This window comes from Erysipelothrix rhusiopathiae, assembly GCF_900637845.1.
GTDB lineage: Bacteria > Bacillota_I > Bacilli_A > Erysipelotrichales > Erysipelotrichaceae > Erysipelothrix > Erysipelothrix rhusiopathiae.
This window is the reverse complement of sequence record NZ_LR134439.1, coordinates 346,029-403,699: the sequence shown is the minus strand read 5'-3', so window position 1 is coordinate 403,699 and position 57,671 is coordinate 346,029. Positions and strand designations below refer to the sequence as shown.

47 protein-coding genes and 1 tRNA gene (2 of these 48 cut by a window edge) are annotated in these 57,671 nt (G+C 35.2%); 13 read left to right on the top strand and 35 right to left on the bottom strand.

The window, feature by feature from the left end:
* The 8 genes from EL194_RS01960 to EL194_RS01925 form a co-directional block, all read right to left on the bottom strand.
* On the bottom strand, positions 1-85 hold the start of the coding sequence (locus tag EL194_RS01960) for a phosphate acyltransferase (protein WP_003774742.1). The gene continues 812 nt to the left of window position 1, outside the view; only the first 85 of its 897 coding nucleotides appear in the window; its start codon is at positions 83-85; its stop codon lies off the left edge, out of view.
* Entirely contained in the window at positions 86-1,135 is a 1,050-nt protein-coding gene (locus tag EL194_RS01955; protein ID WP_126345105.1) for a PTS transporter subunit IIC, read from the bottom strand.
* 11 nt (positions 1,136-1,146) lie between these two features.
* Positions 1,147-2,553, bottom strand: coding sequence for a dihydrolipoyl dehydrogenase (gene lpdA / locus EL194_RS01950; protein ID WP_003774740.1), 1,407 nt, complete (start codon positions 2,551-2,553; stop codon positions 1,147-1,149).
* Between the two features lie 3 nt (positions 2,554-2,556).
* On the bottom strand, positions 2,557-3,801 hold the full coding sequence (locus EL194_RS01945) for a dihydrolipoamide acetyltransferase family protein (protein ID WP_003774736.1): 1,245 nt from the start codon (positions 3,799-3,801) through the stop codon (positions 2,557-2,559).
* A gap of 9 nt (positions 3,802-3,810) precedes the next feature.
* On the bottom strand, positions 3,811-4,791 hold the full coding sequence (locus tag EL194_RS01940; protein ID WP_003774734.1) for an alpha-ketoacid dehydrogenase subunit beta: 981 nt from the start codon (positions 4,789-4,791) through the stop codon (positions 3,811-3,813).
* 1 nt (position 4,792) lies between these two features.
* A complete protein-coding gene (locus EL194_RS01935; RefSeq protein WP_003774732.1) occupies positions 4,793-5,890 on the bottom strand; it encodes a thiamine pyrophosphate-dependent dehydrogenase E1 component subunit alpha in 1,098 nt (365 codons plus the stop codon).
* A 231-nt stretch (positions 5,891-6,121) separates the two neighbouring features.
* Positions 6,122-7,885 carry an ABC transporter ATP-binding protein gene (locus EL194_RS01930; RefSeq protein ID WP_003774730.1) on the bottom strand — a complete coding sequence of 588 codons (1,764 nt, stop codon included), beginning with the start codon at positions 7,883-7,885 and terminating at the stop codon, positions 6,122-6,124.
* The gene (locus EL194_RS01925; RefSeq protein WP_003774728.1) at positions 7,872-9,614 is read right to left on the bottom strand and encodes an ABC transporter ATP-binding protein; all 1,743 of its coding nucleotides are present in this window, start codon (positions 9,612-9,614) and stop codon (positions 7,872-7,874) included. Before EL194_RS01925 ends, EL194_RS01930 begins: the two co-directional genes overlap by 14 nt.
* Before the next feature lie 81 nt (positions 9,615-9,695).
* Between EL194_RS01925 and EL194_RS01920 the strand changes: the two genes are divergently transcribed.
* Both EL194_RS01920 and EL194_RS01915 read left to right on the top strand, forming a co-directional pair.
* Entirely contained in the window at positions 9,696-10,523 is an 828-nt protein-coding gene (locus EL194_RS01920; RefSeq protein ID WP_003774725.1) for a MerR family transcriptional regulator, read from the top strand.
* 21 nt (positions 10,524-10,544) lie between these two features.
* On the top strand, positions 10,545-10,793 hold the full coding sequence (locus EL194_RS01915) for a hypothetical protein (RefSeq protein WP_126345102.1): 249 nt from the start codon (positions 10,545-10,547) through the stop codon (positions 10,791-10,793).
* Between the two features lie 27 nt (positions 10,794-10,820).
* Here EL194_RS01915 and EL194_RS01910 read toward each other — a convergent pair whose 3' ends face one another.
* The 3 genes from EL194_RS01910 to EL194_RS01900 are packed head-to-tail and all read right to left on the bottom strand — an operon-like array spanning position 10,821 to position 14,244.
* Complete coding sequence (locus tag EL194_RS01910; protein WP_003774723.1) at positions 10,821-11,321, bottom strand: GNAT family N-acetyltransferase; 501 nt, start codon at positions 11,319-11,321, stop codon at positions 10,821-10,823.
* Between the two features lie 15 nt (positions 11,322-11,336).
* Positions 11,337-12,884 (bottom strand): YfcC family protein, encoded by a 1,548-nt coding sequence (locus tag EL194_RS01905; protein WP_003774720.1) that lies wholly within the window; start codon positions 12,882-12,884, stop codon positions 11,337-11,339.
* Positions 12,885-12,912: 28 nt separating this feature from the next.
* Positions 12,913-14,244, bottom strand: coding sequence for a Sapep family Mn(2+)-dependent dipeptidase (locus tag EL194_RS01900; RefSeq protein ID WP_003774718.1), 1,332 nt, complete (start codon positions 14,242-14,244; stop codon positions 12,913-12,915).
* A 169-nt stretch (positions 14,245-14,413) separates the two neighbouring features.
* Here EL194_RS01900 and EL194_RS01895 point away from each other — a divergent pair, with 169 nt between their 5' ends.
* The 4 genes from EL194_RS01895 to EL194_RS01880 all read left to right on the top strand — a co-directional run bounded on the left by EL194_RS01895 (position 14,414) and on the right by EL194_RS01880 (position 16,353).
* Positions 14,414-14,827: an NUDIX hydrolase gene (locus EL194_RS01895; protein WP_003774716.1), complete on the top strand. Its 414-nt coding sequence runs from the start codon at positions 14,414-14,416 to the stop codon at positions 14,825-14,827.
* A 62-nt stretch (positions 14,828-14,889) separates the two neighbouring features.
* A complete protein-coding gene (locus EL194_RS01890; protein ID WP_003774714.1) occupies positions 14,890-15,051 on the top strand; it encodes a hypothetical protein in 162 nt (53 codons plus the stop codon).
* A gap of 106 nt (positions 15,052-15,157) precedes the next feature.
* Positions 15,158-15,331, top strand: coding sequence for a hypothetical protein (locus EL194_RS08545; RefSeq protein WP_164762397.1), 174 nt, complete (start codon positions 15,158-15,160; stop codon positions 15,329-15,331).
* Between the two features lie 158 nt (positions 15,332-15,489).
* Positions 15,490-16,353 carry an IS3 family transposase gene (locus EL194_RS01880; RefSeq protein WP_126345100.1) on the top strand — a complete coding sequence of 288 codons (864 nt, stop codon included), beginning with the start codon at positions 15,490-15,492 and terminating at the stop codon, positions 16,351-16,353.
* A gap of 60 nt (positions 16,354-16,413) precedes the next feature.
* On the opposite strand, the gene EL194_RS01875 is transcribed toward EL194_RS01880, so the two are convergent.
* Positions 16,414-16,782 (bottom strand): hypothetical protein, encoded by a 369-nt coding sequence (locus EL194_RS01875; protein ID WP_003774709.1) that lies wholly within the window; start codon positions 16,780-16,782, stop codon positions 16,414-16,416.
* A 173-nt stretch (positions 16,783-16,955) separates the two neighbouring features.
* Complete coding sequence (locus EL194_RS01870) at positions 16,956-17,522, bottom strand: DNA-3-methyladenine glycosylase I (RefSeq protein WP_003774707.1); 567 nt, start codon at positions 17,520-17,522, stop codon at positions 16,956-16,958.
* Between the two features lie 224 nt (positions 17,523-17,746).
* Here EL194_RS01870 and EL194_RS01865 point away from each other — a divergent pair, with 224 nt between their 5' ends.
* On the top strand, positions 17,747-18,649 hold the full coding sequence (locus EL194_RS01865) for a LysR family transcriptional regulator (RefSeq protein WP_003774705.1): 903 nt from the start codon (positions 17,747-17,749) through the stop codon (positions 18,647-18,649).
* A gap of 708 nt (positions 18,650-19,357) precedes the next feature.
* Here the strand turns inward: EL194_RS01865 and mltG are convergent.
* Together mltG and EL194_RS01850 are read right to left on the bottom strand one after the other, a co-directional pair.
* The gene (mltG, locus tag EL194_RS01855; RefSeq protein WP_003774702.1) at positions 19,358-20,437 is read right to left on the bottom strand and encodes an endolytic transglycosylase MltG; all 1,080 of its coding nucleotides are present in this window, start codon (positions 20,435-20,437) and stop codon (positions 19,358-19,360) included.
* Between the two features lie 30 nt (positions 20,438-20,467).
* Positions 20,468-20,689, bottom strand: coding sequence for a sulfurtransferase TusA family protein (locus EL194_RS01850; protein WP_003774700.1), 222 nt, complete (start codon positions 20,687-20,689; stop codon positions 20,468-20,470).
* 479 nt (positions 20,690-21,168) lie between these two features.
* Here EL194_RS01850 and EL194_RS01845 point away from each other — a divergent pair, with 479 nt between their 5' ends.
* Together EL194_RS01845 and EL194_RS01840 are read left to right on the top strand one after the other, a co-directional pair.
* Complete coding sequence (locus EL194_RS01845) at positions 21,169-21,597, top strand: NanQ anomerase/TabA/YiaL family protein (protein ID WP_003774694.1); 429 nt, start codon at positions 21,169-21,171, stop codon at positions 21,595-21,597.
* Between the two features lie 73 nt (positions 21,598-21,670).
* Positions 21,671-22,681, top strand: coding sequence for an acyltransferase family protein (locus tag EL194_RS01840; protein WP_034886696.1), 1,011 nt, complete (start codon positions 21,671-21,673; stop codon positions 22,679-22,681).
* A 40-nt stretch (positions 22,682-22,721) separates the two neighbouring features.
* On the opposite strand, the gene EL194_RS01835 is transcribed toward EL194_RS01840, so the two are convergent.
* The 3 genes from EL194_RS01835 to EL194_RS01825 form a co-directional block, all read right to left on the bottom strand.
* Positions 22,722-22,798: transfer RNA gene (locus tag EL194_RS01835), tRNA-Arg, on the bottom strand.
* Between the two features lie 177 nt (positions 22,799-22,975).
* Complete coding sequence (locus EL194_RS01830) at positions 22,976-23,413, bottom strand: GNAT family N-acetyltransferase (RefSeq protein ID WP_003774689.1); 438 nt, start codon at positions 23,411-23,413, stop codon at positions 22,976-22,978.
* A 120-nt stretch (positions 23,414-23,533) separates the two neighbouring features.
* A complete protein-coding gene (locus EL194_RS01825) occupies positions 23,534-30,037 on the bottom strand; it encodes a hypothetical protein (protein ID WP_003774684.1) in 6,504 nt (2,167 codons plus the stop codon).
* Between the two features lie 877 nt (positions 30,038-30,914).
* Between EL194_RS01825 and EL194_RS01820 the strand changes: the two genes are divergently transcribed.
* From EL194_RS01820 to EL194_RS01810, 3 genes are read left to right on the top strand one after another with little or no spacing between them, the layout of a single operon-like run.
* Positions 30,915-31,592, top strand: coding sequence for a response regulator transcription factor (locus EL194_RS01820; protein ID WP_003774680.1), 678 nt, complete (start codon positions 30,915-30,917; stop codon positions 31,590-31,592).
* Positions 31,582-32,970: a sensor histidine kinase gene (locus tag EL194_RS01815; RefSeq protein WP_003774678.1), complete on the top strand. Its 1,389-nt coding sequence runs from the start codon at positions 31,582-31,584 to the stop codon at positions 32,968-32,970. The genes EL194_RS01820 and EL194_RS01815 overlap by 11 nt, the downstream gene beginning before the upstream one ends.
* On the top strand, positions 32,954-33,679 hold the full coding sequence (locus EL194_RS01810; protein WP_034886693.1) for a hypothetical protein: 726 nt from the start codon (positions 32,954-32,956) through the stop codon (positions 33,677-33,679). The genes EL194_RS01815 and EL194_RS01810 overlap by 17 nt, the downstream gene beginning before the upstream one ends.
* A 14-nt stretch (positions 33,680-33,693) precedes the next feature.
* Here the strand turns inward: EL194_RS01810 and EL194_RS01805 are convergent, their stop codons facing one another.
* From EL194_RS01805 to EL194_RS01775, 7 genes are all read right to left on the bottom strand, one after another.
* Entirely contained in the window at positions 33,694-35,253 is a 1,560-nt protein-coding gene (locus EL194_RS01805) for a DUF4240 domain-containing protein (protein WP_003774673.1), read from the bottom strand.
* Positions 35,254-35,385: 132 nt separating this feature from the next.
* The gene (locus tag EL194_RS01800; protein ID WP_003774672.1) at positions 35,386-36,240 is read right to left on the bottom strand and encodes an alpha/beta hydrolase; all 855 of its coding nucleotides are present in this window, start codon (positions 36,238-36,240) and stop codon (positions 35,386-35,388) included.
* 81 nt (positions 36,241-36,321) lie between these two features.
* Positions 36,322-37,152 carry a tRNA 2-thiocytidine biosynthesis TtcA family protein gene (locus EL194_RS01795; RefSeq protein WP_003774670.1) on the bottom strand — a complete coding sequence of 277 codons (831 nt, stop codon included), beginning with the start codon at positions 37,150-37,152 and terminating at the stop codon, positions 36,322-36,324.
* An 84-nt stretch (positions 37,153-37,236) separates the two neighbouring features.
* Positions 37,237-38,280, bottom strand: coding sequence for a dual-specificity RNA methyltransferase RlmN (rlmN, locus tag EL194_RS01790; RefSeq protein ID WP_003774668.1), 1,044 nt, complete (start codon positions 38,278-38,280; stop codon positions 37,237-37,239).
* A gap of 154 nt (positions 38,281-38,434) precedes the next feature.
* Complete coding sequence (locus tag EL194_RS01785) at positions 38,435-42,673, bottom strand: SpaA isopeptide-forming pilin-related protein (protein ID WP_003774667.1); 4,239 nt, start codon at positions 42,671-42,673, stop codon at positions 38,435-38,437.
* Positions 42,674-42,791: 118 nt separating this feature from the next.
* A complete protein-coding gene (locus tag EL194_RS01780; RefSeq protein WP_003774665.1) occupies positions 42,792-43,784 on the bottom strand; it encodes a 2-hydroxyacid dehydrogenase in 993 nt (330 codons plus the stop codon).
* Between the two features lie 22 nt (positions 43,785-43,806).
* On the bottom strand, positions 43,807-44,850 hold the full coding sequence (locus EL194_RS01775) for an AEC family transporter (RefSeq protein WP_013853332.1): 1,044 nt from the start codon (positions 44,848-44,850) through the stop codon (positions 43,807-43,809).
* A 1,262-nt stretch (positions 44,851-46,112) separates the two neighbouring features.
* Between EL194_RS01775 and EL194_RS08720 the strand changes: the two genes are divergently transcribed.
* The gene (locus EL194_RS08720; protein WP_411431254.1) at positions 46,113-46,352 is read left to right on the top strand and encodes a DDE-type integrase/transposase/recombinase; all 240 of its coding nucleotides are present in this window, start codon (positions 46,113-46,115) and stop codon (positions 46,350-46,352) included.
* 612 nt (positions 46,353-46,964) lie between these two features.
* On the opposite strand, the gene EL194_RS01765 is transcribed toward EL194_RS08720, so the two are convergent.
* The 10 genes from EL194_RS01765 to EL194_RS01720 form a co-directional block, all read right to left on the bottom strand.
* Positions 46,965-48,164, bottom strand: coding sequence for an EpsG family protein (locus EL194_RS01765; protein ID WP_003774652.1), 1,200 nt, complete (start codon positions 48,162-48,164; stop codon positions 46,965-46,967).
* A gap of 1 nt (position 48,165) precedes the next feature.
* Positions 48,166-49,347, bottom strand: coding sequence for a glycosyltransferase (locus tag EL194_RS01760; protein WP_034886690.1), 1,182 nt, complete (start codon positions 49,345-49,347; stop codon positions 48,166-48,168).
* Positions 49,348-50,264: 917 nt separating this feature from the next.
* A complete protein-coding gene (locus EL194_RS01755) occupies positions 50,265-51,269 on the bottom strand; it encodes a polysaccharide biosynthesis protein (RefSeq protein WP_003774648.1) in 1,005 nt (334 codons plus the stop codon).
* A 51-nt stretch (positions 51,270-51,320) separates the two neighbouring features.
* A complete protein-coding gene (locus EL194_RS01750) occupies positions 51,321-52,535 on the bottom strand; it encodes a glycosyltransferase family 4 protein (protein WP_003774646.1) in 1,215 nt (404 codons plus the stop codon).
* Entirely contained in the window at positions 52,532-53,500 is a 969-nt protein-coding gene (locus EL194_RS01745; protein ID WP_034886687.1) for an ATP-grasp domain-containing protein, read from the bottom strand. The genes EL194_RS01750 and EL194_RS01745 overlap by 4 nt, the downstream gene beginning before the upstream one ends.
* A 37-nt stretch (positions 53,501-53,537) precedes the next feature.
* Positions 53,538-54,551: an NAD-dependent epimerase/dehydratase family protein gene (locus tag EL194_RS01740; RefSeq protein WP_003774641.1), complete on the bottom strand. Its 1,014-nt coding sequence runs from the start codon at positions 54,549-54,551 to the stop codon at positions 53,538-53,540.
* Positions 54,538-55,746: a type III PLP-dependent enzyme domain-containing protein gene (locus EL194_RS01735; RefSeq protein ID WP_003774639.1), complete on the bottom strand. Its 1,209-nt coding sequence runs from the start codon at positions 55,744-55,746 to the stop codon at positions 54,538-54,540. Before EL194_RS01735 ends, EL194_RS01740 begins: the two co-directional genes overlap by 14 nt.
* Positions 55,746-56,369 (bottom strand): sugar transferase, encoded by a 624-nt coding sequence (locus tag EL194_RS01730; protein WP_003774637.1) that lies wholly within the window; start codon positions 56,367-56,369, stop codon positions 55,746-55,748. Before EL194_RS01730 ends, EL194_RS01735 begins: the two co-directional genes overlap by 1 nt.
* Positions 56,370-56,422: 53 nt before the next feature.
* Positions 56,423-57,547 (bottom strand): DegT/DnrJ/EryC1/StrS family aminotransferase, encoded by a 1,125-nt coding sequence (locus EL194_RS01725; RefSeq protein ID WP_003774635.1) that lies wholly within the window; start codon positions 57,545-57,547, stop codon positions 56,423-56,425.
* Between the two features lie 12 nt (positions 57,548-57,559).
* Positions 57,560-57,671, bottom strand: partial view of a polysaccharide biosynthesis protein gene (locus EL194_RS01720; RefSeq protein ID WP_034886684.1) — the end only. 1,736 nt of this gene lie beyond the right edge of the window; the window shows 112 of its 1,848 coding nt (coding positions 1,737-1,848); its start codon lies off the right edge, out of view; the stop codon is at positions 57,560-57,562.

Genomic DNA, 57,671 nt, shown 5'->3' with positions numbered 1-57,671 from the left:
CTTCATCCGCACATACAAGCGCAAGACGCTTTTGCGTCATGCGTTCTCGTACTAAACGTGCCTCCAATTCTACAAAATTTTTCATTTATTGTACCTCAATATGATAATCATCCACTGCTACAATCGGCTTCACTTCAGTAAAGACTTTTCTGAATACAATCGCAAGACCGATTGGCATTATCATAAAGGCAAGAACTGCATTGATGATATTCCCTAAAGTCCATCCACCAGCAAGGTTAATTGCATTGATGGGTCCTATGAGTCCACTAATCCCAAATCCCGCTGACATGGGCGTACCTTGTTGATTAAGTAAAACAACCACAATAGCACTTAGTGCCGCATTACATAGAACAGGAATCATAATTTTTGGTTTTTTCATAACATTAGGCATCGCCATTTTAGGTGAACCTAACATTAAAGCAATTTTTGTTCCAAGTTCATTTGATTTCCAACCTGTAATCGCAAGACCAAATGCAGCTGCACAAATTCCCACATTGGCTGCTGCTGATCCAACACCGGATAAGTTAACTGCGAGCGCAATCCCAACTGTAGAGAGTGGGGAAACAATCATCATCGCAAAGATCATGGATACAAGTATCGACATGAGAAGTGGTTGTAGCTGAAGAAGGTTACTGATCAAGTGTGCCATTGCACCTGTAATCATTTGAACATATGGGAGTGTAATCATTCCCAAACCACCCGCAACAATTAATACAAGCGTTGGTGTTAATAGCATGGCATATGCTTTAAATTTATCTGCAACCGCAAGGATTAAGATTACTGCAAAGGTTGCGGTAAGTGCCATATTAATAATGTCACCACTGCCTTTAAGCATAAACGTTCCATCTTCCGCAAGTTTCCATCCACCGGATGCGAATGCGGTTGCCATCCCTACTGATGCCGTTTGAATTGGCGTAAACTTAAACATCATTGAAACAGCCACACCAATCACAACACCCATGAGAATCATTCCGAAAGATGTTGCCGTTAAAACAAATTGACCTTGTGGAAAAATGGGTAAGAGCGCTTTAAAGATTTCATTAAGCAAGGCACCAGGAATCAAAACTACAACCGAACCTATCGCCACCCCATTCAGTATTTTCATTCCAAATCCTTTATCAAATATTTTTTTCATCATGACCCTTTCTAGAGATGGATGGGATAACCCAGAGCCAATTCTGCAGTATCCATTATCATTTCCGATAAACTAGGATGTGTATGAATGATCAACGATACATCCTCAACCGTTAATTGAGATTCGATTGCCATGGTAAGCTCCGCAAGCAATTCACTTGCTTGTGCGCCTACAATTTCAGCCCCTAGGATAAATCCTGTTTCAGTCTCTACAGTAAGTCGAACAAATCCTTGTGTATCATCCATGGATAACGCACGACCATTTGCGGCATAAGGGAATTTGAAAGCTTTCGCTTGAATGCCTTGATCTTTTGCTTCTACAGCATTCATTCCGACAACCGCAATTTCAGGATGGGTATAACTTACTGATGGAATGACCGTATAGTCAAATCCAGCTGTTTTTCCTGCGATTACTTCCGCAACGACTTTCGCTTCATAGCTAGCCTTGTGTGCGAGAGCAGGACCAGGAATAATATCACCAATTGCATAGATATGAGCAACATTTGTAAGTCCTTGATCATTAACTTCGATCAGTCCACGTTGGCCAACTGTGACACCGGCATACTCAAGTCCTAAATCATCCGTATTTGGACGACGTCCAACGGTGACTAAAACATATTCAGATTGATGAGTAACTGATTTTCCTTCTTGACTGTAAGTGACTGTTACCAGGTCATTTTCAACTTTTGCGGATTCAGCCTTCACATTTGTATGGATCGTTACATTTTTTTGTTTAAAATTATCCACAACATAAGCACTTAAATCTTTCTCAAAAAGCGGTAGAATATTTGGCGCACCTTCAAGAATTGTGACTTCGGTACCCAAGTTTGCGAATACCCCTGCAAGTTCACAACCAATATAGCCACCACCGACGATGGTTAACGATTTTGGTACAACTTCGAGGTTAAGTGCTCCTGTAGAATCTAAAATTCGTTTACCAAATTTAAATCCAGGTATTTCAATCGGTCTACTTCCAGTTGCGATGATCACATCTTTAAATGAGAATGTTTGAACATCCATGTCATTTACAACACGAATTTTATCTTCCGACATAAAGTGTGCTTCACCCTTAACAATTTCGATTTTGTTTTTCTTTAAAAGTGCACCAATGCCTGAAGTCAAGGTCTTCACAACTTCCTTGTCTTTCCAAGCTTTTGCTTGTTTCATATCAAAACTTGTTTTACCATAGCTTAAACCAAATGGTGTATTTGTTTGTGTTTTTGCATATTCACTGCTTGCATGAATCATAGCTTTTGAAGGAATACATCCAACATTAAGACATGCGCCACCGATTTCATCACGTTCGATGATGGTAACTTTTTTTCCAAGTTGAGCAGCACGGATGGCTGCGACATAACCACCCGGTCCACTTCCGATTACAATGACATCTGCTTGTTTTGCGAAATCTCCAACTACCATTTCTTACCCCTCCAATACAAGCTTGTTTGGGTCGCTTAGAACTTTTTTAAGTTCATCTAAAGCATGTTGTGCTTCCACACCGTCGATAATACGGTGATCAAAGGTAAAGGATAGTTTCATAAATGGTGCGATTGCGACAGTCATGTCTTCTGTAACATATGGTTCCATTTCAATTTTCGCGGTTCCTAAAATTCCCACTTCAGGTGCATTGATAATTGGTGTTGAGTAAACACCATCTGATGACATCCCACCAACATTTGTGATTGTGAATGAACCATCACGCATTGCATCCATTGGTAGTTTTCCTTCTTGAGCTAAACGTGCATTTGTTTCAATTTCTTTTGAAATCTCAAAGAGATTTTTTGTATCTGCATTTTTAATATTTGGTACATAAAGTCCTGCGTCGGTATTCGTTGCGACACCGATATTGATTGCATCACGGTAGATGATCTCACCTTTTTCTGCATCAACCATCGCATTGAAGATTGGATATTTCTTCAACATGGTTACGGCTGCTTTCACAAAATATGCCGTATACGTTAAACGTGCACCTTCTGCTTTCGCATAATCTTTATACATATCACGGTGTTCCACCAATTTGGATACATTAATATTGGTAAATACCGTAACACGTGGGATGGATGATGTGGAATGAACCATTGCTTGCATTGTTGCTTTACGCATTGGTGTCATTTTTTCACGACGTAAGCCATCTGTACCCACTGTTTGTACCGGAGCTTTCACAACTTCTTTTGGTGTTGTGACTTGTGGCGTTGCCACTTCACCTGCTTCTCCAGTAAAGTTATCTATATCTTCTTTTGTAACGGTATTATGTTTTCCTGTTGGCGTTACAAGGGCAATATCAATCCCTTTTTCTCGTGCATATTTACGAACTGATGGAATTGCTCGTGCTTTCCCTTGACTAACAACAGGAGCCACTTTGGTTTCCACTTCCGTTTTTTCAACACTTGGTGTTTCTTCTTGTTTCGCATCTTTAGGTAAATCTGAAGCATCCACTTCAATTTCCACAAGCGTAGCACCTACTTTCGCTACGACTCCTGCTTCCACAAGAACTTTCTTAATTGTTCCCTTAACAGGGGATGGCACTTCAATTGTAGTTTTATCATTTTGAACTTCAAAGAGTGGATCATCAGTTTTAATGACATCCCCTTCTTTTACATGCCAAAGTAAAATTTCACTTTCGGTAATTCCTTCACCGAGATCGGGTAAATTAAATTTATAATTCATGAGTTCCTCCTAATATTCCTGTACTAATTTACGTGCTGATGTAACGATATCCTGTGCATTGGGTAACCAAATTTGTTCCACTTGTGGTAAAGGATATGTTGTATCGGGCGCTGTTACACGTGATACAGGAGCTACAAGGTCTAAGAAGAAACGTTCACTGATTTCAGACATAACATGACTCGCTACCCCTGCAATACGTTGTGCTTCTTGAACAACCAATACACGTCCTGTTTTTGAAACAGATGTTCCGATTGTTTCCATATCTAAAGGTGCAATGGTACGTAGGTCAACAACTTCAACGCTAATGCCTTCTTCCGCAAGGATATCTGCAGCTTTACGTGCCTCCACCACCATCGCTCCATATGAAACAATTGAGATGTCTGTTCCTTCACGAACAATATTTGCTTTATCAAGCGGTACTTCATAAATCCCTTCAGGTACTTCTACTTTTTCACCACGATACAGTTTCAAGTGTTCTAAGAACAACACAGGGTCATTACTTTTAATGGATGAAATTAAGAGTCCTTTCGCATCATAAGGGTTTGATGGAACTACAACCCGCATCCCAGGCATTTGTGCAATCATTCCCTCATAACTATCTGAGTGAATTTCAGGAGTTGCGACACCACCACCGTAAGGACTACGAATCGTAATCGGTGCAAATAATTGACCTTCGGTACGGTAACGCATACGAGCCATTTGGTTGGTAATGGAGTCAATTGCTTCTGTAATAAATCCAAAGAATTGAATTTCAGGAAGCGGTCTAAATCCTTCAACACCTAAACCGATTGAAAGCCCTAAGATTCCCGATTCCGCAAGCGGTGTATCAAAAACACGATCTTCTCCAAATTTTGCTTGAAGACCATCGGTAGCACGGAAAACCCCTCCGTTTTTCCCAACATCTTCTCCAAAAATTAAAACTTTTTCATCATTTTCAAGCATTACTTCAAGTCCATCCGTAATTGCTTCTACCATATTCTTAACAGCCATCTTATGCGTTCTCCTTTTCTACATAAAGATCGTATTGCTCTTTAATTGAAGGTGGCATCACTTCATACATATTTGCCAGGTATTCTGATATTTTTTGTTTAGGAAGTTTACGTGACGCATCCAATGCATCTTTAACTTCAATTTGTGTTTTCTCGATAATTGCTGCTTCTTGTTCTTCAGACCAAAGTCCTTTTTCAGTTAAGAACTTACGCATACGAATGAGTTGATCTTTTGGTAACCATGAATCAACGAGTTCGTTTTCACGGTAACGACGTGGATCATCACTTAATGTATGAGGTCCATAACGGAATGTTAAGAACTCAAGAAGTACGGGTCCATTTCCCGCAACAGCATATTCACGTGCTGCTTTTGTTGCTGCATAAACTGCGAAAGGATCCATACCATCTACAAAGAGATGTGCAATCCCTACCCCAATCCCTTTTTGGGATAGTGTCGCAGATTTTGTTTGGAAACTACGTGGTACAGAGATTCCAAATCCATTATTTTGAGCGATAAAGATTACCGGTGCATCGTAAACTCCCGCAAAATTTAATCCTTCATAGAAGTCCCCTTGTGATGTCCCACCATCACCTATATAAGTCATTGCGACATTTTCTTTTTTGTTTTTCTTAAGCCCTAAACCAACTCCTGCGGCTTGGATAATTTGTGCTCCAATAATAACTTGAGGTGGAAATGCTTTGATTGAATGATCGTATGCGAATCCATCTGTATGACCGTTGTACCAGTTCATCGCTTGACGTGTTTCAATTCCATGACGAATCAATGGTGGCACATCACGATATGTTGGTAATAACCAGTCTCCCTCTTGTAATGCGTATTGACTGATTAGTTGTGCTGCTTCTTGTCCTTCAGTTGGTGGTAGGTTTCCGATAATTCCTTGTCGGCTCAGGATGCTTACACGATTGTTGTATTCACGTCCCCAAACCATAACCTCCATCATTTCAACCATCTGTTCATCAGTTAACTCTGGAAAGTAATCTTTATTGACGATTTTCCCGTTTTCGTCCATAATTTGGAACAACTTAGGCTCCGTATTCGTTTCCTTTAGAATCTTCTTGTAATCTATTACTTTTGTCATATTGTGCCCTTTCTATGTTTTGACATCTTCCCGGTGTCGGGATGATCAAAAATAAATATACAAAGAATGATAGCGCTATCATTACTTGACTCCATTATAGGCCGATAACGCAGAGCCGACCAATACAACGTTTTTATGCCTATAAATTATTTTTATATTGTCACAAAATATAATTTATAGGCATAAAAAAAGACTGCTGACATCACGGTCAACAGCCTATATATTTATTTCTTATTCTTGGTCATCTGTGAATTGACTGTTATAAAGATCTGCATAAAAGCCACCTTTAGCCATCAAGTCATCATGATTTCCCATTTCAATAATATTCCCATCTTTAACAACAAGAATCTTATCTGCATTTTTAATGGTTGAAAGTCGGTGCGCAATCACAAAACTTGTGCGACCTTTCATCAATTCAGCCATCGCTTCTTGAATCATTGCATCAAGTCGTGTATCAACAGAACTGGTTGCCTCATCAAGAATTAAGATTTTCGGATCACTTAACAGTGCTCGTGCAATCGTAATTAATTGTTTTTCTCCATTTGAGATATTTGAGGACTCTTCATTTAAAACCATGTCATAACCATTTGGTAAGGTTGTGATAAAGTGGTGCACATTGGTTCGTTTCGCTGCATCGATGATTTCTTCATCGGTTGCATCCGGTTTACCGTAGGCAATATTTTCTTTAATTTTTCCACTAAAGAGCCATGTGTCCTGAAGGACCATTCCAAACAGTGAACGAAGATCATCACGTTTCATATCACGAATGTCGATTCCATCAATTTTAATCGATCCGTCATTCACATCATAGAAACGCATCAGGAGGTTAATAATCGTTGTTTTCCCAGCACCTGTTGGTCCTACAATCGCAACCATTTCTCCTGGCTTAATTTCAACGGATAAATCTTGAATAACTGCTTTTTCACCGTATCCAAAATAAACATTTTCAAATGAAACCGATCCCTCATAATCATCAATTTTAATCGGATTTTCGATATCATAGACATCATCCGGTTCTTCTAAATACTCAAAGACACGATCCATCGCCGCAATAGACGCTTGGATGGTTGGAGCCATTTGGGTAATTTGTGACAAGGGTTGGTTAACTTGCCAGATATAACGAATAAAGGCTTGTAAAGCCCCTACAGCCATAGCACCTTCGATAATACGGATCGCACCCATGTAAACTGCAAGTGCAATCGCAATATACGTAATCATCGAAACACTTGGTGTCATTAAACCCGAGAAAAAGTTTGCTTTAAATCCATTTTCGCACAATTCTTCATTGGCTTTACGGAAATCTGCCGTCGCATTTTCTTGATAGTTATACAGTTTAATTTCATTAAAACCCGTAAATTTCTCTTGAACTACCGAGAACATGTTCCCTAAAACTTCTTGTTGTCGGGTAAAGAGTATTTGTGAACGTTTCATAATAAAACGGGCAACAAGAATACTTAATGGAATAATTGCGATCCCGACAAGTGCCATCGTAAAATCAATGGAAATCATAAGGATGACCGCAAAAATAATTCCAAGTACAGCCATCACGACTTGCGCAAAAGACTGTTGGAGTGCACCCGATAACGCTTCAATATCCGTAGACATACGCGCCATTAAATCCCCAGCTGAGTGTTTATCAAAATAACTAACAGGGAGTCGTTCCATTTTCTTCTTAACTTCCATACGCATATCATAAACAGCTGATTGAATTGCATCTGAAATTAAATATTGAAGAAATAAACGCGATAATGCATTGGTAACATAAATTACAAATAGAATACTAATAATGCGAATAATCACATCAAACTGAATGTGAGCACCTGCTACATTTAAACTGATATCTTTCACATCACTTGCAAGCTGAGTCGTCACAAACCCTTCAATCATCGGCGCAGCAGCCGTTAAGATTGCCGCTACAAGAAGACATAAGACAGCTCCTGTAAGTTTGAGTTTATAAGGTTTTAGAAAACGCCAGAGTTTTTTATAACTTTTCATACTTTGCCATCTCCTTTTCACTGAATTGAGACTCTGCAATTTGAATATAAATTGGACAATTCTTAATTAATTCTAAATGAGTCCCTTGTCCAACAATTTTTCCTTCATTCAACACAATAATGCGATCTGCATCCACAATCGAACTAATTCGTTGTGCGACAACCAACATAATTGCATCTTTTGTTTCTTCTTTTAAATTCTTACGAATTAACGCATCCGTTTTATAATCAAGCGCTGAGAAACTATCATCAAAGATATAAATCTCAGGTTTACGTACAAGCGCACGCGCTATACTTAGACGTTGTTTTTGTCCACCGGATACATTGGATCCGCCTTCACTGATCCATTCATTATATTTATCAGGTTTTTGTTCAATGAAGTCCTTAGCGGATGCAAGTTCTGCACTTTCTTCAACTTCATGATCATCTGCAGATTCTTTCCCATAACGAATATTTTGAGAAATACTACCACTAAAGAGAAGTGATTTTTGTGGAATAAACCCTACTTTATAACGTAAGGAATATAGATCCCATTCGCGAACATCAACACCATTCACCAAGACACGACCCTTAGTCACATCATAAAAACGAACGATAAGATTAATCAGCGTTGATTTCCCTGAACCTGTAGAACCAATAAAGGCTATAGTTTCACCTTTTTTAGCACTAAAGTTTAGATTTTCTAAAACATTCGCTTCACCATCTGGATATGCGAAATCAACATGATCAAAGACAATTGACGTTTCTTCAGATCCTTCATGAACTCCGTTTTCAGGATTCTTAATAATTGGTTCTGTATTCAAGATTTCATCAATACGGCGTGCACTGACTGCAGCTCGAGGATACATGATAAACACAACTGAGAACAAGAGTAATGAGAATAAAGCATGGAATTGATATTCTAAAAAGGCAACAATTGAACCCACTTCTAGCGTTCCTGCTTCAACCATTCCAGATGCTGTCCACATAATGGTTAGTACTGATAATTCTAGGATAAAGAAGAACAGTGGTTCTGCCCGTGACATAACACGGAATAGTTTTTTAGATACATCCGCATAATCTTTATTAATTTTTTGGAAACGTGCTGTTTCGTGTTTATCCTTACGGAATGCACGAATAACACGAACACCGGTTATATTCTCACGGGTTACACGATTCAGTGTATCCATAAGTTTTTGTTGTTTTCGACTTAAGGGTCCGGATAGCTTCCCAACAATGCCTACTACTATAAGGATAAAAGGAACACTTCCCGCCATCACAAGTGCAAGACGTTGATTGGTACGATAAATCATTACCGAACTGAATAAAATCATAAAGGGAGCATGTAGCCCCATACGTAATAACATTTGAACAAATAATTGTAATTGGTATACATCATTAGAAACACGTGTAATTAATGATGATACCCCGATTTCATTATACTCAGAGTGTGAAAATTCTTGAGATTTTTCAAACATATCGTTACGAATATCGCGAGTGATACGTGTAGCAATACGACTCGACGTATAGTTAAGTAAGATTGTCCCCAAACCTCCAAGAATGGCAACTCCAAGGAGCAAGAAACCTTGGCTCTTAATTAAGTCCATATTCTGTGTTCCTACACCCTCATTAATCATGGTTCCCATGATTGTTGGTATTCCCAACTCAACAAGCGCAAAGGCCAGAATTGCGACAATATTTAAAAGAAACAACATTTTATATTTCTTTAAATATCTAATAATTAATCTCATAGTTTTACCTCCTGTACATTTTTTTGCAACTGAACTATAATAAGGTATAAGGTAACCTTATAGTCAAGGAGAAAACGCATAATGAGCATAAAAAAGGATAAACTTACTACCGGTCAATTCGCAAAAATATGCCATGTACCGAAACATGTTTTATTTTACTACGATGAAATCGATTTATTTAAACCGGAATTTACCGATCAAAATGGCTACCGATACTATGCCTATCATCAGTATTATGCTTTTATTGTTATTACATTCCTTAAAGATTTAGGAATGCCACTCACAGATATTAAAGAGTATCTGGATGTTCGTTCCCCCGAGAACCTTACTCATATTCTATCACAAAGAAATCAAAAAATAGATGAACAGATACAGAGATTAAAACTAAGTCAAAGTTTCATAAAACATACACTGGATTTAATGGATTTAGCGGCGCATTCAAACGCTAATGTTTGTGAAGTAAAAGTCCTCGAACCGGAGTCTTTAATTATAAGTAGACAGACCGTAAGCTCAGATCCTCACAGTTTTCTTAAGGCTTACGTTAATTTTTGTATTGATAATGGTATCACCTTTACCAATTACGTGGGGTCAATTACATCAAAGCAAGCTATTCTTGAAAAGCGATACCGTGAATTAGATTACTTGTATGCAATTTCACTGGGTGATTTAGAGCATGTGGAGCTTTACGAGAAACCGGGGGGAACGTATCTTACTTACTATCATCATGGATCTTACGATACCTTATCTATTGGGTATGATGCGATGATAATGTATGCTGATAAACATAATTTTAACCTGGATCAGGCCTTCTTTGAGAAACTGCTTATTAATGAGATAACGGTTAAAACTGAAGATGAGTTTATTATTGAACTTTCCGTTCGTATTCTCAAAGATGACAGTGTAGAATAAGAAGTCAAAGGGGGGATTTCAATGCATCACGAATCTATATTTGATCTCTATCGAGATTATAAGCTTCACATCGCTTTATGTTTCATAATCTTTATGATTACCTTTATCGTACATTTTGTTATACCATTTGGAATTTACTACGATTTTATAAGCAAGACGATTTTTGCTTCTTGGACCATTCCACCATTATTCTTCTTATGTTTTATTTCACTATTACTTTTAAACATTCGAGTTTATCTTACATTCTCGAAAAACAATCGAAGCCACTAAAAAAGACGCTATTCCTAGCGTCTTTTCTTATTTTAACTCTGATTTTAATAAACCATAGCAGAGCACATCGTGATACTTACCATTTCGATAAAGCATTTCACGCATTCGTCCTTCTTCCACAAAGCCCATTTTCTCATAGAGTGCAATGGCACGTTTATTGAAGTCAAACACATGAAGATAAAGGCGGTTGAGATTAAGCCCTTCAAAGCCCCACTCAATGAGTTGAGCCATAATAAGTTTCCCATAGCCTTTACCCCAGTAATCTTTGTCTCCAATAACAATCGCAAGTTCCGCATGACGGTTACGTTGATCAAGATTCATAAATGCGCAGGTTCCAATCGGTTTGTCCCCATCACAGATTACATAAGTCATCCCATCAACCATAATTTGACTCCATGTTTCAACTTCTTCAAAAGACATCGGTCTTAGAAATTGAGACTGATCAAAAATTGCAACCTCAGGGTCATTACGCCATGTGTAATAGGCCGGAATATGTTCTGCTGTGAATTTTTTAAAATTTAAGTTCATGATGTTTTCCTCGTTCTATTTTACAAATCCAACTGCGGAGGCAACGGATATAATAACCGCAGCGATAATTAATAAGACTGATAAAATGCGAAGTGTGAATTTAAGATATTTATCATAAGGAACATTCACAAACTCAAGTGTTCCCATCAGCGTTGCACTTGGATAAATCGCAGCCATAAAGTTAATTCCGGCCACAAAGGCACTGATTAAGATTATTTGACCACCCGATTCCCCAATAGCACTTGCCGCAAACACTGCGGAAGCTACGGCTCCAAGAATTGGCATTGAAATCCCAGCAACACCACTTGTGGATTGAAGGAATACACCAATTAAAACATAAGAAGCAATCGCAAATAAACCAAAGACCCAAGTTGGTACTGCACTTAATGCTCCTGAAATCCAATAGATGAAGGTAATTGACATCCCTTCGCTTGAACTTCCCATAATAATTGCGATACCACGTGCAATTGCAAGCACAACCACAACACCAAATAAATCTTTCATTCCGTCAATAAATACATCTAAGAATTCTGTCTCGGACATTTTATTAATAAATTTGAGTAAGAATGCTCCTAATACAAAGAGGAACGCAAACTCATTAAATCCCCATGTACCGAGTCTGGAAACATGACCTGCTCCCAGAATTGATCCCAATACTGGCACTTTCGCAAGAGCTGTAAATGGACTGTTCACCGCATTCGCAACTCCAACACCTGCAATTTCTTCCCAAGGGAAGTATCCCAGAATGATGACAACTACGATTAGAATTAATACCAACGCTGACCATTTACGTTGTGTCGTGAACTCAGGTAAAGATTCATTTTTATCCACAAGTGTATTCACACCTTCACAATCAGCCAATACTGATTTTTCAGGATTCTTTTTAACACGTGATGCATAACGAATCATTAAAATCGTCCCAACAACATAAAGTGCTAAGAAGATAATTGAACGTAATACAATTCCTGATCCAATTGTAAGATCTGGATTTCCAATTGCGGCAACAGCAGCCCCGGTTGAAAATGGGTTTACAAGACTGGACATATTACCAATTGTTGCCCCGATAAAGAGAACACCCAAACCAGTCATTACATCATATCCCGCAAGAACAAACATTGGCACAATAACAACTGAGAACGCTGTAATTTCTTCCCAGAAGCCAAATGAAGTTCCTAATACAGCAAAAATAAACATCATCACTGCAATTAAGATATTTCCTTCAAAACGCTCTAGAATACGACCAATACCCGCATCCAAAGCGCCGACATGATTTAACACATTTAAGAAACCACCGGCACATAAGATCCCAACAGCAACATCACTTGCTGCTTGAAATCCTTGAATTGGAGCCATTAAGACATCCCAAAATCCAAACGGTCTTAGACCCACACCACGGATAATCTCACCGTGTTCACCAAATGCTGCGTTAAATACAATACTTCCCGCTTCTTTATCAAAAACCGATTGAGGCACAATATAACTCAATATCGCTGTGATAACTAAAGCAAAAAACACGATTGTATAAGACGTAGGCATTTTAAAACGTTTTTTTGTTTCACTCATACTTTTATTTTCCCCTACTAAGTTCTATTTATTCAATAACAAGATTTAAGAATGCTTGCGCATAAACCGCCATCGCAACTTTCATATCTTTAATACTAATGCATTCGTTTGGTTGATGTTCTGTCTTCAACCCTCCAGGTAAAATTGCACCAAATGCTACGACATTATCCATAGCACGTGCATAGGTTGCACCACCACTTGTCTTCGGCTCGGATTCCATATCCCCTGTAACACTTTGATATGCACCCATGAGACTTTGAATAAACTCAGAATCTTTTTCCACATAAATGGATTTTAGATAGTCAAACAATTCCACGACAACAGAATGTGCGTGTGCTGCTTTCTTAAGATTTGTTTCGACTTCTTCTTTTGGATAAGTAACAGGGAAACGAATATCAATTCCAATTTCTTGGATGTTTTCTTTAAAACTTACTTTCCCAACATTAAGCATTAATTTACCCGATACATCATCATAAACGTCACCAAAGATGAGTTTACCATTTGGATCTAAGCATTTTTCCACAATAAAATCGATCATTTCACTGCGTTTTCCCGCTGTATACAATGCATGAGCTAAATGCGTAATTGCATTTTCACCTTGATCGGCAACTTGTGCATGCATCGCTTTACCCGTAACGGTAATCACATCATCCTTAATTTCATAAGGATAACCCAATTCATCCAAGGCTTTCACCACTTCAGGATCAAATGTCGTTGATGCTTCAGCCGGTACTGCATTCAAGGCACCACCACCATTAAATTGAATGTCGGTAATTTGATGTGTTGTGAGAGTAAACTCAATCAACCCTTTTTCCGCATAAATCAATGGGAATGATGAATCTGGTGTAAATCCTTGAGTTGGAAGTTCTTCCTTCGCAACATAAGCATTCATACAACGCCATAAGGATTCTTCATCCGTACCGAAGATAAAGCGAACACGTTGGTTTAAAGATTTCCCTTCATCCAACAACATTTTTAATGCATACATAGCGGCTAAAGTTGGTCCCTTATCATCAGAAGTCCCACGTCCAAACAACATGCCGTCTTTCTCAACCAATTCAAAAGGATTCGTATTCCATGATGCAAGATTTCCGGCAGGTACAACGTCCATGTGTCCCAACACACCAAACATTTCCTCACCTTCACCAATTTCCGCATAACCGTAATAGCCTTCTGGGTCGATAAATGTATTAAAGCCCATTTCCTTCGCAATCGCTAACACTTCTTCAAGTGCTTTTTGGATTTCTTGTCCAAATGGTTTTTGACCTTCTTCGTCAAGAACACTTGCGATGGATACAAGGCGTTCCAAATCACGTTTATAATCTTCAAAAACTGATTCTACTTTTGTATTTAAGTCCATAGATCCTCCTCATTCATTTCAAGTAAGCTTGAAACGTTCTCTTATTATTATACCAAAGAGTGCATGGATAAAGTACCCCTCTCACCGTTTACCCTTGCCCGAACTCGTGATATTCACTCACAAACAATTTAAGATGCGGTATACTTGAAGTAATAACAAGGAGATCCTGATGATACAAAATGAACCCCGTGTTGGCGTAGGTGCCATGATTATGCAAGAAGGTGAAGTCCTGCTTGTTTTACGAAAAAAAAATCCAGAGAAAGATCACTGGAGTTTACCTGGTGGAAAAGTTGAACTCTATGAAACCTTGGAAGATGCGGTAAAACGCGAAATTAAAGAAGAATTAAATCTAGAGATCCAATTGGATCAGCTTTTGTGTGCGACCAATCATATTTTGATTGAAGAAGCCGTGCACTATGTTGCACCAACATATCTTGCGCACATTACCGATGGCAATCCATGTTTAATGGAACCCGACGCATTGGGTGGTATGGGTTGGTTTCCCCTTGATGAATTACCACAGAATCTAACCGTAACGACCGTGAATGCCTTGGACGCATATCTTAAATTTACTAAAAAATGATCGAGTGGATAACGATTTCATAAACCTATGCTTTATAATATATCTATTATGGGAGGGGAACGATGTTAGAAGTATTATTGGAAGTTGTTATCGGATGTATTGCGATTTTCTACGTCGATGCAAAAGAATGGAGCGATACAAAAAAGCAAGTGGTAGCGATGCTTATCTACTGGATTTTAATTGCCTTTATGATTGCTTCCTTAATTTTCTTTTTTGGATCCTAAAAAGACCCACTGTATCGTGGAGTAGTAAACTAAAAGTAGACAAGTAAAAAAGACTTGTCTACTTTTTTTGTGTAATAATAAAATCAAAGATAAAACGGAGGGATTAATGATGGGAAGACCCAAAGGTGGATTAAATAATAAATGGACTTATGAGGATCGCATTAAAGTCGTTACACGTTATACTGATGAACATATAAGTGCTGCGAAACTATCACAAGTCCTAAAGGAACGATTAATGGGTGGATTGATCGATTCATGCGCGATGGTAAAGAGGGTTTAAAAAACAAGAAAAAGACAGGAAATCATTAACTGAGGTCGAACGACTTCAACTCGAAATTCTAAAACGAGATATTGAGATTGCACGATTAAAAAAGGGTACCAGGTGAAAGGAGTTGGTGTAAACAAGGCGTTCGTTACTTTAAAAGACAAGAATTCCAAATAGCATATGACTTATCTTTTAAACATCCGATTACGTTCATTCTTAGATTTATGAATTTGAACCGATCTGGTTATTACAAGTGGTTAAAGCATAAGAATGATCTCAATATTTATGAACAAAAAAGAGCGATTCTTAGCTTTGTGATTAAAGACTGGCATCGCCGTTTTCCAAGTTATGGTTACCATGATATCGCTGCAGTCATGAGAAAGCAAAGTGATTTAGGGTTTAAATTTTCAGATAATTTAATCCACAAGTGCTGCAAGTTTTTAAATATTAAATCAAAAGTTAAACACTATTCCTATAAAAAATCTGGAACACAAAGTCGAATTTATCCCAATATTATAAAGAATCAATGGAAGGCAACAAAACCTTTGGAAATTATTGTTTCAGATATGACACATATTCGAAACAAAGGGATTAATTATGAATGGACCTTAATGGTTGATACCTTCAACAATGAAATTATAAGTTCTGCATTATCGCGTACAACTGGTGATCCTAAGCCTTACTACAAGTGTCTCGAGGATCTCCTTGCGCTACTTAAGGATAATAAAAAAACAGCTCCCACGATTCTTCAAACAGATCAAGGAGCTGTCTACCACTCTAAAGCTTTCGCTAAAGCGCATGAAAATCATAACATAATTAGATCTATGTCGCGAGCTGGAACACCTACAGATAATCCAATTATCGAATCATTAAATGGATGGATTAAAACAGAAATGGCGTGTGATTATCAATACTGGTCCGTAGATAACTTTGAAAGTTTTAGCGAAGAATATGTACATTATTTTAATTTTGAAAGACCTGCTTATTGTTTAAATTACAAAACCCCTATCCAATATAAAATGGATAAGGGTTTCTAGTCTTTTATTAATGTCTACTTATGTTTGACAACTCCACTGTATCGTGGGTCTTTTTCTTGCTTAAGAATTTCGATTATTCCATAAGGATTCTATTCGATTCCAAAGCATATTCCATTTACCAGGAGTACGAAGAGCGCTCTGAACTAGAGTATTAATCCCCTGGATACAATTAGTTGAAATACACCATGAAATTGCAGGTACAATCCATAATGGTATTGCTCTTTTAGATCGACGGTGTGGTTTATCAACACTTGATTGGAATGTTGTGATAGGAATATATTTTTCTAAACTCGTTTCCTCTTCGTTCCATACCTGTGCATTAGTTGGAAATTCAATTACTTCATCTGCTCTAATTTCTGTTGTAAGAACTTGTTCCATGCAAGCAATTGATAGACAAAAAACCAAGATTATAGAAAAAAATCGATTCATGTTTCCTCCTTCAGACTCTATAGTCTTCACTAATATTAAAACACAGAAGAAAGAAATAAATAACTTCCTGTAGTTGTACAACCAAAAAGTGTGGAATACGAGGGATATATGACTAAAAGAAACCTAAATATGTATAGTGTGTAATCTTTTATGAAAATAGCAAAGAACTATTATTAATCAGTCTTTAGTTTTAAAAAACAGTCTTCTAAATGATCATCTACCATGCCCACAGCTTGCATGAGAGCATAAATCGTCGTTGGACCGACAAACTTAAATCCCAGTTTCTTTAAATCTTTACTGATTTGAATTGATAGTGGTGTGGATGCTGGAACTTCTGACATATCATTGTAATGATTGATGATTGGTTTGTAGTCAACATAATGCCATAAAAACTTTGCGAGACTGTCATGAACTTCTGTTAGTTTGTAGTATGCATGCGCATTGGATATTACTGCCTGAATTTTAAGACGGTGGCGGATAATATTCGGATTTAAAACAAGACGTTCTACATCCTCTTCGGTAAAGCGGATAAGTCGTGCCGGTTCGAAATTCGCAAAGGCTTCGCGCATCCCCTCACGTTTCGCAATAATCGTGGTCCAACTTAAACCACTTTGCATACCTTCTAAAATCAACATTTCAAATAAATAGCGATCATCTTCAGATTTACGACCCCATTCTGTATCGTGATACATCATTTCTAAGGGATTACGATTCGCCCACTCGCAGCGTTGTTTTTCCATAAAGACTCCTTTTTCTTTTATTATACCGAAGTTAGCTCAAAAGTGTGTTTATTTGATATTAAGATCGCGAATATTTGTTAGAAAACAACACATTTCACAAGGTTTATATCTTTTCTGATAAAACACTTAAAAATCTGTTTGTGCCATAACAATTACTTATTGGTTGATAAACCAAATCAAGAGCCTTGTGATATAATTATCTAAATTACACAAGGAGAATCCTCATGAATATTAGTTTTTATCGGGCATTTGTAGATGTCGCAAAATATAAAAGCATCACACGTGCTGCGGAACTTGCGAATATCTCTCAACCCGCATTGAGTCAACAAATCAAAGCAATGGAAACCCACCTTGACTGTACGCTTTTTGAACGGACCCACAAAGGGGTGGCGCTCACGGATGAAGGCGAAGTCGTTTTAAAATATGCAACACGATTGATTTCATGTCACGATAAAATGATCAAAGAAGTCGAAAACCTTAAACATGATAAAAATCATCGCATCAATATCATGGCAACACCAATTGTATATGCTTATGCCCTTCCTTGCACCATCCACAGCATTAAAGAAAATTTTGAATCCTATGATTTAGAAATGAAAGCCGCGTCCAGTATTGAAATTGAAAATCAAATTGTAGAAGGAAAGGCAGACATCGGTTTTATCATTGGAACGCCTCTTGATGAATCCCTTTATTGCCGTCCTTTAATTCAAGATCCATACTACCTGGTCGCAAGTACGGATTTAGATGTTCCAGATACCTTAACGGTCGAAGAACTTTATGAATATCAAGTATTGATGTTGAAGAAGTCCCAGAAGTGCCGTCAGTTACTCAGCCAACAACTTGAGAAATGTCATGTTGATGAATCAAGATTACGCATCCCTTATGAATTGGATACAACTGAATCCATTAAAACATCAACCGTGCGTGGATTCGGCCTGGCATTCTTGCCTTACATGTCTATTAAAAAAGAAGTTTATAATAAACAACTTAAAATTATTAAACTTGAAGGATTTGAGTTTATGTCAGAGTACCATCTCATCCGTAAAAATATTACAGACGAAAATATGGAAGAACACCTAGAAATTATGCACTATATTGAAGATCAAGTTGATGCGACGAAGTGTTAGAAAAAGCAGATGAATTCTGCTTTTTCTTTTTTAAAACGTTCACCATGATTAATCCACTTCAATTCAATATACTTTTGGATTATAGAGGGAATGTTTTTCACGAATATTAATTTGATCTTTCAAGAACAGGATAATGCAAGATGTTCCCTTTTATGAATTCTGATTAACTCGGTTCGGTACCAAGTATATTCCAGCGCTTTTACTTTTTTTTCTTAATGACTGTACTATTAAAAATAATGTAGTGAATACTCTATTATGAAATCGTTTCCTTTTTTTCTAAAATACTAGAATTGATTTAAAGAAGAATGTATTCGGGATTTGCGAATCCTTCTTCCAAATGGAACAGAGGGTGATTAAATATGAAGAAAATAATTTCAATAATTAGAACGTTATTAGTTTTGTACACTGCATTAATATTTATGTCAATATATCCAATGCTAATTACGGTCGGTAGTGAATCTTTTGATTTGACGAAATGGTTGGATGTAGATCAATATTTTGTTAAACCAATCTATATATCATTAATTCTTGTGTTACTTACATATGTGATTTCTGCTGTATTGATGATACTCGACAAAAAAATCAAAAATCGATTGCCTAATTCCATAAACAACGGCTTTCTTAATTTTCGGAAGATGGGTAGATACGGTTTAGACTAAATTCAAAAGAGCAACCGCCCCTTAGGTGGTTGCTCTTTTGAATTTTGGGTTATCGATAGGGATCAACATATGTTTCCACATTATACTCATGTTCTGATAACGTTTCCGCAAAATAAACATCATGATGTTTCATATCACCAACAAAATAATAATACTGGTGTCTTTCCGGTTCCATTGCAGCTAAGAGTGCATTTTGAGATGGATTCATAACCGGACCAATAGGAAGTCCCAAATGTTGATATGTATTAAATTTAGAATCAATATCTGTATTCGATTCACATTGTTGCCAGGTTTCATATTCATACAATGCATAACAGACGGTAACACTGGATTGCAAGGGCATTTCCGATTGGAGTCGATTATAAAATACACCGGAGACCCGTTTCATATCATCAAAATTTTCGGTTTCAAAATTAATAATTGAAGCCAGTGTATAGATTTCATGGATCTTGAGTTTTTGAGTCTCAAATAAAGCTTTATGTTCTTGGTAAAACGCAAGGGTTTGGTCTAAAAGTCTTCGCGTAACCGCATCGACGGTTGTTTGAGTAAAGAAACGATAGGTTTCAGGGGTAAGATACCCTTCTAAACCAACATTTAACGAGGGGTTTAATACAGCTTCAGTTAAAAACGGATAGTCCTTGCTTAGGGATTTTAAGTACACTGAATCACTCCAAGCCGATAAAATATCATCTGCTTTGAGGTTGGTAATGTTCCCAATTTTAAACGCAAAATCTTTAGCCCAATCATTTGGGAGAAATGTGATATCAACTTCGCGTCCAACTTTGTTTTCTGGATTGGTTAATTGGGTTGCAAGTTCCTCATAGGTTGATGAACGATCTAAAAAATAATTTCCTGGCTTAATGTTTTGCGTTGTGGATCGTTGGATTGTTTTATTGAAAAATTTTTTTGAACGGACTATCCCTTGCCCTTCAAGACGCTCAGCAATGGTATCCAGGGTATTATCAGATGTAACCAGAAACACAATCACATCCGATTCAGACGTCGCTGGCTTTCGCAACGTATCGTGACTCATTTTAATACGTGCCCCACCTCTAACAAATACAATAAAAAGCAGCATCATCAATGCTGCGAGATAAACATAACGTTGTTTCTTCTCTAAATCTTTCATAGAACCCCTCAAGATTTTGATTGCGCTTCGTTATTGTTTTGCGGTAATCGTAATTTCCCACACACCAGGTATTACCTCATCAGGGCTGTAACGAAACCCCTGCGCATCACAATAAACACCAACGGCAGATAAAGTACAATGATGATCTGTAATCAATAAAACAGACTCTCCAGAACATAAGGCATCATATTCTTTTTGGAGTAAAAGCATTGGGTAAGGACAAATTTCGCCTAAACAATCAATCCGTTTCATATCATCATCTCCTTTTTTGTTTATAGTACAAACAGTTCACTAACTTGTCAACGTAAAACGCATAATTAGACAAATATACAGGTTGATTCATTCAAATAATGCGAAAAAAGCACTGCGTTGTCCGACACAGTGCTCTTTGGATGATTCAATCAATTGCAAAGAATGGATAAACTCTGCATTGGGAATGATTGAATAGAGGTTGAACATAAAGAACATCAATACACGACATAAATCAACCGCCGATTTATATGCAAGGGGATGTGCTTGATGGTAACGTTTTATGCTCACTATTATTATTATTTGAGAAGGTGTTTTTAATCTATTATGTTGAATTAAACTTCCTTCCCTATCAATATTCTACTTAAATACTTCCGTATTCAAAGCTATATGTCATGAAATACATAGTTTATGGCACTAATGCACAAAATTAAATAACACGATTGAAATCTTGTGTATGATGGTGTCAAGGAGGATTGAATATGATCTACGACCGTATCAGTAATGCACATTTATACCTTGGTTTAAGCTCAGAACTGGATGAGGTATTGAAGGATATACAGACAACGATTTCTGAGCCCTCATCAACTTTAATTAAAAACTTCATTAATTTTGAGACCGGTCTTGAAGAAGAAAAGTCTTATGAATTACATCGTGATTATTTTGATGTACATGTCATTTTAGAGGGTACCGAATATTTTAAAATGACACACAAGGATCAACTCATTCATCAAACCGACTATGATGAAGCAGGTGATATTTTGTTTGGAGATTGCGAAACACATTGTACTAAAGGTTCTCTACCACCCAAGAGTTTTGTTGTTTTCTTTGAGCATGAAGCACATAAGGTGGGTTATGACCTCGTAGGTAATAATCCCATTTCTAAAATTGTCTATAAGGTTCGTGTTTAACTGCTTCGGCAGTTTTTCTATTTCATAGACTTGCGGTATGAATCTTGTTATTATAAAGGAAATCGGAGGCTTTATGACTACACTTAAACAACGATACCTTTGGATCGATAATTTCAAAGGAATACTTATTATGCTGGTCGTATTTGGACATGGATTTGAATTTTTACGTCATGACTTCAAGAGTCTTCAGTTCATCTATAATCTCATCTATATGATTCATATGCCTGCCTTTGTATTTATTTCAGGGTATCTTTCTAAAAATATTCAAAAGGGACGTAATGATGCATTTCGCAACTTCTTTATTCCATTCTTTATTTTTAATACACTTTGGGCTTTGTTGAAGATGCTTCCAATTGGAATGCAAACTTCAGATTCATTACCTATTTTTAGTTTTCTAACACCCGGATGGGCAATGTGGTTTCTTCTTGCTATGTTTATTTGGAAGTTACTTTTACCATCATTGCTTCAAGTCAAAGATATCTTTGCTTTAAGCTTATTTATTGGCGTTATCGGAGGTCTTTTCACAGAGTTTGGGGACTATTTAACCCTGTCTCGTGTTCTTGTCTTCTTGCCCTATTTTCTTGCAGGGTATTTCACCTCACATCAAACTATTGAGGAAATCCAGTCACAACCAAAACGTTATCCTTTCCTTGTACTTACATTACTAATCATTGCGGCATATCTCTATACCTTTATCCTCAAACTTCCAGCGGAGTTTCTATGGGGAGATCGTTCGTATCATGAACTCTTTTCCACAATGGGATATCCAATGCTTTTAGCCTTAGTGCGTTATGGTCTTGGTTTTATGGGTATTTATGTTCTCCTCAATCTTGTGCCAGACCGTAAGACACCTTTTAAACGCTTTGGGAAGAACTCTTTAAATATCTATATGTTTCATACATATCTACTCGTACTAATGGCTCCGATTACATTTAACCTTGATAATCTCTATCTAAGACTTCTTCTTGTTTTAAGTTGGTGTGGTGTAATTCTTTATACACTCTCAAACAAACGTATTGTATCTTATTATGATCGATTCTTATTCTATATTTATCGGCGTCTCTTTAGACCTCAGGACCAATAAAAAAAGAACACCTACAGAAGTAGGTGTTTTATTTAATATTTGGCGCGCCCGACAGAAGTCGAATCCATAACCTCTTGAGCCGTAATCAAGTGCTCTATCCAGTTGAGCTACGGGCGCATTGTGTTTTTCAACATAATCCCTGTTGATGTTTCCTATTATACGCTAGGTTTTGGGAATATGCAATGCTCAAATATAAAAAACACCAAATTAGCAAATATACAAATTATCAGTATGCAAATATCGTGATTTTTATGGGTCAAATAGCAAGAAAGTGCTAAATAAGATTCTTGTTCGCTAAGCACAATATTCCATATCAATGTGTTCAATTCCATCTTCAACGACGATGGGTCCAATGGCTTTAAACCCTCTTTTCTCATAAAAGTTTTTAAGGGATGCGATTGCATGAATTTGTATCGGTTTATCTTTGAGGGTTGTCTTGATGGTATCAATTAGCGTTTGAACGAGAATTGAGCCCAGAGCTTGATTACGCAGTTTAGGCAAGATTAAAACACGTCCGAAGGTATTGAAGTCACCCGCGTCATAAACACGCCCATAACCGACTAAAACGCCTGCATCATCCCGAGCAAAAACATGAAGTGCCGTTAAATCAAAATCATCGATCTCTTGATAAGCACATTCTTGTTCAACCACAAAAACATCAATACGTAAGCGATACATCTCAAACAACTCTTCTTTCGTTAAATCTTGAAACCATTTCTTCTCAATATTCATAGAATCCCTCCTTCTTATCTTAATCTTACATGACAATCGTGAAATCTAGATTAAAATCATCAACCCATTCCATAAAAAAACACCCTTTATAAAGGGTGTTTTAAAATTACGCTAATCATTTTATTGATCTTCGTTTTTTTTCTTTTTATTCATAAGCATTAAGACAAATCCTAGAACAACAAGACCACTTGCAAGAAGTACTGGTGTACTATCTACTGCAATACCTGTTGAAGGAAGTGATGATGCATTTTTATCTGTGTTAGTTCCATTTCCTGAACCATTTTGAGATCCATTTGTAGAACCATTGTTTGAACCGTTATTTGATCCGTTATTCGATCCATTTCCAGAATTACTATCATCAGTAATATTTAAGTTAACATGTTTACTGATTGTTTTATTCATGCCAAATGTTGAAGGTGTTTCTTCATCAATAAAGTCACCATCGATTGTGTAGTTCAAGACCACATCATATTTACCAGGAGCAAGTTTTGTAATATCTGCTGTATGGTAATCAACACTTGCAAGTTCTGCAATTTCGCCTGTATCCAAGTTAATTACTTTACCTTCTGCACGTTTGATAATTTCTTTTTCAATCGTACCGTTAGCTTTGAATGCCTTGAATTCAGCCATTGTCATATTTAAGTCATGTCCAACAACTTGATAACGTGCTGTAACATGTCCTAGAACAGTAACTTGAACACCATTTGCTTCAAAGATGAAGTTATGGAATCCAGCTGTTGTAGGAAGTGCACTTACGAGTTTGATGTCTTTAACATCAACTGCATTACCGTTTGCGTCAAATGCTGTTACACCTGCTGCTGCGATAACACTTGCGTTGTTCATGTTTTTCATCTTCATGTCAAAGTTGTTTGCAAAGATTGTTCCTTGACCTGGAGTAATTGTTCCATGATCAAAGAGTGATGCATCTACCTTAATGTTTGCTGTATTACCAGCTGCATTAGTTGCTTCGAATTTAACTTTATGTTTACCAACTGTTGTAGGTAATTGTGAAATCACTTTGATGTCTGTAATTGGCGTAATGTTATTAACATCTGATACATCAAATGCTTCAACGCCTGAATTTGCAATAAATTTAGCTTCGTTTACATCATCAATAAGCATTGAGAAATCGTTAGCATTAATAGCAATTTTATTTACATTATCCACGATATCAAACACATGTGCTTTAACTGTGATTGATGAGCCTTTAGCTGTTGTGAATGTAATGTTGTGAACACCTGAAGTTGTTGGTAATGCTGATACGTTAATATCATCATTGTTTAATTGAACTGCAGGATCAACACTTAGGTCAAATGCTTTTAGACCTGATAATTGTTTTACGTTTGCTTCGTTTACATATGATAATTGAATTACAAAATCATGTGCATTAATTGCTTCATTATTTATAGGATTAATTTCATCGTATACATGCGCTGTTACTTCTTTTGAAGTTCCGGCTGCTGTTTCGAATTTAACAGGGTAATCTCCCACACTTGTAATTGAATGTGTCACTGTTGCGATTGCTACAGATACTGGAGTATTTGTCGTTACATCGAATGCTGCTGCGTCTGCACCAGCGATTAAGTTTGCATCATTTACATCACTTAACTTAATGTTGAAGTCATGTCCGTTGATTGCTTCTTTTGTTACTGAATCGATATCATCGAATACATGGGCTTTTACTTCTTTTGAAGTTCCTTTTGCCGTTTCGAATTTTACTGTGTGATCACCAACTGTTGTTGGTAATGGCGATACTACCGTCAAACCTACTGGATTTTTAGGTGATACACTAATGTCATATGCTTTTGCATCTGCACCAATGATTAAGTTTGCATCATTTACATCACTTAACTTAATGTTGAAGTCATGTGCATTGATTGCTTCATTATTATTATCATCAATTTCATCAAACATTTCTACATTTACAGTAATTGATACTTCATTTGATTTATTCTTAGCTGCTGCGCTATCAACAACATAAACTTTGAATGTGTTAGTTCCGTTATTAGCGAAATCTACACTATAATCATCTGATTGAAGTTTGATACCTGTTTGGCTTCCAGCTTCGACCATTGTCATTGTTAAGTGATTTTCAACAAATTCATCAAATGTTAATGCATTTGCTTTACCTTTTTTAAGGTTTAGATTAATTGTTGTAGGAGTAACGGTTAATACTGGAGCTGTTGTATCAACTACAGTTACAGTTACTTCTTTATTAGCTTTAAGACCTGTTGTTGGATCTGTTACTTCGAGCTTAACTTTATAACTTCCCTCTGTTGTTACATTTCCACTTGAGTCTACAGGAATTGAATCAATTTCGGTTGCAGTTATTTGAGCATCTGCAATTGCACCACCTAATTTATCAGTAGCAGTTACGCCGAATGCTGTTTTTAGGTTTGGTTTTGCAGAACCTAATTCTACTGTTTTACTTGTTCCTGTAACATTTAATGCTGGTTCATTTCCAGCTGTGTTAGGAATGAATTTGAATGTTGTAGTTCCTTTGGCTTCATTTTTAGCTGCATCAGTTGCAACGATTTCAAATGTATATTCACCAGCTGCATCAATTGCTGCGATCGCTGCTTTTACATCTGCTTGTTTTGTACCGGAAGCAATAGTTGCTCCAGATGCATTTTTAATTGTCCAAGCCTCAGTTACATCTGTTGTAGCATCTGTAACAGTATATGAAATATCTGTTGGTTGTAATGCTTTGTCTGCCGTTGGACCTGTGATTACTGGTTTATCAGTGTCTGTAATATAGAATATTGTTCCTGTATTTACATTTTCTCCTGGATTTATGTTTAATGAGATTGTCCCATCTTGAACAACATTATTTGATGCTACTACAAATGATTTACCTGAGTTATTTGTAAACTTAAGTGTGTAGCTATTACCAGTTGGTACTTTAGCATTTTCAATTTTAAAAATACCAGTTGAATCTGTTGCTGCAGTTCCATATGAGGTTGATCCGTCTAATAGTTCGACTGACCAATTATTTCCGTATTTATCACCTGCATCTGCGAGATTTTTATCCACAAATTGAACTTTTCCTTCAATATTAGAAATAAGTGAAACACCGCCGTGAATATCTGTTATTGATTTTTCACCAACTCCGGAAATATCACTTACAACGAATTCATCTGATCCACCTTTTGTTAACCAAGCATATTTTGTAGGTTCAGATGGATCTGCTACAAGTTTATTGTCACCAATTGTTACCGCTTTACCATTTTCAGGAAGTGTAACTCGAATCTTGTAAGTTTTGTAGTCAAGTGCCGCAAAGGCAAACATACCTACTTTAGATCCTGTTGCAGGTGATGATGTAGTTGTTGTTGTGCTTTCAACTGGTGTTACTAAATCATCTTTATCAAATAAGTCAATTTTAACTTGGTTTAAACCTAATTCTGACCCATTCAATTTTCCGTTTTCGTCTAAGTCAAAGTAAATCAACCCTTGAACTTCTCCGTCTTTTAATGGTTTTGTAGCTTTTACACTAGTTACAGGTAACTCTAAAGCTTTATTAATTCTAGTACCATTGTCTTCATAACTTCCACGAATTGCGATGGTGTTGTTTGCAAGTTCATCGTTTCGTGGCGTACCGAATGGTAAAATTCCTTGGAATTGCAGTTGCAATTTATCTCCAGGTTTAAACGTACTTCCATCTAGTACTAATCGTATAGATTTAATTTGAGCCTTATCTGCCGGCATAGTATCTACCCAACGTTCATCCCCAACTACATCATTTGCGTTGCTATCAAAGCGATCTGGGTTATATGTTAAGGCATATTGCACTTTAATATTTGATGTTGCTCCGTTGATTGTTGCAGTAATTGGAGCACCACTATAATTAATTCCATATTCTGAATTTCGAGCTCCACTATTAATAATAAATGAATCACCTAAATGAGGGAGTACCTCAATTACTTCAAACTTGTCAAAATTAGTTGTTGAAGTATTAGTTATTTCATATTTATAATCTACTGTTTTATTAACCATGGTAGTACTTATTCCACTACCTGTTAAAATATAATCGCTATCTAGCTCACCTTTTGACCATGATAGAGCCTGCACACCATCTACACGTTTAATTGTAAAGTTCTTTGCTGTTGTATAAACAACATTATTTTTTGATTTTATTGTATTTTTAATATTTGAATCTAAATTACTCTTGGTCATTCCACCCGCTAAGTTTTCTTCAACAAAATCAGCATTTTCTCTTGAACCAACACCAAACTTAATTGTATAATCCCCCGCTTCAATATTTGAACTTGTGAATGCAAGATGAGCATTTAAATATGCTTGTTCAGATGCTGAATACCCTTGGAGTGCTTCATTTTCTATTTCGTCCGTAAAGTAAATATCTTCTTGATCATTTAGAGATGCTTTTTGAAGGCTATGTCTAAAGCGTTCTACTCCTTGTTCGTACATCCGTGGATCATTTAAATGATTGGATCCGTCCGGAGCAAAAGACATTCCACTATTTAATGGATAAAAGTATGACTGAACATTAACTCCTTTAGGCACAATTACATAGATATAAGGATTTTTAATAGCAGCTCCTCCGGATGTCATCATGCGTACTTGCTGTGTTGTTTTTAACGATGTAACTGGTTGCGTTGGAAATTTAGACTCCCAATATGCAGTACCATTCAACACATTTGCACTTAGATTTGATGGATTTGACTGCGAACTTCCACTACCACCTTTTACTAAATACTTATCTGGAGCAACTGAACCCCAATAGTTTATAGTCTGTCCTTGGGTATTTTTATAGCTTAGAGACTTTGGACCGAAATTAACTTGTGATCCTTCACCTACACTTAAGTTTTCAAACGTAACAGTCGTGTAGCTCCAAGCACTAATAGTATTGTACTCGGTTGCTGACTCAAACTTAATCGAAGTAATATTAGCAACATCAGGCACAAGGAAACGCTTTGCAAATCCTGGTTCTCTTGGAATATTTACATATACTCCACTATTATTTACTTCATACGATACTTTATCAATACCTGAATAATCTTTAGTTAAAATCTCTCGTGGTTTAAAACCCGCTGGTACATTGGTAATATATTCAATATCTGTAATTCCTTTTGGTCCACTTGTTGCTCCAATTGTTAAATTTTGTACAACAGTCTCACCTATATTAACTTTACTACTCGTCATAAATCCTTTTTGCCAAAGGCTAGATGTGTGCTTCACATTAACAGTACGTGTAAATGTGAAAACGAGCTGAGTTCCATTATAAACTTCATATGTTGTGGTAACTGGACCTGCTGCTACATTGGATTGAACAAATGTATCTTCGTAGTATACAAAACTATCAAGATTTTGTTCGCCATATTCACTTACAAAAACGCTGTTATTATTTGTGGTGACTTTACCCGTAGCATCACTACTTTTGGAATTCAATCCCCCACTTCGATTTGTCATCACAGACATTACTCTACCATCATTGGGTGTTCGTTTAATGATTAAATTTTCAAAGTAAAGATTTTTGGCTCCTGATGGTTTTGTGATTGGTCTAAATGAACGGTTGTATAAATTAGTTCCAGCTACTTGGTCATAAGTATAGGCACCAGCTGTTTTATTCCAAGTTGCTACACTGGTAGGAGTCGCATTTTCTAAATCATTACTTACCCCTGTAACATTAATGGCTGCTGTTTCAATCGTCTTAGGTTCATATGCAATCGTTTTAGCTGAGTCAACAAACCCACTAAAAGTTGCTTTAAGTTTGTACGAGTCTCCATTTTGCGCATTTAGGCGTAAAACGGAGTCAAAATCGATTGTGCTTCTACCTGAGAACGGTTCTTTGAATACAACAGTGATTTTTTTATTAACTGGATCGTCACTAACCGAGGCAATATCAGTACCATGGTTAAAAGATTTTTTGTTTACAATGATTTTTGCGGCTGAATAATCAATTACTAATTTAGGTTGGTAAACAACAGTTGCAGTACTTAATAATGCTTCAAACTCTATGTTGATAGGATTAGTATCCTTAGCGTCTAAACTAATCGGAGCATTTAAACTTGTTAATACTTCCAACCCAGCCTGCCCTGCACGTGTACTTCCATCTGCCGAAGCTTTTGGTTCATCCACTACATCTTCATCGGCTTCATGTTCTTCCACTTTAGGTTCCTCTGCCTTAGGTTCCTCTGCCTTAGGTTCTTCAACTTTGGGCTCTTCTGCTTTAGCTTCTTCGATTTCAGTTACATTAACTTTAAAGCTATGTTTTTCATCGCGGTTTATCGCTTCAGCTTCACCTTCTGCTGCTTTGACCTCTTTTGAATAGTTTAGTTCAAATTCAACTTCGCCATTCTCAGATACAACCATTTCGTACTCGTCGGTTTTATCTTTTACAAGATCAAGTTTCTCTTTCTCCTTTCCCTCGTCTTTGAATACTTGTGATAAGTCATTAACTACTTTAGGCGTAGTCGGATCTTTATCTTCAAGTTTGATTTTTAAATCTAATGTAAGATCTTTGGGGTTTAGTTTTTTATTCACTACGATATTGAAGTCATCGTTTCCAAGTGGCGCATCATCAGCGAGTGCTGGTGCGATACCGAGTGATGTCATCATCAATACTGTAGATAATAAAGCAACTAAATGTTTTTTAATACCCTTCATATCTCATCCTCCTTCTAACACACGTCGCGTGTGTTTACGAAATTATCTTAAAGTCCGACGTGACTTTTGTGCGCAATTTGTCATAAACAAAAGCTTAAATGTTATAAAAAAATAGATGAAATATGTAGTTAATTAAGTGCATAATTTGAATATTAAATTTTTGTAAAAATTGATAATATCTACTTATAAATGGATATTACAACATTTTTGTTATTATAAAGGGATACGAAAAACGAATTTCCGTCTTCATAGTTCACTTAAATAACGAGTTCTTCACTCAAAATTCTAATACTAAATTCAAACAGCAAAACAAACAAACTTTTTTTGTTATTTTACATACAAAAACAAACCTGTATGTTGGCTTCTAAAAATATTGATTACACCGTTTACAATTGTATTTTTCATCCAGGTTTAAATACTAATCATTCCATAAAAACATGTGTACTTTCAGTTGTTAATACATTCTGTTTTTTATCAGTTTCAATCCTCCTAATACTCATAATTAATTTTTTAAAAAAGAATGTTTCTTTAAAACGCTCTATTTTTGCAATTTCAATAATTCATTAAGTGAAAGACTTATGATTATTAATACGCTACATTTCTCTTCCTAATGATCAGAGCTAATGTAAAAAATTATAAATGATTAATATAATTACAACCTTTTTATGTAATCTTGGATTAGGCTTAATTACCATTAGAAAATCATATGATATTAAATAAACAGTTCCTTATTTTGAATTTATTTGTTTATTCCATATTGTGAACCTTATACTTCCAATTTTTGATTTTTATTACATTTTTCAATGTTTATATAGCATTTTGAGGTCTTGTGTAGAAAATAAAGATAAAATATGAGTAATTTAAAAGAGGTAAATTTATGAAAAAAATATTATTTGTTGAAGATGATGTTGAATATTCTGATTTTCTAAAAGAAAAGCTTGAGAAAGTTCCTTATGATGTGGATTGTGTCTACAGTGGAATTGATGCAATGGAAAGTTTAGCTTTAAATCATTATGATTTATTACTAACTGACCTTGAATTAGATGTGATTAATGGTTTACGTCTTGTTGAGGCATCACGAAAAATGTCGCCAGGTACACGTTCAATTATTTTAACTGGAAAACCAAGCAACAGTACCGAACTCGAATCACTCAGACTTCATACAGATTTATATATTGAAAAATCAAAAAGCTTAAAGGTAGTTCTTCAGTATATTGCGAATATTTTAGATCGTGAAGAAGTCCCTATCACACACATCAAATTTTTAGCATCAAGCATTGAAAATATCATGATGGATTTGCGTCTTAGAAGTGTTTACAAAGACAATGTAGAACATCATTTAACCCCTACTGAATTCGGTCTTCTTGAATACTTTTTAAGTCATAAGTCTGAATTAATCACGCGCGAAGATTTACTTAGAGCTGTATGGGCTGAGGAGCCTACTCCTGAAAACATTCGTAAGGTTGATGTACATTTGAAGAACTTGCGAACCAAAATGAATATTTTTTCAATTGTCACAGTCCGAGGATGTGGCTATAAGTGGAATGAAGCATAGTAAAAGTAGCTTTCTTTTCGGAATCGCGCTCTCTATAGGCTATGTCGTTATAATAGCCTATTATGTTATAAATCTCAGCAACCTCCCTGCTCAATACCGGCTAGAGGAGTCTAAAGCTGTCGAAAAAATTGAAGCTGAAGTCAGCAAATCTGTTGATGATTATGCATTAACGAAAGAGAATCACTTTGGGACTCTTGCAGCACGGTATCCTCTTGATCTTCTTGTAATTGAGAATCAGAAAACCATCTATCAATCTTCAATAGCACTTGATGATAGAAATTTCTTCGACATTGTTTCTTCAAAAGCAGTATTATACGAAGCGAAAGGCAACTTGAATTCTCACGAAGATGATTATCAATTTTTTATACGTTTGTATAATTTCCCTGACGATATATATTTAATGCCTTTTCTAGCAAAACAAATAATTATTCTAAGCTTCTCGTTCATCATAATTACATTAGCATTTTTCTTTATTATGAATTCGCTTATACAACCATTAAAGAAAGCAAAAGTATCGCTCGAGCATCTTCAAAATTACGAATTTGATCAAATCAAAGCCAGTGATGATGTGATCAATCAACGTCTTTCTAATGTCTCATCTCAAATTGATAATGCAATGATACAAGCGTCACACCGTTATACTGACTTTGAAAAAGATTTAGAAATTAGTCGTCAACGTTTAAACAACGCTTTAGTTGTTTCACGTTCTTTCGTTCACGATTTAAAAACACCGGTGCACCAACAGTTGATGATTAATGAACTGGTAATTGATAACACTAATCCATCAGATACTCCATCATCTGTTGCGTCTATGAACATAAAACATAGCACCAAACTCATGGAACGTATTAATGAAATTCTAAAAGTATTAAACCAAGATAATCTTACACTGGAAAAAAATATTTCAAATTTTGATTTAATCGCATTAACTTATACAACCTTACGTTCTTTCGGACAAAGCTTTTCAAAGAAAGCTTTAATGATTGACATTGATGGGCCCGAATCGTTAAATATTGAATCCAATAAAGTTATTTTACAATTGTTGATTCATAATTTAATGTCGAATATCGGACATTACGCACTCCCTGAATCAACCGTTTTCATTTCTATTCGCGAACTTTCTCACTCGGTCGAAATGATTTATGAAAATGAAAGCAGTCTTAAGAATCTCGATCGCATGAAGAAATCCGAATTTCTATTTAACGTTCTAAATGAAGATAAAGAGCATCAACACAGTAGTGGAAATGGTCTCTTCCTAATTAAAGATCTCGCAAATTTGGCTCATGGATCATACAACCTCAAAACTAATAATAAGAATGTATTTATTACAATTACACTTCCAAAAGAACGTGGAGAACATGATGAAGAAACTCACTAGGTTATTTACTATAATATTTTTATTCGAAATTATTTTAGTACCTGTTTTTTCATTCGAAGATGAAAAGATTTACGATTCAGTTGAACATATTACCGAAGCTGGTCGATATCGTATTCGTATCTATTATATCGATGATGACGGGCTCGAACAATATGATATTATTACTCTAACAATAACTGAAGACGATTTAAAAAATACACCCAATCCAATCATAAAGTCTGTGTCAGAACCACAAACCGAAAATAAAAAACTTACCGATAGTACTGAGGTTATTGTTGCTTCTAACATAGAAATTACAATAGGAACCTTTAGTCGCCTAACAGATCAACGGTTAATCGACCTCGCGCACGTAAGAGCTTGGATTCAAGAAACCGGCGAAACAATTCCAATTACTGAAGTATTAAGAAAAGAAAGCGCGGATGGGATAACGGTCACTTTCAAGACGAGCAATCAGACTATGATTCAGATTAAAGTGTTTGAGGTCCCCGCAAAAAATGCAACATGGAATTCTATAAATCGTGATGCATCACTCGCTAGTCAAGTTGGGGCATTTGAAACGATAAATCCAAGATCAATCACGATTACTGTAATGGTTTTGTTATTAATTCCGTTACTTGTTATTATAGTGATATATCTCTATATTCAAAGACAGTTTAAGAAAGTTGATGAACTTTTATACCATGCATCAAAAAAAGATCGGGACTCTTAGGTTCTGATCTTTTTTTAATACAACAGATGATTTATCTTTATTGATTTTTGATAGGAATCCGTACTTATCCAATCTAAATGATTCTCATCAAAAGCATAAATAACCCCTTTTTCTAAACTATATAATTTTTTCGTAGACCGATCAATGATTACAAGCTTCTGTCCACTTTCAACACGCATCCATCCAACCAACATACGCTCATTATAGACAAGTGGGATGACATCATCAAATTCGAGGGGACACATTTTATGACTTTCAAAATCGAAGCAATTCAACCAGACGTGAAGTCCTTCTCTCAAACCAAAAATGCCTTCTTTTCCATGGATAGAAACTTCATTGTAAAATATGTTTGAATTGTGGGTAATAATTTGCTCGCGCTCGATTGAAAATTCATAGATACCACGAACAAAGTGAACTTTGTCCGAAGCATTTATTTTTCCGAATATAAATGTATCCTCATACCGAGTCAACATCCCTGCATTTAAAATCATTTTAAATGTTGTGTGTGTTAACGTACTGTATCGATAAATATCATATGACTTTGAATCATTGGTTTTAGCACAAAAATATAAATCTTTTTCAATCAAAATTGCCTTATTCAGTAATGTCATTGGCTCACTTAACTGTGGTTTTACCCGATTAATCGTATTGGCATTTATATTGTAAATCAAATACATATCTTCACAGCTTTGATTCTCATAGCCATGATCAACAAAAAAAACAAGAAACTCTTGGTTGCGGTCGACGTAAGTGACTTTTGTAATACATGTCGATTTATAAATATCATTTTTTTTCTTGGTATCAATATTAAAACGAACGATTCTACTTGTATGGGTAAATGGATTAACTGCACAGTAAAACAAGTGGTGCGCTTGAATCGTCAAAAGTTCCACAATTTCATGGAGCGATTCTTGGATATCAAAATATTCAGTACATACATTCCTAGCTATCTCAGTAAACTTTGATGCTTCCTTACTATTTTTATATTCTGCAAAAAAATTAGTATTAACACCCCATTTTTTAAGTAACTTCTCTACATCTTCCGAGGATAAATTTTTCATACCATAAAGTTCCATCGCTGAATTCATACGTGGAAGGACATTTGAAATATCCAGTAACGCATGTTCTGTGTTTTTGTAGTTTCCCCATTTTAGATTACGATAATAGTTTGGTGTCTCAACCCTTATGTCACCATATCCTCTTTCTCCCACAACATCAATTAACTGTGGGAATTGTGCATTTTTATATGGAATATATGTTACCACATCTCCCAACATATCTGGATTATCTAAGGCAGTACAATAAGCACCGTAGCCTTGACTTAAAACCCATAAGTTAAAGTTTCGAACGGTATCATACTCAATTGAGTCATTCACGACTTGACAGAGCATGATGGGCCAAACACTCTCATTTAAGGCTTCGAGATATCCATAAAAATATAAGTTAAAATTTTCTAAATCTTGGGGAGCCATGTTTTTAACATTTTTTTGGAAAAGGAAATAAAACAACGCATCATCATTCTGACTTTGATTTCGAATGGATGCAATAATTGCCCAAAAATTATTTTGATTCATAAACGTCTCCTATTTTCACGACTTCATCACGATTAATATATAAGATATTAAATCATTGGAATGAAGAATGTTATATAAGTTAAAGGTAATGTAATCAAAATGGTATTATTACAAAAAAATAGTCTTGAGAGACTATTTTAGAGGGGTTGTTCGATTGCTAAGCCAATCAATCGTATCTTGAATGACTTCCATCCCATTTGGCTCATCATATAGGACATGCCGCATGCCGGGATAGATTTTTAAAGTTTTATCCTTTGATTGAATTAATTCATAAAAAGACTCCGAAACATCTTTAGGAACGGTTGGATCTTCTTCTCCTTGCGCAATAAAGGTTGGATAGCGATAAAATTCACGTCGACTCATCAAATCTTCAGCCCCATCAATAAATACTGATCGTGCAAAACGAACGGTAAAGTACGATAAACGCATCGGATTTTTGCTGGTATACATATAATCTTTTTCCAGCGTTTCTTTTTTGATTGGATTATTAATTTCCAACGAGTCCTCCGTGAATTTCACAAGCATATCATCAGCTAATTTACTTGCCAGTTTGATTCCCAGTCGATTGGGACCTCGAACACCACTGACATAACCGACCGCAGGCCCAAGGAATACCTGTCCACTTAAGCTGTTTGGGTACTCAATACCATAGAGCGCTGAAACAAGACCACCCATACTAAATCCCAGGGTAAATAAAGGGATATGAATGTTTTCACGAGTTGCCATACGAACCATAGTGTGTAGGTCCGTAATATAGGTCTTATACGTGTCAATATCACCTTTTTCTGAAATGGTCTTGCCGTGACCACGCATATCGTAACGGTATACAGAGTAGTTGTTTTTATTCAGTTCACGTGCATATACATCATAGTCGCCCGAATGATTGGTGAATCCATGACACATGAGCACTACACCACGGGGATTTGGTACGATATCTTTAATATAAAAAAGAGAATCTGTATTGCTTACTTTTAAATAATCATACATGGTTTATCACTCACTTTCTTGATGTTCCTATCATATCACGAAATAAATGATTCGACTTCTATCTCACGGACCTTTCAATTTTTACTGTATATTTGGTTCGTTGAAATCATCTAAAAAATGATGTTGGGTTTCATCATCAAAATAAGAAATGACTTTATTAAGGTTCACGTTCTCAGTACTCCTGAAAATATTCGATTCAATAAATGGGTTAATGGCTTTGTATGTTTGGATAAACTGTTTTATTTCTTTACGTTTACTTTCTGTTTCATGATGCAGTTTTTCATCGCGTTCGGTGAAACGACACGCACATTGCAAGAATTCAAGACCCGTACAGTTGACCCACTTGATAATTGACGACTCACGAACTAAATACAAGGGACGAATAAGTTCGATATCTGGATGGCTTGTGGATTTAAGACGTGGCATCATGGTCCCAAATTGGCCCCCATAAAACAGATTCATGACAGTCGTTTCAATAACATCATCATAATGATGTCCCAAAGCAATTTTATTACAGCCTAATTGTTCTGCAAATTGGTACAAGTGACCCCTACGCATTCGAGCACACAAATAACACGGACTCTTTTCTATGTGATCTACATAGTCAAATATTTTCGCATCAAACATCTCAATATCGAGTTCCAGTTCATGTGCATTTTGGTAGATGCGTTGACGATTAACTTCATTATATCCAGGATCCATAACAATGTATTTAACGGTAAAAGGAACCTCTGAATGTTGGACAAGAATTTTGAAACACAGTGCCATGAGCATACTGTCTTTGCCGCCTGATATGCAAACTCCTATGCAATCATTGGGTTGAATCAGTTGATAATGTGTAATACCTTTCATAAATTTTGACCAAATATCTTTACGGTAGGTCTTGAGTATTATATTTTGATGTGTTGCCATAAGTAACTCCTTATTTTTGTATCAAAATTCTAACATAATCGTACTCAAAGAACCAAATAAAAACCGAGTTTTTTAACTCGGTTTTTATTGTTTACGTTGTTTTTCCACATTCGCCCGTAATTGTCCACATGCTGCATCAATTTCGCTTCCTTTTTCACGACGAATGGTACATTGAATTCCATTGCGTTTTAAGTAATCATAAAACTTAGCCGCTTGTTCCGGTTTTGTTTGACGGAACGGATTTTCATCGACTTCATTATAAGGAATAAGATTTACATACGCATTCATTCCACGAATAAGGGCTACTAATTCTTTTGCTTGAGCGATTTGGTCGTTAACGTTATCAATTAGAATATATTCAAACGTCAATCGACGGTTGCTTTTTGATTGATAGTATTTCAAGGCATCAAAGAGTTTTTCAAGATTGAACATTTTATTCACCGGCATGATTTCTGAACGGAGCGTATCATTTGGTGCATGGAGTGAAATCGCAAGATTCACTTGGGTTTGCTCATCTGCAAATTTTTTAATCACCGGCGCAACGCCTGATGTTGAAATTGTAATATGGCGCGCACCAATCCCTAACCCATGGTCATGATTCACAATACGTATAAAGCGCATGATGTTATCATAATTATCAAAGGGTTCACCAATTCCCATCACAACAATATGGCTTACCCGTTTATCTTGTTCATCCAAATGACGTTGCACAAACATAATTTGATTAACTACTTCAGCAGATGTAAGATTACGTTTTTTCTTCAAAAGTCCTGAAGCACAGAATTTACACCCCATCGCACATCCAACTTGAGATGTAACACATACACTGTATCCGTAATCATGCTTCATCATAACTGTTTCAATGAGTGCGCCATCACTACACTCTAATAAGAATTTTGTCGTTTCATCGGAAGCTACTTGTTTCATAACAACTTTAAGTGTATCCAATTCAAAGTCTTGTTTTAATTTTTCACGTAAAGAGATGCTTAAATCACTCATATCATCAAACGAGGTAACTCGTTTTTGATAGAGCCATTGGAAGAGTTGTTTTGCACGAAAACGCTTCTCACCATAAGATTCAAATAAATCTCCCATTTCATTTAGATCGTATCCATATATGGATTTCATATTTATCACCGTATCAAGTCTAGCATGACTAAACACTTTGTCATAGTTCCATCTTGCATAATTAGTACTTTTTTTCTCAAAAAAGATGGATTCACCCTAAAGTAAATCCATCTTGTGATAATTGTTAAGGTTCTTCTCAAAATCACAAGTGAAATTATTTAAAATTTCGCTTCTTTTTTTGTTTCCGATTGATCCACAACAACAAGCCGCCCACGATACTTGGAACAATACCATAGTGCCAAATTCCTTTTGGTGTGATACCGGTAGCAGGAAGTTTTTCACTTGGTACCGATATCTCCGGTTTTTGCGGTTTGTGAGGTGTTTGAGGAACCTCTGAGGTTGCTTTTGTGTTTAAGACATCCATACTCATCGAACGTGTTAATGTTACCTCCACAGGGTCTGTTAAGCGCTGATACCCTTGCGGGGCTGCTAATTCTTTTAACCAATAGGTGTCTTGTGCTAATTTCTCAAATTGAATGGATCCGGATGCATCGCTAACCCACGTTGCGATATCTTTAGACCATGAGCCATCCTGTTGATAATACTCTTTTTGCCCCTCATGGATACGATAAAGTCCAAACTCAGCACCCTTGAGTGTTTTATATGTCTGCGCATCACGTTTTACCAAAAGCAAATCAAAAGATTCCATTGGGTCCTCCTGTTTCGTATTTTTTAAAACAAACGATGTATCACCTGAGGTTACACCATCTTCAACCACAATAGATACGGGGTTTCTGAGTAACTCATAACCCTGAGGTGCTTTGAGTTCTTCGAGTTCATAAGTTCCTGCTTCAAGTTGAGAAAATTGAGTAAATCCTTTGGCATCGGTATTCATAACGGTTCCCTCAGAAGGATCAAGTCGCCAAGTCACAAAACCATAGTCATCCTGATGATAATACCATGTTGTTCCTTGACCCTTACGACTTAAGCGTAATACGGCATCTTGAAGCAATTTGGTATCATCTGCTGCATCAACTTTGTAGATATTGAGTGCGTGGTATTGCGTTCCGGGTGTGATTGGATCTGCCTCTTTATGATTTAAAACTTGTCGGGTGATCAGGGTATCATCCTTATCCGTTATCGTTATCGATTCTTTATAGGTTGCCGTTTCATATCCCAGTGGTGCTTGCACCTCTTCGATTGTGTACGTTCCCGGTTCAAGGTTCTCAAAGTAGAGGTGGCCATAACGGTCACTACGATGGCGTACCTCCCTCGTTTCCCAGGAAGTAATTCCATTTTCCGAATTATAATATTCTTTTTGACCGTCTTGGTCACGATACAAGACAAAGATAGCATCGCGTAAGGTGACACGAGGGTTATCCCCATCTAACTTAGTGATTTCCAAACGGTGGTGTCGTGGTACTTTTAGATTCTTGAAGCGTAAAGGCATCCCAGCCTCCTGCTTCACTTGAATGGATAACGGTTGGTTTTTTAACTGATATCCCTGTGGTGCTTCAACTTCTTGAATAAAGTAATTTCCTAATGGTACATCATTAAACGTCACGATACCTGAAGGTGTCGATACGCTTGGGTCCGCTTGATTGCGGTCTTCAGTCCATGTGCCATCGCCACGATAATAGTTACGCGTTCCATCGATCATATTATAGAGTAAAAAGGATGCGCCAGATAATGGTTGATCGCGTTCATCAACTTTTATAAAACTATAATCACGTGATGTATGAGTTTTCGTATTTGTGACGGTTTTACGTACAACAAGAGGTACAGTTGCTAGCTGGTCATCAAAATCAGCTTTCGTAATATCCACCGTCACATTCCCCTCATAACCATCCGGTGCTTTTACTTCTTGAACTTGATAATCTTGGTTTGGTTCAACCCCAATAAAAACAGCCTTACCCTTCTCGTTTGTTTCCACAATTGCATCAGCTGGAGGCGTTGTACTTTTTACCCATTTTACAGCCTGGTTCGAAATCGTGTAGTAGTAGGTATCGCCGTGTTCATCGTTTTTTGTTAGAACAAACTGTGCGCCTTGGAGTTTAATTAAAGGATTTGATGCATCAACTTTTTCAATTGCGATTGTACCATAAATAGTACGTACTTTTTTATAGTTTTCAAATTGGTATTCAACTGGTGTCACCGCAGCATTTTCGACATGGATGATGCGAGGTTGGGTATCCACCACGTAACCTTGAGATGTCTCTACCTCAAGCAAAACATAATCCCCCTTCGGTAATTCTTTAAAAAGAATATCTCCAGTTAACCCGTCCGTTTCAATTACCGCCTTGGGATCCGTTCCAACAGTCCATACAACGTTCTGATCTTTCACAGCATAATAGCGACCTGTTTGCATGTTATATAGCTTAAAGCGAGCCCAAAGTGGTGCTATGAACGGTGTGATGCTGTCATCATCTTCAACCCCTACTTTGGAAAGTTGTAACTGATTGTCTGCATCCATTTGTTGATTAAGAATTGTTTCCATATGAGGGTTATCCTGCTCACTCAGAGTAATCTCACGGATTGTAGAGTTCAACACATGACCCTCTGGTGCGATAATTTCTTGAAGGTAATACGTTCCAACTTCTAAATTTAAGTCAGTATTAAATCGACCTTGTTCCGTAAACAACACATTTTTTTCATCAGCTTCTTGTGTCCACACAGTCTCAGACGATGATGAACTTGTGCTGTAGTAAAAACGATGATTCTTATCTATTTTGAAAAGTAAGAAACCTGCATGATTCAATAAATCCCCCTGTTGATTGTGTTTATTGATGTTGAAAAGGACTTTTGGCTTGGGTGTCTTCTTATTATAAACGTGAGTTTCAATGACTCGACCTGAAGATTGTGTAATGGTCACTGGCACTCCCTTACGTTGAATGCCCTTATGATCAGGGTCAACAATCACTTCTTCATCGATAAAGCCTAGGTCATAACCCGTGGGAGCTTCCATTTCAATCACATAATAAGGACGCGTGCTCGGAATTAATCTAGGAAAGGCAACCAACCCATCCGTTCCTGTCTCTAGCACTGCCGCATCTTCTACATCTTCAACCCAATCAACAACGTTGTTGCGAATACGATAATACTTGAGCTTGTTACCGAAAACCATCCCTAAAGTTATCCTAGAACCAGCCAAAACATGGTTTGGATCATCTTGATCAACTTTTTGAATTTGAATGGTGTGAAGATTATCAGTTTGTGGTGGAATCATTGAGGATAACCATGTATTGGGAATAAAGACATGAGTGTTATTACCACGTTGGTGGTAATCAACCACAAAAATTTGACCATAAACATTCGCACCGCTTAACACAACACTTGCCTTCGGTGCAAAGATTGTTCCGAATACATCGTCATAGGAAATGATGTTATTTTCTTTGCTGATTTCATCGCTGTCTAAGTGCAAGCTTCCATCAACATCCAAGCCACTATGCATAACTGAAATTCCACGCGGTGCAAAGAAATCACCATTTTGATTTTTATCGTTATAAAAATCTGTTAGTTGAGTAGCTTCAGGCATGTAATGAATGATTTTTGCACCATGTTCAGCAATCTCCGAACTTCCACTGGGAAGAGTATGTTCAGCCCCGCCTTTATTGGACATAAAATTACTGTGATGGATCACTTTTTTCGCGTATTCTGGTTTTCCTTGAACCATACGGTACGATGTAATAATCACCTGTTCGATATTTTTATTATTAATTACGGATTCATAATCAAAGCCAAAATCAGAAATTAAAACCTCACCCTTCTCATTGGGTTCAATATTAACAACCAGAATTTTAGCGTTTTTTTGTGAAGGTTGAATATTATACTTAACTTGCTTACCATTGACCCACTTTCCACCAAGCGTTTTACCATTTGATTGACCCAATGATTCCACCAACGGTTTCATCGTATCAGAGGTAAGTTTAACTTGCTTATCAAAGCCTAAAAACAATTCCGTTGTTCGAGATGTCGGCAAATATGATTTTTGCTCTGCACCTAAACTTGGTGTACCATCGGCATTTTTAAAAACTTGATCAGGCCATGTGAAATCATCCGTAACTAATTTCGAATTAATCAGTTGACCCGAAATATTTGTTTTTTGAATTTGCGGTTGTACGTGCGCATTTAAATTGCGCACTCTACCACCAATCAGTAAAGCAAGTGGCTCCGCATTTTCAACCAAAGAAAGTGATGCTTCGGCACCATAGGTAAAAGACATCAAATTAGTCGGTAAACTCGAATCACGACGAACGGCAACAGGTCCGGTAACAAATGATTGTCGTGCTGAGTGGTATCCTGACAAAACGATGCTGTAATCAAAGGCATCTTTCATTTCACTGTATTCTGTTTCTGTAACTTCAGGTGGATTATCTGCATAAACGGGAGCTATGAATCCCGATGATATAAATACTAAAAACGCCATTAATGCTACGCTTAAATTTTTCCCCATAAAATCCTCCAATATTTAAGAACATGGTATCATGATACCTTGAACTTTAAATGATAATTGCATTTAATCGTTATCGTTAGTGGATAAAAAAAACCGTCTTACGACGGTTTTAGTAAATTTAAGCTAATTGATTCTTTGATTCACCTTTGTCGATAAACTCTTGAAGGTTTTCATATGAGTATTCGACCATATTACTTACAGCTTCATCAGTATATGAACCAACATGTGGGGTTACAAGAACGCGTGGATAAAGATTATTCAAACGTGTTTGTAATTCATCAAACGCTTCTCCTGATAAATCCTTATTAAAGTATTTTGTTTCATTTGCAAGAACATCTGCCGCGAAACCTTGGATTTTTTCAGATTCAACAGCATCAAGAATATCATTAATGTTTTGAAGTTCTCCACGTGAAGTATTCACAACAATAACGCCATCTTTCATTTGAGCAATTTTCTCTGCATTCAAGAATTCATCATTTGACCCCTTGAAGTAAGGCATATGCATCGAGATGATGTCTGACTCTTTTAAAAGTGTTTCAAGATCTACTTGAGTACATGTATCTCCAAGATAGTCTTTTTCAACAACATCATAACCAATAACATTGGCACCAACACCTTTGAAGATTGTAGCTGCGGTAAATCCGATTTTACCTAAACCAATAATCCCAACTGTTGATTTACGAATTTCTTTACTAAACATAAAGTCATCAATTTTGAAGTTTCCTTTATGTGTATTGTTTGCAGTGTATTGAGTATGACGTGCAAGTGTTAATGAAAGTGTTAATGCTAATTCAGCAATTGCATTAGGTGAGTAGAATGGTACATAAGCAACTTTTAAACCAAATTCTTTAGCAGCTTCTAAATCGATATGGTTATATCCTACAGTACGTGTTAAGACATACTTAACGCCATAATTTTTGTAAATTTCTAAATTTTGGCGATTTCCTGGGCAATTCCCGCGAAGCATTACTGCCTCACAACCTTCTGCCATATGAACTGTTTCGTCATTTAGCATTTTTTCTGTTAAGACTAAGTCAAAATTGAATTTTTCATTTAACTCTACAAAGAATTGTTTTTCTACTGGTCGAACACCGTAGCATAATAGTTTCATTTTAAATCTCCTTTTTTGATTCTTAGATAATTCCTACGCCATGTAATGCTGTAAGAATAACTAACCATAAAATGATTGCAACAATCGATAATACTGTAGCAACAAGTGATGCATTTGACGAGAATAATGCTTCTTTATCAAAATTAATTGCATAACTTACGGCAACGGTTGCAGGTGGTGTTGCAAGCATGATGATTACACCAGTAATCGCAACGTAGTCTAAAGGTAAGAATCCGATTTTCTTGTAGAAAATCATGATAAGTAGCATAATTGCTGGAACAACAACCAGTTTTCCAAATGAGTAGATCCAAACATTAACGTCTTTAGTTGCATCTTTAAGTGAAATTTTTGCTAATGTCATACCGATTGCTAACCATGCAAGTGGTGATGATAATGATGCTAAGTAACCAACAGCTTTCATGAACCATGGAAGTGTCACATCTAAACGTAAGAATGCAACTGTCTTAGCAGTTTCACCAGCGCCTACAGTTACTTGTGGCAGGCTTGCTTGGAACATCCAAATTAAGAATCCTAAGAATGTAGCAATAATGATTGGGTTAAGAATAATTTGTTTTAAGTTTTTCTTCTCAAATTTTAAACCTGAGAATAAGATATAGCCATATGAGTATAGGAATACACGGTATGCTACATTAAATAAGTTTGCGTAAAGTGCTCCTTCATTTCCTAAGAAAGCTGAAATGATGGGAATACCGAAGAATGTTGTGGATCCAAAGATTGTAAGTCCACGCATTGCATCAAGTTTATCACCTTTATATTTAGCTGTATAAGCTAATGTGATAAGAATTAAGAGTACATATGCCACAAAACCAAAGATGAATGAGTTTAAACCAACAGTAAATGTTTCAGGTTTAATATCTGTCATAAATGCTTTAAATGCTAATGCTGGTAACGCAACATTAAGTAATACTGCAGTTAATGCTTTTGATGCATCATCTGTAACTTTATTTGTTTTCTTTAGGTAGTAACCTAAAAGGATGATTGATATTGTTGAGAATATCGCTCCTAGAAACGCCTGATCAGACAGGACTTGTTTTATAATATCCATTAAATTCTCCTCCGTTAATTGATATTTCAAAAAGCACGATTGCTTCCCCTGTGCTTCTTGGTATAAACATAATACTCCCATAACGTGCACTTATGGAGAGATAATAAAAAGTATTATAGACTTTTTGCGATAAATATAAAATATTATACCGGTATTCAAACAAGTATGTGAAATACGGCAGTTTTTTTAACAATGATTATGTTAGGAATCAAATGTTTATATCAATTTCTTTCACTTCCAATTAGAATCCGCCAAAAATCAGAGAACATTGAGTATATAAATAAGATAAACTATTGATTCACACATTAAGATATAAAATTTACTTATGACAAAATCTAAATTATCTATTCTAAATAACATACTTTTATAAATTCAGATATCAGCAAATTTACGACAATACAGAGATTTTTTAAATAAAAGACGTCAAGTTATTATAATTTGTTTATGTAATTTTTTTATGACAGTCAGAAAAAAAAGTATATTCTACAATATCTAGCGTTAGTGTCGATGGGTACACTTTAGATGACACTTTCTTAATAGACATGCTGTAATGCAAGAAAGCAGGGAACCTAGTAGGACTAGAAAAGATATTGTGTGGATTTCAAGAAGCAAATCGTTGAGCTTTATAACAGTGGCAAAACCATCCTAAATTTCGAGCGATAGCACAACCTTCATGCATCTGTGATCTACGGATGCATGAAGAGCTCAACAAGAGTGGTTCATTAAAGGCATATGAAAATAGAACTCCTGAAGAGAACCGACGCATTGAACTTGAGAAAGAGAACAGGCAACTCAAGATGGAAAATGATATTTTAAAGCAAGCGGCGCTGATAATGGCACGAAAGTAAAACTCATCCGGTCAAATCGCCGTAAGTATCCCATATCAGCAATGCGCAACATTCTAAACGTTATTAGACAATACGTTTATATATACGTGGATTCAAGTGAGAAAGTTGATGAATACGCCGAGAAAGTCACAAAAGTATTCTATGACAGTCATGTAATCTATGGAACACGAAAAATAAAGGGAAAGGGGGTATTGACCTCGAAGAAGTTATTTTATCCTTTAGACATATATCACGAATCAAGTGTGACAATCGCCTAGTATCGGTTTATACAACAAGAAATATCGTTCATACAAATCAAAGGTCAATGAAAGTACTACAACAAATGCAGTTAATCTGAAGTTTGATGATCGTCAGCAGTTTGAATTAGTAGTCAGTGATTTAACTTATGTAAGAGTTGGTTCTAGTTAGAGTTACATCTGCACCATCATGGATTTACATAATCGTGAAATCGTTGGATACAGTTGTTGGCAAAAGAAAAACGCCGAACTGGTTCATAAGGCGTTTACGAATATACATTCAAATTTAGGTAGCATTAAGTACTTTCACTCAGATAGAGGAAGTGAATTCGATAATTATTCAATTGATGATGTCTTATCAACGTTTGGGATTAAACAGTCATTAAGTCGGAAGGCAACCCTTACGACAATGCCGTAGCTGAGACACAATTCAAGACGATCAAAAAAGAGCTTGTCAGAAAGCATATTTTATCTATATTTGAATAATTGAATTGTGAGTTCGGCAAATATGTTGAGTGGTTTAATTCCAGAGGTTTCATGCAGCATTGGAGTATAAAACACCATTAGAATACAAGCAACATTCTATTATTAATTTGTCTATATAAGTGTTGCGCTATTCCCGTTAGAATAAGTTTGACTAAGACTAATACCATCGTGCACTAAGAATTTGTCCATAGCCTCACAATCTACAATGCCACTAAAGGAAATAATAATCTTCTTTCTTTTAAAAATTAGAATTCAGTAATTCATAGATCCGTTTTGTACACCATATTTAGAGAAAAATGCTAAAAGGTAGTTTCTATTACAGTTTGCATCTTCGTTTCTCTTTAACGCTTAACATGATTCTCTTGTTTGGTTGATTTCACTAAATTATACAAACTTTTTAAAAATCCACTATCCCCTGCAACCCTAGAGCTGTGTTGCTGTTCGGGTTCAAGATTTTTTGTTTTTCTCTGTAAAATTTTAATCCTAGATATTTGCTTGATTTAAAGAACTAAATATTCGTATAATTCTGTAATTAACATTCAAATTATTCAGAGAGAATTTTATAATAATCTGAATATTCGACAATTTTATCTTTGTTAAAAATGGAAACATATGGATAGTAGTTCTTGTTATAATAATTTCCAAAATTATTTTCAGTTCTCATAAATTTAATGTAATCAATAGCAATAAATAAGATAATAAAAGCTATTGCATATGTAATCTTTGATTTAAGTCGAGTAATATCCAGACCTATTTGCAAATTAACTATTTTGCTGATGATAACTTGTGGAATCAAAAAGACTTTCAGAATATCAATATAGATAATCATTCGTGTTGAAATTAAAGAGGAGAATCCTAACATACCATAGAATAATAATGAAACCGTAGTAATAAATTTTGTTTTACTAAAGATAGAATTATTATCTCCTATATTTCCCTTGATGATAATATTAATCAAATAATATTCTATTACACGATACATAAAAGAAGTTAAACTAGTAGGGTTAAGATAGAACTGAAGACGGTGATTAATAAAATCCCGATTTAAGAAAAGTAGAAAAAATGGTAAGATCTTTGATAGAGTAATGTACAAGACAAAAGAGACTAGTATTACATATAAACAGTCTAGTGCAATTAGGTATTTAGAAATTCTCTTATAATAAGCTTTAAACTTATTATTCTTAACGAACAGATTATAACCATTTAGTAAAAGCACAAATGGAAGCGACGAACTATGGAATAAAACCGATAATAGAGAAAAAAATATTGCTTTTTTATTCGAACTTCTTGAATTTTTTACAACAATTTCAAAAAGAACAAACAGATAAAACACTATCGCAAGACCTTGTCGAATAGTAGTGTGAAAATAGACTAGATATCTCCCAAAAAAGTAAAAGAACGGAAAGAAAAATAACTCTGTATAATCTAGCAATAAGTATATTAATGCGGCACACAGGAAAACTGTAACTAATGAGTAAAATACAAAAAAATTGATTCCTAAATTATAACTCGTTTTTGCTATTAAGTTATAGAAAATATCCATATTATTTATCATATTAGGATTTTCGTAAAAATATTCGTATACAACATAATCTGCACCCTGCCCATATTTTAAAGCTAGTACTAAAACAACAGGAATTATAAAAATAATTTTTTTCTTTGTTTCTATCCTGTTTCCAAGTTTTTTTTGATAAATCTCGAAACAACTCAGTATAAATAAGTAAATAAAGATCGAATAATACATTTTAGTCCTCCTTAAGACTTTCAAGAAATTCTTCTAATAAGTTTACTTGATTGTCCCATGAAAAATTTCTAACATACTTTTCCTTATTAGCTTGGGCTTGATCGTAATAGCATTTAAAATCATTATTCATGTCATAAATTATTTTAATAAAATCATCATCCGAATCATATTTAAAAACATAATCAATTATATTTTCAGGAATAGCTGGAATATTTCTTGTTATGACTGGTTTACCAAACAGTAGAAGCTCAGAGAGCTTTGAAGACACTCCATATTTGGATAAAAATTTATCCCTATCATTTTTGATACTTCTAGGCGCAAGTAAAATGTCTGTTGATTGGTATGCCTTTATTAACGTAGAGTAATCTGCTAGTCCATTATATTTAATATTATCATATTTTTTTGAATATTCTATAACTTTTTGTTCTAACCTGCCTCCCCCATATAGAATGAGATTTATATTAGGACGTTGAGAAAAAACTTTCAGCAATAATTCAATATCATTGTGATAATCTAGATTCCCTGCAAACAAAAAACTTAAATTGTCTTCTGAATTAAATTCAGTTTCGTTGTATCGAAAAGAATTAATTTCATTTAGGTAGTCATGACTATAACAAAGTGGGAAAACGAGTTTGTTCTTTGACGGTAAGTTTGGGAAGAAATCTTCAATAATTGGAGGGGCAATAGTTATTACAAAATTAATTTTTTTACTTAAAACCTTTGAAATATTATTCCAAATTTTAAACAAAATATTTTTTAGTCGACCCAAGCCTGGAAAAATTGTAGGGGGATCTAAAAAGAATGTTCCGAAAAGAACTTTTTTCTTTTTACAGAATAAAAGCGCCAAGAAAAACGTAGGACCAAAATTGTATCCTAAAACTATATCATTTTTATTTAATTCTTTTCTCAAACAATTGAACAAATTAAAAGATAGAGATATTTCTCTCAATAAGAAAAGATTGATATATCCCAACCGGATGGTTCCTTTTTTTTGCTGTTTCCTTATAAAAACTCCATTATCTTGAAGTTTAGAAGGACTGTTTACAACTAATGTTTCAAAATCCGTTTTTTCTAATAATCCATAAACACTCTTTGACATTATATTTTGAATTTGCAAAGAACTCGACAAATGACCTAAATCTTCATCAGTATGAGGACTTACATAAATTATTCTTTTTTTCACTTTTACCACACTCTTCTTTATATATAATCAGTATAAGAAATATTAATTCGTAACACTAAATCAGAAACTCTCGGCATACTAAAAGCTAAAATAGTCCGTAGTTTGCTTTTTTCTTGTGTCTCTTATACTCTAAGTTCTTTTATAAATCTTTCTTTACCTAACCAAACCATCTTTGCAATCCCTCCATTATTCCTTCTTAGGGGTTAATCTTCAGTCTTATATTCTGTGCTTTAAAGGCAATAATTGGTGATTACTAACTTATCGTACCACAATCACTTAAAGATGTCTTAGAATAGTTTTATAAGACCACATTATCATTAAAAGCTAAACATTATTGTGCTTGAATGTAGGGATACATAGAATTAAATGATGAATCCAACAACTATTTTGCTCTCGAATTTGTACTAATGATTCGTGAAGCACCCAATATATCAGCAGTTGTATTCAAACTCTGTATTAAATATAAAAAGTTATCTTCGTTAGTGATGTTTTCTTACGTATGTGCAAATACCACATTGTATTTTCTTATTTCTAAATTTATACTATACAAAATTTCTTATATTTTACTTTTCTATTTGGTTACAAGATAAGCTAGAATACCTGCATAAATAGAGTATTTCTTGCAGTGTCGCTTTAAGTAAGATTTATTTTAGAAATATGATTAACGACCTTCTACAAGTTTCTTCAAGACACGTTCTAAAATTTGTTATTACTTTTTGCTAATTCATACTATAATCCATTCCTTTGAAAACCTCTCATATTTTACTATAAGTATAAAACTTCACATATGTGAAGTTTTATACATCATTATTCTTATATTTAAATGAGTTTAAATCAACTAAGTAGATATTTCTAGTTTGTTCTTTTATATTTTTGGTTTGGTATCATCTAAGTCTATAAAAATCGAAAATTCAGGACTAAAACTCCTTTAACTTATCTTTAATTTCATATAAGTTATATAATTTATCTTTAATTTCATCTATATTTAGACGATATGTGTTATGTGAATGATATTCATCAATAACATCGTGCTCTTCACCTTCTACAAAGTACTTATCATAGTTCAAATCTCTTTGATCCATAGGTACACGATAATAGTCTCCCAAATCTTCAGCTTTAACATATTCTTCTTTTGTAAGTAAAGTTTCATAGATTTTTTCTCCATGTCTAGTACCAATAACACGAGTGCCCTTATCATGTTTCGTAATTTCGATAATTGCTTGTGCCAAATCTTCAACTGTACTTGCTGGAGATTTCTGTACGAACAAATCACCCGATTGTCCTTCTTTAAAGGCAAATAACACCAAGTCAACAGCATCATCGAGACTCATTAAAAATCGTGTCATTTTAGGATTTGTAATCGTTAACTCCTTGCCAGCTTGGACTTGATCTAAAAACAGTGGAATTACAGAGCCACGGGAGGCCATTACATTTCCATAACGAGTTCCACATATTACTGTTCCAGATGATATTCTTGCTTTAGCTATGAATGATTTTTCCATCATTGCTTTTGAAATTCCCATAGCGTTAATTGGATAGGCTGCTTTATCCGTTGAAAGACAAACTACACGCTCAACCCCTTGAGCAATTGCTTCCTCTAATACATTATCTGTTCCAATTACATTGGTTTTAACTGCTTCAATTGGAAAAAATTCACATGCAGGTACTTGCTTTAAAGCTGCAGCATGAAAAATATAGTCTGCCCCCTTAACAGCATGTACTAGTGATGAGCGATCTCTTACATCGCCAATAAAAAATTTAAGGCGATCATCTTGATATAGTTTACGCATATCATCTTGTTTCTTCTCATCACGAGAAAGAATTCTAATTTCCTTAATATCTTCTTTTATAAATCGTCTAACAAGTGCATTACCAAACGATCCCGTTCCACCTGTTACAAGTAATACTTTATCTTTAAACATAATTTAACCACCTTTTTTTTTACAATAATGTTCTTCTCAAATTTATGATACTTATTTTAATTGTTTGATAATTTCTTTATAACCTTTTTCAGTATTGCACATATCCTTTACGTATTTTATAACACAGTTGGAACTTTTGACATAGTTTTCATCTGATAGTCCATGAATGCTATTAATTATATTTTTCATTTCCTCCCCCCTACTTTCTGCCCAATAACCAAGATTATTCTCTATTATAGTATCCTTGATATCTGTATTGATGTCTGTTAATGCTATCAACGGAAGACCAAACTTCATGTATGAAAGCATCCTACTGGGAATATTAGGAATTGTAAATCTAGCGTCTAATAGTATGAGGCCATAATCAGATATTGAGATTAGCTCATCTGATTTCAATTTACTTAATTGTCCATAGTAACTACATTGTGTGGGATTATCTATACAGTATTTTTTTAATTTATTCGCATCTGTGCCACTCCCACAAAATGCAAAATGAACAAAATTTTCAGATTCTTTAATCTTTTCTAAGCTTTCAATTAGAAAATCTATACTTTGGGGTTTGCCTAAATTCCCTGCATAAACAATTATTTTTTTTTCTAGTGGCAGTAGAAATTCATTTCTCTTGATTTGTTTTACTTCAGCTTGTACCCTACCACATACTCTATTTATAGATATACTATTCGGGACAATAGTTATATCACTTTCTGCTAAATATTCGTTATTTTTTAATATAAACTGTCTATTTCCCTGAGACATACAACCTATTGAATCACTGACATTATATAATCGCATTTCCTGCTTTCTAAAATATTTAAAGATTATACTACTCTTACTAAAATATTCTAAGTCTACTGCGTTCTGTGGAAAAATATCTTTTAACAACAATAAAGTTTGAATGTTCTTGTTGCTTTTTTTAATTTTTTGTATTATCCTCTCAATACTAATGGGCGGTGTAGGATATATGACTAAATCGAATTTTTTTACATTTATCAATGATTTCATGCGATTCCAAAGTATATGAGGAAAAAGCACTGTATTAATTCCTTTAACTATTTTGGATTTCAAACCAGAAACTTGAGGAACTTTTATTTTTATAATGTTGTTCTTTAGACTCTTAATTTCGAGATGTCTTTCTTTCATTTCGGAGTCCGGTGTTATTACAGTTACTTCATGATCATTTATGATAAATTCATGCAGTAAATCAGAATAAATACCTTCATCTTCAAAACTTTCAATTTTAGAGAGTGAAATAAATAAAATTTTCATCGTTCTACCGTCGCTTGACTTATAACGACACTATCGTACATCATCATCAAAACGCCTTCTTCATATTGGTAGAATGATTTTGAGTTCTCTTTCCCTTCGAGATTATTCATAATAAATTCTACAAAATCCACACCGGCACCATAAGCATGTAAATATGCGCCACCAAAACGCGGATTAATTTCAGATATGAAATATTGGCCATTTTTATAGAATAAATCAACATCCATCGGCCCATAAAAATCTAAACAATTTACTAATTCTTCAAGTAATGGCTCTATGTTTTTATCAATAAATGAAATTGTTTTGCTGGCACCACCGATTCTCGTTTCAATTTTACGCTTTGAAAAGAAACTCACAAGTTCTCGACTAAGAGTATCAACGTAAACATCTACATCTACATCTTCTTCGTCCATTAATTCTTGAATAATTAGGGAATTGTCATCCGAAAAGGCAACTTCAAGTTCATCAATATTATTTATTTTACGAGCACCAACACTACCACTACCAGTTCTTGGTTTTACAAAAACAGGAAAATCAACACCATCTTTATTTTCTAAAAATTCTTTAATATCGCCATAAGTTTTAACTGTAGAAATACTGTTCGCTTCAAGATGTTTCGCAAATTTATATTTATCAAAACAAATTTTGGCTGTTTCGTATTCGGGATGTAAAACTTCTACGCCTATTTCTTTAAATAATTCTCTATTTTTAGTAAGAATTTCAATTTCAGGATCTATAAATGTCATAATAGCCTTAATATCTTCTTTCTTACAAATATTAATTAACTCTGAGATGTAATTCTCATCATCGATTCTCGATGTAATATAATATTTATCAGCTAAATAAATAGCTGGTGCATATTCACTACAATCTGTAGCGATAATATTCCCGTGATTTTTCATTGTTTGTTTAAAATCTTTGACTAATTCTCCACGTCTTCCCACACTACAAAAAAGTAAATTCATTTTACTACCTCTCTTCATATTTATTTATGCGTAATCGTTAATTATTTTCGTAATCTTCTGGTTTACCCCATAATTTTTCAAAAGGATTGTTGGTCATTTCAGATTTAAAATCTTCAAGCATAGTAATATAATCATATTTAGGTTCATATCCTAGATCATTTATTGTTTTACTATAATCAAGCATCGATTGTAAAGTATCCGGTTTATCGAAGTCATTTGAGATTTTCGACTTATTATCTGCTGGTGAAAATACTTCAACAATTCCTCTAATCATTTCTTCAAGTGAAACACGATTCGGACTACCAATATTATAAATACCACCTTCAAGAGAAGATTCTGATGCTTTCACAATAACCTGCGTAAAGTCTTTAATATAAACCATTTCCTTCACGCGTGTTGGATCACCATAAATTGTGATTTCTTCTCCATTTTGAGCTCTTTTAATTAACGATCTGTAGGGCATCATTTGTTTCTTCATATCCACATAATGATATGCATTAGGATGATACTGATAGATTGTAAAAAATCTAAGAACAAATCGTTGAATACCTATTTCATGATGATAATGTTCAATCAAATCAACTGCCGCATTTTTAGCGATTGCATAAATACTATGATCTCCTGTTAGCGGAAATGATCTTGGAAGGTCTGCATCCATCGGCTCGCCATTTTCATGATACGCAAAAACATCATAAGGTGTAGTTGGAAATATTATTTTTTTAGCCCCTACGTTTTTCATGAATTCTAAAACATTTAAAGTTCCTTCAGTAATCGTTTCTATAAGTAATGCAGGATTAAAAGCACATCGAGAAGGGAGTTCTCCTGCAAGATGTACAACAGTATCAATTCCTAAATCATTCAATTGTTCAAAATCTTCCTTGCGTGTTATATCGATTGAGTAATAAGGAATACCATGATCTTCATAAAATCCATTATCGCTCTTTCTTCTTCCTGCCGCAATAACATTAAAACCATTATTCTTTAACGAGATTGCACTGTATGCACCTAAATTACCCGTTGCTCCTAAAACTAAAATATTATTTTTGGTCATTTTTGATCCCCCTATATGTTTTTGATCTGTGTAAAGAGTAGTAATCACCGACGTTCATCTCATCACGCACGATTAAATAATCATTTTCTTCTTTTACCAAAACTTTAGGATAATATCTGATAAACGGCCCGCCTAATGTAATTGAGTACGCCCCAACTTTTTCAAATATAATTTGATCACCCGCGGCAACAGAAACTTCCTTATCAAGTTTCATTATTCGATCGTGATCCATGCACGTATAACCACATATTAGTTTATCCTTTCCAGAATTTAACGACTCATTTCCCATTTTTTTAATTCTGTAAAAATAGTTTTGCTTCTTCCATAATGGATCAATATGTAATCGACTCGCATCTGTAGTGACAATTTCAACGTTTTGTGTTTCTTTAAGATCTAATACTGATGAATACAATTCAACACATGATCCAATAATCGCTGATCCTGGCTCGATTATTAATTTCGTAGTGTTGATATCAACTACGTCTTCAAGTTCTTCTCGAATCGTTGCTATATAACTCTCTGCGCTTGGCTTAGTTGGTAATCCTCCAAAAAAACCACCACCTATATCAATATAGGAAGGGTCAAGTTGATATTTATTGATTATATTCTTAGCATATTTTGAAATTGACGAATATACATCATTACTTCTTGAAACACTATTTACATGGAAATGCAATCCAAATTTAGAAATACCAACCTTTTTTAAATCAGTAATGACTTTTTCAAGTCTACCAGTTTCATCTGAAAATCCAAATCTAAAACCATCTTCCTCATAACCAATATCTTCTTTTTTAAAAATATGAGTAGGAACATTAACTCTTACTCCAATATTGTCTGATACCAAATGATAATTTTCGAGAATGTACATCAGTTCATGTTCTGAATCAATATTAATAATTGCTTTTCCCTTTAGAGCTGATTCTAATTGATCGTTCCCTTTTATTGGACCATTGTATACAATTTGGTCATCAGAAAAACCACAAAGCTTGGACAATTGATATTCTTCGTCTGATACAACCTCTGCTCTTATTTTTTTGCTATGCATAAATTCCAAAACCCATGGTAACGAATTCGTTTTTACAGAATAGCTAAATATTGAATTCGGCCAATATTTTTGAAGTGCATTAGAAAAAGTATTTACATTTTTTTCTAATTCTTCTTTATCGATCAAAAAATATGGTGTCTGAATATTCACTAATTTTCGTCTCCTTTAAACTCCGTCATAAATGTTTGTCCCGCGTTTGTTGATGTAATTCCATCGCGTTTAAAAATTACAAGTACCGTTTTAATAAAAATTTTACAATCTAGTACAAAAGAACAATTATCAACATACCAAACATCCAATGCTAATCGTTTACTCCAATCAATATCATTTCGTCCATGAACTTGAGCATATCCTGTCAATCCAGGTAAAATATCATGTCTTCTTTTTTGTTCACTATTGTATAACGGAAGATACTTTGGTAGTAATGGACGTGGACCAACAATTGCCATATCTCCTTTTAGTATGTTAAAAAGTTCGGGTAATTCATCGATAGATGTTGATCTTAAAAACTTTCCATAAGGAATAAGTCTTTCATCCGCAGGTAGTAAATTACCGTTATCATCTTTTTCATTGCTCATCGTTCTAAATTTTATTAATTTGAATATTTTACCATTCTTACCAGGTCTTTCTTGTAGAAAAAATGGGTTACCTTTTAGAAATATTCCCCCAACTACACTAACAATTACTAATACTGGTGATAGTAATATAATCCCAACTAAAGAAAGAACAAAATCTAATACTCTCTTTAGAAATTTCCTATATAATTTATTCACAATTATTTCGCTCCTTTTATACGTATTCAATGAGTTAATATATACCCCTATACTTATTGAAACACGTTATGTATTATTTTAATTACACGCTCAAGTTCTTCATCTGTCATTTTTGTGTCACTTGGTAAGCAGACACCATGTTCAAATAAATCTTTAGAGACATCATGATTATCAACACTAATAAAATCATACTCTGAGAAAACAGGTTGTAAATGCATTGGTTTCCAAACAGGTCTTGATTCAATGTTTTCATTCTCTAATGCGACAATAACATCTAAAGCTGTGATGTGTGAATTCTTAACAATCATTGAACTCAACCAATAATTATTCTCTGACCATTCATTTTCTGGCATAAATGTGATTCCATCTAAATGTCCTAGACTTTCTTTATACTTTTTGAAAATTTCTTTTTTTCGAGCAACGCGTTGATCGAGCACGCGCATTTGACCTCTACCTATCCCAGCAAGTACGTTACTTAAACGATAATTATAACCCACTTCATTATGTTGATAGTGTCGAGCCTGTTCACGTGCTTGTGTAGCCCAAAAACGCGCTTTATCAATCATATCTTTGTTTGACGAAACAAGCATTCCCCCACCTGAAGTTGTGATAATTTTATTCCCATTAAACGAAAAAATCCCAAAATCACCGATTGTTCCAGATGCTTTATCTTTGTAAGAACTACCAAGGGATTCCGCAGCATCTTCAATAAGTATCGCATTATTATCATCACAAATTTGACGTATCTCATCCATACGAGCATTAATACCATACAGATGTACAACGATAACCACTTTAGTACCAGGATACTTTTCAAACGCACGTTCTAGTGCTTCAGGGCTCATATTCCATGTCAAATATTCACTATCGATGAAAATAGGATTAGCTTTTTCATACATAATTGGATTTGCAGTTGCTGCGAAAGTAAGAGACTGACAAAAAACATTATCTCCAGGTTTAATATTGGATAATTTAAGTGCTAAATGAATTGCAGCTGTACCACTACTTAATGCAAGTGCTTCAGTTGATTTCGTATAGTCTCTAATATCTTGTTCAAATCCATCAACATTAGGTCCTAAAGGCGCAATCCAGTTGGATTCGAATGCTTTGTTTATATATTCTTGTTCAAAACCTTCTTCACTCATGTGAGGAGAAGCTAATAATATTCTTTTACTCATATTTACCCCTTTTTATTTCTCGTTATTCTTAGAATAAGTTGGAACTGTTTCTTTAATCGCATCATAGACATCGATTTCTCCATCAACTGCTTGTTTTAATGTTAGTAGTGAGGTTTTAATCGCA

Bases quoted from the DNA above. Each gene is read 5' to 3' on its own strand.
- EL194_RS01915 (WP_126345102.1), top strand. From the start codon at position 10,545: ATGCATCACGAATCTATATTTGATCTCTATCGAGATTATAAGCTTCAC.
- EL194_RS01930 (WP_003774730.1), bottom strand. From the start codon at position 7,885: ATGAAAAGTTATAAAAAACTCTGGCGTTTTCTAAAACCTTATAAACTC.
- EL194_RS01850 (WP_003774700.1), bottom strand. From the start codon at position 20,689: ATGAAACGGATTGATTGTTTAGGCGAAATTTGTCCTTACCCAATGCTT.
- EL194_RS01830 (WP_003774689.1), bottom strand. From the start codon at position 23,413: ATGAATATTGAGAAGAAATGGTTTCAAGATTTAACGAAAGAAGAGTTG.
- lpdA (WP_003774740.1), bottom strand. From the start codon at position 2,553: ATGGTAGTTGGAGATTTCGCAAAACAAGCAGATGTCATTGTAATCGGA.
- EL194_RS01805 (WP_003774673.1), bottom strand. From the start codon at position 35,253: ATGAATCAAAATAATTTTTGGGCAATTATTGCATCCATTCGAAATCAA.
- EL194_RS01940 (WP_003774734.1), bottom strand. From the start codon at position 4,791: ATGGCTGTTAAGAATATGGTAGAAGCAATTACGGATGGACTTGAAGTA.
- EL194_RS01800 (WP_003774672.1), bottom strand. From the start codon at position 36,240: ATGTATGATTATTTAAAAGTAAGCAATACAGATTCTCTTTTTTATATT.
- EL194_RS01895 (WP_003774716.1), top strand. From the start codon at position 14,414: ATGATACAAAATGAACCCCGTGTTGGCGTAGGTGCCATGATTATGCAA.
- EL194_RS01815 (WP_003774678.1), top strand. From the start codon at position 31,582: ATGAAGCATAGTAAAAGTAGCTTTCTTTTCGGAATCGCGCTCTCTATA.
- EL194_RS01810 (WP_034886693.1), top strand. From the start codon at position 32,954: ATGAAGAAACTCACTAGGTTATTTACTATAATATTTTTATTCGAAATT.
- EL194_RS01725 (WP_003774635.1), bottom strand. From the start codon at position 57,547: ATGAGTAAAAGAATATTATTAGCTTCTCCTCACATGAGTGAAGAAGGT.
- EL194_RS01955 (WP_126345105.1), bottom strand. From the start codon at position 1,135: ATGAAAAAAATATTTGATAAAGGATTTGGAATGAAAATACTGAATGGG.
- EL194_RS01775 (WP_013853332.1), bottom strand. From the start codon at position 44,850: ATGGATATTATAAAACAAGTCCTGTCTGATCAGGCGTTTCTAGGAGCG.
- EL194_RS01745 (WP_034886687.1), bottom strand. From the start codon at position 53,500: ATGAATTTACTTTTTTGTAGTGTGGGAAGACGTGGAGAATTAGTCAAA.
- EL194_RS01945 (WP_003774736.1), bottom strand. From the start codon at position 3,801: ATGAATTATAAATTTAATTTACCCGATCTCGGTGAAGGAATTACCGAA.
- EL194_RS01755 (WP_003774648.1), bottom strand. From the start codon at position 51,269: ATGTTTAAAGATAAAGTATTACTTGTAACAGGTGGAACGGGATCGTTT.
- EL194_RS01875 (WP_003774709.1), bottom strand. From the start codon at position 16,782: ATGAATCGATTTTTTTCTATAATCTTGGTTTTTTGTCTATCAATTGCT.
- rlmN (WP_003774668.1), bottom strand. From the start codon at position 38,280: ATGAAATCCATATATGGATACGATCTAAATGAAATGGGAGATTTATTT.
- EL194_RS01870 (WP_003774707.1), bottom strand. From the start codon at position 17,522: ATGGAAAAACAACGCTGCGAGTGGGCGAATCGTAATCCCTTAGAAATG.
- EL194_RS01910 (WP_003774723.1), bottom strand. From the start codon at position 11,321: ATGAACTTAAATTTTAAAAAATTCACAGCAGAACATATTCCGGCCTAT.
- EL194_RS01820 (WP_003774680.1), top strand. From the start codon at position 30,915: ATGAAAAAAATATTATTTGTTGAAGATGATGTTGAATATTCTGATTTT.
- EL194_RS01925 (WP_003774728.1), bottom strand. From the start codon at position 9,614: ATGAGATTAATTATTAGATATTTAAAGAAATATAAAATGTTGTTTCTT.
- EL194_RS01935 (WP_003774732.1), bottom strand. From the start codon at position 5,890: ATGACAAAAGTAATAGATTACAAGAAGATTCTAAAGGAAACGAATACG.
- EL194_RS01740 (WP_003774641.1), bottom strand. From the start codon at position 54,551: ATGACCAAAAATAATATTTTAGTTTTAGGAGCAACGGGTAATTTAGGT.
- EL194_RS01900 (WP_003774718.1), bottom strand. From the start codon at position 14,244: ATGGACTTAAATACAAAAGTAGAATCAGTTTTTGAAGATTATAAACGT.
- mltG (WP_003774702.1), bottom strand. From the start codon at position 20,437: ATGAAAGATTTAGAGAAGAAACAACGTTATGTTTATCTCGCAGCATTG.
- EL194_RS01845 (WP_003774694.1), top strand. From the start codon at position 21,169: ATGATCTACGACCGTATCAGTAATGCACATTTATACCTTGGTTTAAGC.
- EL194_RS01905 (WP_003774720.1), bottom strand. From the start codon at position 12,884: ATGAGTGAAACAAAAAAACGTTTTAAAATGCCTACGTCTTATACAATC.
- EL194_RS01840 (WP_034886696.1), top strand. From the start codon at position 21,671: ATGACTACACTTAAACAACGATACCTTTGGATCGATAATTTCAAAGGA.
- EL194_RS01920 (WP_003774725.1), top strand. From the start codon at position 9,696: ATGAGCATAAAAAAGGATAAACTTACTACCGGTCAATTCGCAAAAATA.
- EL194_RS08545 (WP_164762397.1), top strand. From the start codon at position 15,158: ATGATGGGAAGACCCAAAGGTGGATTAAATAATAAATGGACTTATGAG.
- EL194_RS01865 (WP_003774705.1), top strand. From the start codon at position 17,747: ATGAATATTAGTTTTTATCGGGCATTTGTAGATGTCGCAAAATATAAA.
- EL194_RS01795 (WP_003774670.1), bottom strand. From the start codon at position 37,152: ATGGCAACACATCAAAATATAATACTCAAGACCTACCGTAAAGATATT.
- EL194_RS01825 (WP_003774684.1), bottom strand. From the start codon at position 30,037: ATGAAGGGTATTAAAAAACATTTAGTTGCTTTATTATCTACAGTATTG.
- EL194_RS01785 (WP_003774667.1), bottom strand. From the start codon at position 42,673: ATGGGGAAAAATTTAAGCGTAGCATTAATGGCGTTTTTAGTATTTATA.
- EL194_RS01890 (WP_003774714.1), top strand. From the start codon at position 14,890: ATGTTAGAAGTATTATTGGAAGTTGTTATCGGATGTATTGCGATTTTC.
- EL194_RS01780 (WP_003774665.1), bottom strand. From the start codon at position 43,784: ATGAAACTATTATGCTACGGTGTTCGACCAGTAGAAAAACAATTCTTT.
- EL194_RS01765 (WP_003774652.1), bottom strand. From the start codon at position 48,164: ATGTATTATTCGATCTTTATTTACTTATTTATACTGAGTTGTTTCGAG.
- EL194_RS01750 (WP_003774646.1), bottom strand. From the start codon at position 52,535: ATGAAAATTTTATTTATTTCACTCTCTAAAATTGAAAGTTTTGAAGAT.